Source organism: Tsukamurella sp. M9C (assembly GCF_020169415.1).
Lineage (GTDB): Bacteria > Actinomycetota > Actinomycetes > Mycobacteriales > Mycobacteriaceae > Tsukamurella.
The window spans coordinates 1-55,968 of sequence record NZ_JAIULG010000029.1 but is presented as its reverse complement, the minus strand read 5'-3'; the positions used below and the strand labels follow the sequence as shown (position 1 = coordinate 55,968).

Below are 55,968 nucleotides of genomic sequence, written 5' to 3'. Positions count from 1 at the left end.
AGGGACCAGAGCTCGGCGTCGGTGCGGCCGATCAGCTGCCAACCGCCGGGCGAGGTGCGCGGGTACACCGCGCTGTACTCCCCCGCCAGCCCGACGGCGCCGGCCGGCACCCGCACGCGCGGCGAGGCCCGCCGCGCGATCTCCGGCCCCGGCTCCGTCGAGCGGAGGTAGGCGAAACCGGGCGCGAAGCCGAGGAAGCCGACGTGCCAGGCGCGCGCGGTGTGCATCCGCACGACGCCCGCCTCGTCGGTGCCGAGCTGCTCGGCGACGTCGCGCAGGTCCTCGCCGTCGTAGACGACGCCGATCTCGACCAGCGGCCCGTCCAGGGTGATGGCGTCCGGCGGCGGCATTTCCGCGAGCAGGCGTTCGGCCTCCGCGGCCGACCCGGCACCGTCGAAGAGGACGGTGACGGTCTCGCCCCCGGCGACGAGCTCGCGCTGCCCGGGGAGCGGCTCGGCGGCGAGGCGGGCGCGCAGCGGTTCGACGGTGCCGGGCGTCACCCGGACGCGCACGGCGCGGGCGCCGAGGCGGCGGACGTCAGCGGGGAGCATCGACACCGTCCGGGGCGTCGGCGAGCAGCTCCAACTCCTCCTCGGGGTCGGGGTCGCGGCCGAGCGCCATGCCCGCGACTGTGGCGACGGCGGTCACGGCGACGTAGACCGCGATGATCACCCAGGAATCGGTCCAGCGGAACAGCACGGTGAAGATGAGCGGCGCCATGCCGCCGCCGACGACGCCGGCGAACGTGTAGGCGAGGGAACTGCCCACGTAGCGCAGCCGCGCAGGGAACTGCTCGGTGATGAACGCCGCCTGCGGGCCGTACATCAGCGCGTGCAGCGACATCCCGACGACGACGCCGAGAGTCAGCAGGACGCGGCTGCCGGACTGGATCATGAGGAACAGCACCGGGACCCACGCCGCGGTGAGGACCGCGCCGACGCCGTAGACGAGGCGGCGGTTGAACCGGTCGGTGAGCGCACCGGCGAGCGGCATGGCGAAGACCTGCACCGCCGATCCGGTGAGCACCGCCGTCAGCACGTGGCTGGTCGGGAAGTCCAGTTCCTTCGTGGCGTAGCTGGCGAGGAAGACGGTGAGCAGCGAGTACAGGACGTCGGGGCAGATCCGCGAGAGCGCCGCGGCGAGCAGCGCCCGCGGGTGCCCGCGCAGCACCTCGGAGATCGGGGCCTTCGGCTGCTCCGCGCGCTCGGCGATGGCCTGGAAGACGGGAGTCTCCTCCAGCTTGAGCCGGATCATGAGGCCGAACACGACGAGCACGGCCGAGAGCAGGAAGCCGATGCGCCAGCCCCAGTCCCGGAAGGCGTCCTCGGTGAGCAGGGCCGCGACCAGGGCGAGCACGCCGTTCGCCATGAGATTGCCGACGGGCACGCCGATCTGGGCCGCGGACGCCCAGAAGCCGCGCTTGCGCGGGTCGCCGAACTCGCTGGAGAGCAGCACCGCGCCGCCCCACTCGCCGCCGACGCCGACGCCCTGCGCGAACCGCAGCAGCACGAGGATCGTCGGGGCGATCACGCCGATGGTGCCGTAGCTCGGCAGCACGCCGATGAGCACCGTGGCGATGCCGATCAGGAGGAGCGTCGCGACCAGGACGTTCTTGCGCCCGATGCGATCGCCGAGCCGGCCGAAGACGACCCCGCCGATGGGCCGGGCGAAATAGCCGACGGCGAAGGTGGAGAACGAGAGGAGGAGCCCGATGAACGGATCCTCCGCGGGGAAGAAGACGTGCGGGAAGACGAGCGCGGACGCGACGGAGTACAGCGCGAAGTCGTAGTACTCGAGGGACGTGCCGGTCAGGCTGGCGATGTACGCCTTGACGGCGCCCTTCTGCACGGCGCCCTGCTCGGGCTGATCAGTGGACATGGATGGTCTCTTCTCGGTGAGCGGTCGGCGCTGATGTGATCCACACCATAGATGATTGTTGAACAATCTGTCACTACCGCGCGCCCGATTTGTTCAACAAAGTTCGGCACCGCTCCGTACGATCGAGCCGTGAGCACAGGCAGACAGCGCGGCCACGCCGCCACGGAGGCCACCGACGACCTGCGGCGCGCCATCGTCGAGGGCACCCTGCGCCCGGGCGACCCGCTGCGCGAGGAGCGCTTGGCGGCGGAGCTCGGCGTCTCGCGGAACACCCTGCGCGAGGCGATGCGCACGCTCGCTCACGAGGGGCTGATCGTGCACGAGGCCAATCGGGGCGCCCGGGTCACCGCCCCGACCCGCGCGTCCGTCCGCGACATCTACCTGGTGCGGCGCACCGTCGAACCGCCCGCGCTCCGTGCCGCGGGACCGGATCACCCCGGCGCGGTCCGGATGCGCGACGCGGTGGCGACCGCGCAGGCGGCGGCGCGTCTCGGCGACTGGCAGGCGGTCGGCACGGCCGACCTGGCCTTCCACCGCGCCATCGTCGGGCTCAGCGACAGCCCCCGGCTCGACGCGGTCCTGGACTCGATCCTCGCCGAACTGCGCCTCGCCTTCGGGGCGATCGCGGACCCGGAGTTCCTGCACGCCCCGTTCCTCGACGACAACGTGACCATCCTCGAGACCTTCCTCGACGGCCGGGGCGACGAGGCGGCGGACCTGCTCGCGGAGTATCTCGTCCGCTCGGAGGAGACCCTGTTCGGCGCGCAACCGGTCTCGAAACTCACATCGTGAGTGGCGGCCGCCGCGAGCACACCACCGTAGAATAAGTTCTATGTTCGAAGGACTTCTGGCCCTCGGGATCCGCACCGGGACGATTCTCCGCGTCTCCCTCCCCGACGGCGCGGTCGAGACGCTGTACACCGACGAGGCCGGGGCCTCGCCCGACGGCGTTCTCGTGGAGGGCGGCCGGATCTACTGGACGACGATGGGCCGCCCCGACCGCGCCCCGGGGACCTCGAGCGAAGAGGGCCTCGACTTCTCCGCCCGCACCGGCGGCGTCCATTCCGTCCTCCTCGACGGCACCGACCTGCGCGACCTCGTGCCGGCGGGCGCGATGACCACCGGGAAGCAGCTCGCGTCCGACGGTGCCGGCACGCTCTTCTGGGCCGACCGCGAGGGTTGCCGGGTGAGTTCGGTGCGGACGGACGGCACCGGGCTGCGCGACCTCGTCGTCAACGTTCCCGAGCCCGACCGGCTCGCCGAATGCGTGGGCGTCGCCGTCGATCCCGCGCGCGGCCACCTCTATTGGACGCAGAAGGGGCCCGCGAAGGGCGGCCGCGGACGCATCCTGCGCGCCGGCCTCGAACTCCCCTCCGGCGCGTCGCCGGACGACCGCCCCGACGTCGAGACGCTGTGGGACGGCCTGCCCGAGCCCATCGACCTCGAGATCGTCGGCGACACCCTGTACTGGACCGACCGCGGCGCCGCCCCCGACGGCAACTCGCTCAACCGGGCCCCGCTCCCGGCGGTCGGCACGCGCGGGGCCGCACCGACGATCCTGGCGCGCGGCTTCGACGAGGCCATCGGCCTGGCCGTGGACGCCGCCTCCGGGCTCGCCTACGTCTCCGACCTGGGCGGCCGCATCTGGCGCGCGCCGCTCGACGGCCGCGCCCCCGAGATCCTCATCGACCTCGGCACGCTCGTGTCCGGCATCGTCGGCCTGCCGGCCGCTACCGCTCGGTGACCAGCTTGGCGCCGAAGCCGATGAGCGCGACACCCGCGACGCCGTCCAGCATCCGCCGGGTGCGGGGCGTCCGCATCCAGCGGGTCACCGTGCCGGCGGCCGCGATCAACACGCCGCAGTAGACCGCCGTCAGCGCGATGTAGACGCCGCCCAGGGCGAGCGTCGTCCAGGTCACCGAGTAGCCGGCGGGCACGAAGCCCGGGAGCAGGCTCACGAACAGCACACCGATCTTCGGGTTGAGCAGGTCGGTGAGGAAGCCCGCGGTGAAGCCGCCCGTGCGCCACGACGTCTCCATCGGGGCGGCCGGCTGCTCCCCCAGCGCCGTGCCGCGTATCACCGCACGCAGGGACTGCACGCCCATGTAGATCAGGTACGCGGCGCCGACCACCTTGAGCGCGGTGTAGCCGTATTCGCTGGCCTTGAGCATCGCCGAGAGCCCGAGCACCGCGGCGAGCACCCAGATGACGAGGCCGCTGAGCACCCCGAGGCTGGTGCGCAGCCCGGTACCGCGGCCGCCCTGCGCCACGCCGCGCACCACGACAAGGGTGTCGGGTCCGGGCACGATGACGAGCACGGCGGAGGCGGCGGCGAACGAGAGCAGGGCGACGAGCATTCGGTGATCCAATCAGAAACCCCGGGCTACGCGGAAGTCGACTCCGCGCTCCTCAGGCCGTCGCCGCGGCCGTCTCGCTCGGCGACTCCCCGAAGCGCTCCCGGTAGTCGACGGCGAACCGACCCAGGTGCGTCAGCCCCACGCTCAGCGCGACGTCGGTGACCGTGCGCCCCGGATGCATCGCGTCCAGCAGCCGGGCGCGGGCGGCGAGCAGTCGCCGCTCCTTGACGACGGCGATCGGCGTCGAGTCGAGTTCGGATCGGCAGGCCTCGCGCAGCGCGCGGACACTCACCCGCAGGCGCTCCGCGAGCCAGCCCGGGCCGAGCGGGTCGGCGAGGTGGTCGTCGACGAGCGCGACCATCCGCGAGCCGAGACTGGCGGCACCGTCCGCCGCCGCGGCGAGGGCCGCGCTGTAGTTGTGCGGCTGCACGTCGAGGAGCTGGTTCACGACTCCGCGGGCGAGGTACTCGGAGCAGTCGGCACCGCCCACTGAGGAGGAGCCGCGCAGGGCCTCGTCGCCGAGGAAGCGCACCATCCGGACCCAGGACGCGACGTCGGGACGGCGCAGGTCCATGCCCACGTCGAACCGCAGCGGCGTCGTGACCTCGCTGCCGAGCCGGCGCATGAGCTCCCGGTCGACGGTGCTGCGCCGCAGCCGCACGCAGAGCTGCGGGTTGCCGCGCTGCCAGGTCATCGACGTCGGCGACGTGGGCGACAGGACGGTGGCGAGATGGGGAGAGGACTGGACCCGCGTGGCGCCGTGCTCCACGACGGCCCGGCCAGCGAGCGGGATCTGCACCAGGTAGAAGGTGGCGAGCGGCCCGGGACGGATCTGGACCGGCTCGCCGTAGTCGAGGTGCACGAGGCCCATCGAGCCGATGGTGTCGATGCGCAGGCGCATGTCGATGGCGTGCGCGCGACCCACCGGGTCGAGCCGGTGGTCGCAGAAGAAGTCGGCCACCCGCGCCCGGGCTACGTCGACGTCCCTCGTCCTCAGGACCGTCGGAGCGGTCACGGACACCTCCCTGTGGCGTGGATCACGTCCCCATCATGTGCTGCATTCCTGCCTGTCGTCAAGCAGGCGCAATACCGCGAACTGGATAGTGGGCGCGCCGAAGCGGATAGCAGGGCTATGACCTGCGTCACTACCGTCCGGATCGATCGGCGCCCGCACGGCGCCACGGACTCGACGCGAGGTGGAGGCATGACGGGAAATCTGGACGGGCGTACAGCGATCGTGACCGGTGGGGCGACCCTGGTCGGGCACGGCGTGGTGGAGGCGTTGCACGCGGAGGGCGCGACGGTGATTGTCGCCGACATCGACGCCGACGGTGCGCGGGCGATCGCGGATCGGCTCGGCGAGCGCGTGATCGCGCGCACAACGGACATCACCGACGACGCACAGGTCGCGGACCTGGTCGCCGCGACCGCCCGCGAGCACGGCGGGCTCGACATCGTCGTCAACCTCGCCTGCACCTACCTCGACGACGGGGCCGACACCGCCCGCGCGGACTGGCTGACGGCCTTCGACGTCAACGTCGCGAGCGCGGTCCGCGTCGCGGCGGCCGCGCGGCGCGCACTGGCCGCGAGCGGGCACGGGTCGATCGTGAACTTCACGTCGATCTCCAGCTCGGTGGCGCAGACCGGCCGCTGGGTCTACCCCGCCTGCAAGGCGGCGCTGGTCCAGATCACCCGGTCGATGGCGATGGACTATGCGGCCGAGGGGATCCGGGTGAACTCGGTCAGCCCCGGCTGGGTGTGGTCGAAGATCATGGACACCGTCTCCGAGCACGACCGCGCGCACACCGACGGCGTCGCCGCGCCCTTCCACCTGACGGGCCGCGTCGCCGACCCGATCGAGGTCGGCCGCGTGGTCGCCTTCCTGTGCTCCGACGCCGCGTCCGTCGTGACCGGCGCCGATTGGGCCGCCGACGGCGGCTACTCCGCGATGGGGCCGGAACAGGCCGCCCCCTCGATCCCCCTGTTGGCCCCCGCGGGCACCGAGTAGGAGAACACACAGCCATGCGTATCGCCGTGATCGGAGCCGGCTTCGCCGGAGTCTCCGCAGCCAAGGTCCTCACCCAGTTCGGCCACGACGTCACCGTCTACGAGAAGGCCCCCGACATCGGCGGGGTCTGGAGCGCGTCGCGCCGCTACCCGGGCCTGCGCACCCAGAACAACAAGGGCACGTACTGCCTGTCGGATCAGACGATGCCGCGGCACTACCCGCAGTGGCTCGAGAGCGCGCAGGTGCAGGAGTACCTCGACGGCTACGTCGACCGGTTCGGCCTCCGGGACCGATTCCGGGTGTCCACCACCGTCATCTCCGCCACCCTGTCCGAGCCCGACGGTGCGCCGTCGGAGTCCGACGTGACCGCGAACCCCGCGCTGCGGCCGGTCACCTGGTCGGTGACCGCTGAGGGCCCGGAGGGCGTGAGCACCGAGGAATACGACTACCTGGTGAGCGCGAACGGGATCTTCTCGGCGCCGTCCATCCCGGGGTGGCCGGGCCGCGAGGCCTTCGAGGCGGCGGGCGGGCGACTCTGCGCGCCCGGCGACGTGCACTCGCTCGACGAGGTGGCCGGCCGCGACGTGCTGGTCGTGGGCTACGGCAAGTCGGCCTGCGACGTGGCATCGGCGATCGCACCCGTCACCGGCAGCGCCACGGTGATCGCACGGAAGCTGCTGTGGAAGATGCCGCGGCACCTCGGCGGCGCGATCAACTACAAGTTCCTCATGCTCACCCGGCTCGGCGAGGCCCTGTTCGAGTACCAGCGACTGCAGGGCGTGGAGGCCTTCCTGCACGGCGCGGGCAAGCCCGTGCGCAACAGCATGCTCGCGAGCCTGCAGGCCGTGGCGACGCGCCAGCTCAAGCTCAAGGAGTACGGGCTCGTGCCGGACGGCGACTTCGAGCGCATCGCGCGCAGTACGGTCAGTCTCGTGAGCGAGGGCTTCTTCGAGGCGGTGCAGGATGGCAGCCTCGCGGTGCGCCGCGACACGGAGATCGCCGAGCTGCTCGTCGAGGACGGCCGCCCGGCGGCGCGCCTGTCCGACGGGTCGACGGTGCCGGCCGACGTCATCATCGCGGCGACGGGATGGCGGCAGGACGTGCCCTTCCTGGACGCCGACGTGCAGGCCCGGCTCACCGACGCGAACGGCGACTTCGAGCTCTACCGCTTCATCCTCCCGCACGAGGTCCCCGGCCTCGCCTTCGTCGGCTACAACTCCTCCTTCTTCTCGCCGCTGTCGGCCGAGATGGCCTCGCTCTACGTCGCGCACGTCCTCGACGGCGCGGCCGAGCTGCCGCCGGTACCGGAGCGCCGCGAGCAGGTCTCGGCGCGGCTGCGCTGGATGCGCGATCGCACCGAGGGGCACCACGCCCGCGGCACGAACTTGATCCCGTTCTCGATGCACAACATCGACGAGATCATCGAGGAGATGGGCCTGAAACTCTCGCGGCGCCAGCGGGTGCGCGAGTGGCTGCTCCCGCCGAAGCCCGCGGACTACCGGTGGGTGACCAGGCGCCTCCTCGCGCGCCGGCCCCGCCCGGCCGCCTCGGCGGTCCCGTCCGGAGCCGGACCGAGGCGCGCCGCATGACGGCCGACGTCGTCGTCATCGGGTCCGGCATCAACGGGCTCGTCGCCGCGGCCGAGCTCGCGGGTTCCGGCCGGTCGGTGTGCCTCATCGAGGCCGCCGACCGGCTCGGCGGCTTCCTCGCGAGCGACGAGCTCACGCTGCCGGGCTTCGTGCACGACACCTACTCGTCGTGGCACCCCCTCTTCGTCACCGGCGGCGCGTACGCGACGCTCGGCGAGGACCTGCACCGGCACGGTCTCGCGTACGCGAACGCCGACGACGCCGTCACCGGGTCGGTTTCCGGCGACCGCCCCGCGGTGGTCGCGCACCGGGACCCGGCGCGCACCGTCGAACAGTTCTCGGAGCGGGACCGCGCCGCCTACCTGGCGATGCTCGACCGGATCGGCGGCGACCTCGACGTCATCGGCGCCCTGCTGGGCAACGAGACCCGAGCCCCGGGGGTGCTGGGCCACGCGGCGACGATGCTGCGGCGCGGCCTGGGCCGTACCGAGGGCTGGGTCCGCGACGCCGCGACGAGCGGGCGACGCTGGGGCCGGCGGACGTTCGAGGGCACCGAGGTGGACCAGCTCTGGGCGCCGTGGCTATTGCACGCGGGCCTGAGCCCCGACAGCGCCTCGGGCGGGCTGATGATCCCGGTCTTCGCGGCGACGATGCACGGCGCGGGCCTGCCGGTCGCCGTGGGCGGGCAGCGGGCCTTCCTCGACGCCTTCGCGTCGCTGCTCGCCGAGCGGGGCGTCGAGGTCCTGACGGGAGCTCCGGTCGACCGGATCCTCGTCGAGTCGGGCCGCGCCGCGGGCGTCATGGTCGGCGGGCGCCGGATCGACGCGCGGCAGGCCGTCCTCGCCTCGGTGACGCCGACGGCGCTGTACTGCGACCTGCTCCCGGAATCGGCCGTGCCCGAGGCGGTCCGCGCCGAGGCGCGCGGCTACCAGTACGGCCGGGCGGCGATGCAGGTGCACGTCGCGCTGGATGAGCCGCTCGAGTGGTCCGACCCCGCGCTCGACGGCGCGCCGTTGGTGCACCTCACCGCCGGCTCGGACTCCGTCGGCGTCGCGTGCGCGCAGGCCGAGGCGGGCCTGCTGCCCGCCCGTCCAACGGTGGTCGTCGGGCAGCAGGCCCTCATCGATCCGAGCCGGGTCCCCGCGGGCCGGGGCATGCTGTGGCTGCAGTTGCAGGAGGTCCCGTTCGCGCCGGTCGGCGACGCGGCGGGCGAGCTCGACACGTCCGCGGGCTGGACCGACGAGCTGGTCGCCGGCTACGTCGACCGGGTGCTCGGACTCGTCGAGGAGGCGGCGCCGGGCACCCGGGACGCGGTCCTCGCCGTCAGCGCGATCAGCCCCGTCGACCTGGCGGCCGCGAACCCCAATGCCGTGCAGGGCGATCCGTACTGCGGTGCCGCGGAGCTGGACCAGAACATCTTCTGGCGACCCGGGCCGCTCACCGCCCGTCACCGCACCGCGGTCGACGGGCTGTGGCACATCGGGGCCGCCACTCACCCGGGGCCGGGCCTCGGTGGCGGCTCCGGTCACCTCGTCGCGCAGGAACTGCTCAAGCGCGACGACGGTGCCCTCACCCGCGTCCGGCGCCTGCTCGGCCGCTGAGCGGCCGTTCCTACGAGCGGATCGCGGTGGCGGGGCCGAGGCCGGTTCCCGTCACCGCGGACACCGTCATGCTCGGCGTGATCGCCGGGTCCCCCACCCGGTCGGGGAAGTCGAAGATCCCGAGGATGAGCATCATCGGGTAGTCCGGCGCTTGGGGACTGACGCGCGTGACGGTGCCGTCGATGGAGAAGGTCACGCGCCCGGGCTCCCAGTCCGCGCGGTACGTGTGCGGCCGGCTCACGTCGACGGCGTGGCGTTCGGCGGAGAAGTCCTCCGTCAGCGCGGGATCGCGGAAGCGATGGATGCCCTGGCCGACTGCGGCGATCCCGTCCTCGATCGCGTCGCCGAAGACCTCCACGAGGCAGATCTCGCCGCAGCGTTCGACGCGGTCCTCCAGCCCCACCATCCACGCGGCGAACATCGACCGGGGCGTGAGCACGGCCGAGCAGGTGACGGCGATGCCGCCGAAGTGCGGCGCGAACCCGAGGCGGGTGGCCTGCTCCTCCTGCACGGTCTGGCCGGGGAGGAAGGGCTGCGGCGCGTCCGTCGATCCGACGGGGCCCGACCGGTTCGCGGAGTGGATGCCCGAGACGCGCAGCGGGGTGGGGTGCGTGTCCGGACACCACGGGCCCTGTTCCGGCGGGATCGAGAGCGTGAGCCCGTCCGGGCCCGCCGCGACCGTCGCGCGGGCGGCCGCCCGCGAACTCCACGCCGGCAGGTACGAGTCCGTCCAGATCGTCGGGTCGAGCCGGTCGAAGGTCTCGCGGAACTCCATCGCCCGATCCTCGCACGGAGCGCCCCGCACGACCGGCGAAGCGGCGCCGAACCCTACGCCGCGGTGCGGCGCAGGGCGGCGAGGCCGTCGCGGAGCTTCCCGCCGTCCTCGTCGGCCACCGCGGCGTCCACCAGGCGCCGCATCCGCTCGGCGGCGTCGGGCAGCCCGCGCACCAGTTCCAGCCCCTCCATCAGCAGGCCGAAGCTGTCGACGCCGTGGGCGTGGGTCTGCCCGTAGCCCTTGAGGACCCGCGCGGCGACGATCACCTCGGTCGCGAGCGCGGGATCGGTGCGGCCCACCGAGGTCACGGTGTCGAGCCAGGTGTCGATGAAGACCTGCTCGCGGCCGAACCGCAGGGACCGCGGCCGCAGCGGCCGCATCCGGGCGAGGGTGGAGAGTGTGGCGTAGCCCCAGACCGAGGTGGTGTTGATGATGAAGCCGCGGTGGCACACCGTATCGACGGCCTTGGCGAAGGCCCGGTTGTGCTCGAGCGCGCGGCCCAGGGCGGTGGGCATCGTGTCGGTGATCTCGTCGACCTGCGGGTGCAGGTACTCGTGGACCCGCATGACCTGCTCGTCGCCGGGCCGCACCTCGGCGCGCACGCGGTCCATGCGCCGGCCGCGCACCTTCTGCAGCGCGACGTGCACCGTGTCCTGGTAGCTCATCCACAGCGCGATGTGCCGCGCCGCCTCCACGGTGAGCCGGGCCTGCCCCTCGTGGTCCGGATCGAGGGCGCTGATCCGCGCGACGCGGTCGAGGTAGCGGTCCGCGTAGGCGAGGTCCTGGTAGACGGCGGTGCGCTCGAGCCCGTGCAGCAGCATCGACGCGGCGGCCGGCGGGAAGGACCGCGCGACCCGGCGGGCCCGGTCGGCGAGCGCGGGACCGACGAGCGATTCCGGTGCGCGCGCCGCGATCTCGTTGCGCTCGGTCTCGCGGTCGGCCTTGAGCTCCTCGGGCGTCTTCGGCCGCCGCACCTGCAGGGTCAGCGGCACGGGAGCACTGCCGGACGGCGCCGGGGCGGGGGCCTGCGCCCGGGCGGCGTCCTCCGCGAGGCTCTGCCGCGCCCGCTCGTACCCGGCGGCGAACGCCGCGAGCGAGGTCTCGACACCCTTGCCGCCCTTGCGGATCGCCTCCTCGAAGTCCTCGCGCGGGAAGGGCAGGGCGCCGCTGCCCGCGAGGGCGCCGAACAGCGCCGCGCTGATCACGCTGCCGTTGTCGCGGGCGAGCGTCGCGAAATCACCGGAGACGAGGGTCTTCGCCGCGGAGGCGGCACCGTCGAGCAGAGCCGCCGAGTCGACCCGGCCGTCGTCGAGCGTGGACTTCTCGAGGATCGAGTAGACCCGATTGAGTGAGGCGATGAGGGTGGTGCGGTCCGGGGTGACGAAGCCGCGCTGCACCGCACGGCCGGCCTCCATGAGCTCGGACGCGATGAGCACATCGACCTCGCCGGGCGTGGGCATGAGCGAGAGGATCGGCGTCTCGCGGGCGCGCCCGGTCCCGCTGCGGTGCGTGACGTCCGGCGGGAAGAGCTCGGCGTAGTAGACAGTGGCTCCGGTGCGCTGGGCGACGCCGGCGACGGAGGTGTTCTGCGCGGTCCAGCCCTCGTCCTCGCCGAGCGAGACGATCCAGTCGGCGAGGACGCCACCGCCCTCGCCGCCCATGGCGAGTACCGCGACGGTGATGGGCCGTTGCCCCTGGGTCCAGGTCATGAGAAGGCCTCCGTGGATTCGAAGCGGGCCGCGCGGCCCTCGAGGCCGCGACCGAGGCGCTCGGACACGGCGCCGCGCACGCGGTCGCGGATCCGGTCGACGCGGGTGGGATTGGTGACGACGTCCGTGCGGTAGAACGACGGGCAGAGGGCCGCCGCGTGCGCGTTGTTGCCGCACACACCGCAGCCGACGCAAGTGTCGGTGACCGCGGCGACGGGGTCGGTCCGCATGGGGTCGGGGTTGGGCGCGATGGTCAGCGACGGGCAGCCGGAGATCCGCATGCAGGCGTGATCGCCCGTGCAGGTCTCCGGGTCGACGCCGAACCGCTGGGTGACGACGCGCTTGCCGGCCTTGACCGCCGCGGCCCGTTCCGGCTTCTCGCGACGCTGCTTGTTCAGCTGACACTCGCTCTGCGCGACGATGACCTTGGGGCCCTTCTTCTTGCTGGTCAGGGCGTCGACGAAGACGTCGCGCATCTTCGCGACGTCGAAGGTGTCGGGCATCGTCTTCGCCCACTTCACGCCGACGCCGCGCACCGCCCGTTCGATCGGGTTGTTGGTGCTGCGGTCGGGCAGGATCGCGCGGGAGGAGAGCAGGTCCTGGCCGCCGGTGGCGGCCGCGTAAGCGTTGTCCACCACCACCAGGAGCTGGTCGGACTCGTTGAAGACGGCGTTGCCGACGCCGGAGGTGAGGCCGTTGTGCCAGAAGCCGCCGTCGCCCATCACGGCGACGCCGCGCCGGCCGGCGTCCTTGCTGCTCAGCGCGGCGCCACCGGCGGAGCCGAGGCCGTAGCCCATCGTCGTGGCACCCAGGTTGAAGGGTTCGTTGATGGCGAACAGGTGGCAGCCGATGTCCGCGCTCACGTGATGCTCCACGCCGGTCTCGCGCTCGGCGAGCTTGAGCGCGGAGAAGATCGGCCGCTCCGGGCAGCCGGTGCACAGGCCGGGCGGGCGGGGCTGGACGGCGCGGCCGTCGACCCGCTCGGTGAACGGGCTGCGCGGGTCGCCCGCCGGGAGGAGCACCGCGGGATCGCCGGTGACCAGCTCGGGGGCGTACCGGCCGAGGAACTCGGCGGCGCCCTTCGTGACGGCGATCGGGGTGTACTCCCCCGCCTTCGGCAGCACGTCCTTGCCGTGCAGCGCGGTGTCGAGGCCGTTGCGGCGCAGGATCGCGTTGAGGTTCTGCTCGATGTAGTCGGGCTGCCCCTCCTCGAGGAGCAGGACCGCGTCCTTGTCGGCGCAGAACTCGACGATCTCCTCGTCGATCACCGGGTACGTCACGTTCATGACGTAGAGCGGGACCGCGGTGTCGCCGAAGGCGTCCGAGCAGCCGAGGAGTTCCAGCGCGCGGTTGAGGGTGTTGTAGAGGCCGCCCTGCACGATGAGGCCGACCTTGCCGTCCGCCGGGCCGAAGGTCTCGTTGAGGCCGTGCTCGCGGATGTACTGGACGGCCGCGGGCCAGCGGTGGGCGATCTTCTCCTGCTCGTGCTGGAAACTCGCGGGCGGCAGCACGATCCGACTGACGTCGCGCTTCGGGTTCTCCATCGCCTGCTCGACGGTCATCTGCGGCCGCCGGTTCTCCCTCGTCGTGAAGGTGCCGTGCAGGTGGCACGAGCGCAGCCGCAGCTCCAGCATGACCGGGGTGTTCGACGCCTCGGACAGCGCGAAGCCGTGCTCCACCGCGTCCACGATGGCGGTGTGGTCGGGCCGCGGATCCAGCAGCCACATCTGCGATTTCATCGCGAAGGCGTGGGAGCGCTCCTGCATGATCGAGCTGCCCTCGCCGTAGTCCTCGCCGACGATGATGAGCGCGCCGCCGGTGACGCCGCCGCTGGCGAGGTTGGCCAGCGCGTCGGAGGCGACGTTGGTGCCCACCGTCGACTTGAAGGTGATCGCGCCGCGCAGCGGGTAGTGCACCGAGGCGGCGAGCATCGCCGCGGCGGTCGCCTCCGAGGCACTGTTCTCGAAGTACACGCCGTACTCGTCGAGGATCTCGCGGGCATCGCCGAGGACGTCCATCAGGTGGCTGATCGGCGCCCCCTGGTAGCCGCCGACGTACGCGACGCCGGACTGCAGCAGCGCCTTCGTCACCGCCAGGATCCCCTCGCCCTCGAACCGGGTCCCCGGTTCCTGGCGCAGCTTGAGGACTTCTTTCGCAAAGGAGCGTTCCGCCATGCCCCGACCTGCCTTCCACGTATCACGGGCCGTGTGATGCATCCCACGCTAGCCTCGCTCCGGGACGGGTTGAAGAGCCCGCGCGGTGCCCGCGCCGATCGGGACAGCGGGCGGTCGCGATCTGGATAGCCGGGCCGTTCGGCGCGTCCTACCGTCGGGCGCAGCCGCCGCTTTCCGACGGTGCGGCCCGCGCGGCCGCTCAGCCGACACCGGCCCGTGCCGGGGAGAAGAGGACCCATGCTCACCGAACTCGCCACCGCCCTCGCGGGCGGGAGGATCCGGGTGCTCGACCTGACCACGCCGCTCTCGGCGGACACCCCGACGCTGCGCCTGCCCGAGCCCTTCGTGAACCTCATCGACTTCAGCCTGGAGCGGGTCGCCGCGTTCGAGCCGACGGCGCCGGCCTGGCAGCACAACAACATCCACACCGGCGAGCACATCGGCACGCACGTGGACGCCCCGTGCCACTGGATCACGGGCCGTGACGGCGCCGACGTCAGCCAGCTGCCGCCCGGGCGCCTCGTCGGTCCGGCGTGCGTGATGGACTTCGCCGACCGCGCCGCGGCCGATCCGGACTGGCTGCTCGACGTCGCCGACGTGCAGGGCTGGATCGCCGAGCACGGGGCGATCCCGGAGGGCGTGTGGCTCCTGCTGCGCACGGGCTGGGATCAGTACGGCGGCGACCGCGAGCGCTTCCTCAACCTCGACGAGAACGGCTCGCACACCCCCGGCGTCTCCGCGGCCTGCGCGCGGTGGTTGGCCGAGGAGGTCCCGATCTCCGGCTTCGGCGTGGAGACGGTGGGCATCGACGCGGGCAATGCGGCGATGCTGGAGCCGCCCTTCCCCGCGCACAACTTCCTGCTCGGCGCGGACAAGTACGGCCTGACGAGCCTGCGGAACCTCGCGCAGTTGCCGCCCCAGGGCGCGGTGATCGTGGTCTCGCCGCTGCCGATCGTCGGCGGCACCGGCTCCCCCGCCCGCGTCCTCGCCCTCGTCGAGGACTGACCTCCGAACACACCGGAACGGCGGCGCCCCACCGGGGACGCCGCCGTTTCCGTACGCACGCGGGTCAGGTCCGGGCGGTGACGCTCTCCTCCGGCTCCGGGGCCCCGTCGGATTCGCCCCGCAGGAGCGGGAGCGCGGCCACCGCGAGCGCGGCGATGCCGCCGACGACGGCGAAGAAGACGAAGTTGGCGCGGTAGCCGAAGCCTGCCCCTGCGATGAACCCGCCCACGATCGGCCCCACGATGGCGCCGACGCGCGCGAAGGACAGCGCCATCCCGGTCGCCGCGGCGCGGATCCGGGCCGGGTAGTAGTGCGCCACCCAGCCGGTGAGCACCAGCGAGGTCGAGATGGAGCCGATCCCCGCGATGCCCACCAGGAGGTAGTTGACCACCATCGGGCCGCGGAACATCAGGGCGAGGATGCCGAGCGCGCCGACCGCGTAACAGACCACGAGGACCGGCTTCTGGCCCCGCCGATCGGCGAGCAGTCCGACGACGATCCCGCCGATCGCGGAGGCGAGCGAGAAGACGAGCAGGAACATCAGCGACGAGCCGAGGTCGTAGCCGGCCTTGCGCATGATCTGCGGCAGCCACGTGTTGAGCCCGTACACCAGCAGCAGGCCGCAGAACAGGGCCAGCCAGAAGCAGGCGGTTGCCACTCGGTACCGCGGGGAGAAGACGACCCGGAGCGCATCGAGGAAGCCCTCCCGCTCCCCCCGCTCGGCGCGCGCTGCGGCCGGAACCGCCGGCGGCGGCGGTTCGATGCCCAGCCTGCGGGCCTCCGCGGCGGCGCGGTCGGTCTGCCCGCTCGCCGCGAGCTGCTCGATCGACTGCGGCAGCGCGACCGCGAGGATCGGCACCAGGATCACGGCGCCGAAACCGAGGCCCATCACCCAGCGCCAGCCGAGGGCGTCGAGGGACAGCACGGCGACCAGCGCCGCGAGCATGATCCCCAACGAGTAGCCGGAGTACATGATCCCGTAGTTCCTCGACTTCTTGGCCGGCGGCGAGAACTCGATGGTGTAGGCGGCGGCGATCGGGATGACGCCGCCGAGGCCGAGCCCGCCGACGAACCGGAACAGCCCGAGGACCTCGCGGCTGGGCGCCAGCGCGACGCCGAGCTGCGGCAGCGCGCACAGCGCCACGGCGACGAGCAGCATGTTCTTCCGCCCGACCCGGTCGGCCAGCACGCCGATCGTGGTGGCGCCGATGAGCATGCCCACCAGCGACCACGCCGCGAGGCCGCCGATCTCGACCGCGCTGAGCGACCAGGGCTCGTAGGCGAGCAGGCCCGGCACCACGGCGCCGAAGACGCCGACGTCGTAGCCCTCGGCGAGGATCGCGATCCAGCAGCACAGCAGGACTCGGCGGGTCACCGCGGCGGGGATCACGGGGTCCACCGCACGTGCGCGGCGAGCTCGGGCTCCTCGTCGCGCAGCAGCGCGAGGCGCGGGCGCACGGCGTCGGTGCGAGCGCTGGGCGGCTTGCGGTTGCCCGCGCGGAACTGATCCGGCCACTCGGCCCCGGGCCCGGCGTACTTCTGGTCGGCCGCGGCGTGCAGCGTCCACTGCGGGTCATACAGGTGAGCGCGGCCGAGGGCGCAGAGATCGGCGCGGCCCGCGAGCAGGATCGAGTTGACGTCGTCGTAGGACGAGATCGCGCCGACGGCGACCACCTTCACGCCGGCGGGACCGGCGACCTCATTGCGGATGCGGTCCGCGTACGGGGTCTGGTAGCTCCGCCCGAAGGCGGGCCGTTCGTGCTTGGCGACCTGGCCGGTGGAGACGTCGACGAGGTCGACGCCGTGCTCGCAGAAGGCGCGGGCGATCTCCAACGCCTCGTCGATGTCGTTGCCGTCCGGGATCCAGTCCGTGGCCGACAGGCGCACGGAGACCGGCCGGTCGGCGGGCCAGGCGGCGCGGACGGCGTCGAACACCTCCAGCGGGAAGCGCAGCCGATTCTCGACGGAACCGCCGTACTCGTCGGTGCGGGTGTTCGAGATCGGCGAGAGGAACGAGGAGATCAGGTAGCCGTGGCCGGCGTGGAACTCGAGCAGGTCGAAGCCCGCCTCGGCGCCGCGGCGGGCGGCGTCGGCGAACTCCCCGACGACGCGGTCCATGTCGGCACGCGTCATCTCCCGGGGCACCGCGCTGTCCGGGCCGTAGGGCAGCGCCGACGGTGCCATGACCTCCCAGTTGTCGGCGTCGAGCGGATCGTCGATCCCCTCCCACATGAGTTTCGTCGAGCCCTTGCGGCCCGAATGGCCGAGCTGCAGGCCGATCTTCGCGCCGGAGTACGCGTGGACGGCGTCGACGACGCGGCGCCATCCCTCGCGCTGCTCGTCGGTGTAGAGGCCGGTGCAGCCGGGCGTGATCCGGCCGTCGGCGGAAACGCAGACCATCTCGGTCATCACCAGGCCGGCGCCGCCGAGCGCCTTCGAGCCGAGGTGCATCACGTGGAAGTCGTTCGGCAGGCCGTCGACGGCGGAGTACATGTCCATGGGCGAGACCACGATCCGGTTCTTCAGCCGCAGGTCGCCGATGGTGACCGGGTGGAACATCGCCGGGGTCTCGGGCCCGGCGCCGGTTCCGGCGCCGAACGAGCGCATGACCCGGTCGGCGAAGTCCGCGTCGCGGAGCCGGAGGTTGTCGAAGGTGATCCGGCGGCTGCGGGTGAGCAGGTTGAAGGTGAACTGCACCTGCTCCTGCTCGCGGTAGCTGCCGATGGTCTCGAACCATTCCAGGGAGGCCTGCGCCGCGCGCTGCGTCGACTCGACGACGGGCCGCCGCTCCACTTCGTAGACCTTGAGCGCGGTGCCCAGGTCGCCGTTCTCGTGCAGGCACGCCGCCAACGACAGTGCGTCCTCCATCGCGAGCTTGGTGCCGGAGCCGATGGAGAAGTGCGCGGTGTGCGCGGCGTCCCCGAGCAGCACCAGGTTCCGGTGCACCCAGCTGGTGTTGCGGACCGTGGTGAAGGTGATCCACTGCGAGTTGTTCGCGAGGATCCGGCCGTCGCCGAGATAGGGCGCGAAGATCTCGGCAATCCGGGCGATCGCGGCGTCGTCGTTCTCGCCGGGTGCGAAGGCGCGGTCCGCGGTGGCGTCGAATCCCGCTCGGAGCCAGACGTCCTCGGCCATCTCGACGATGAAGGTGCTGCCCTGGTCGGAGTAGGGGTAGCCGTGGATCTGCATGGTGCCCCACTCGGTGTCCTCAACGATGAACGTGAAGGCCTCGAAGACCTTGTCGGTGCCGAGCCACATGTACTTGCAGCGGCGCCGGTCCAGGTCGGGCTCGAAGCCCTCGGCGAACCGGGTCCGCGCCGCGGAGTTGAGACCGTCGGCCGCGAGGACGAGGTCGTGCGTCGCCATCAGCTCCTCGACGTCGGGCGCCGGTGTCGCGAACCGCACGTCCACGTCGAGGTCGAGGCAGCGGCGCTGCAGGAGGGCGAGCAGGTCGTGCCGGTTCATGGCGGCGAAGCCCTGGCCGCCCACGGTGTTCCACTCGCCCCGGTAGTGCACGTCGATGTCGGTCCACCGGGCGAAGTGGGACTCCATCTGCCCGTAGATGACCGGGTCGGCGTTCTCGATGCCGCCGAGGGTCTCGTCGGAGAAGACGACGCCGAAGCCGAAGGTGTCCTCGGCCCGGTTCCGCTCGAACACCGTGATCCGGTGATCCGGGTCGAGCTGTTTCATCAGGGCGGAGAAGTAGAGGCCGCCGGGGCCGCCGCCGATCACTGCGATCTTCATGTCTCAAGTCCTTCGTGCTGAGGTTGGCGGATCAGCCGCGGACCGCGGCGTCGGCCTCGCGGGCCAGTTGATCTCGGAGCCGGAAGTGCTGGAGCTTTCCGGAGGGGTTGCGCGGCAGCGCGTCCACGAAGCGGACGTCGCGCGGGTACTTGTACGGCGCCAGGCGGGACTTCACGCCGTCCTGGATGCGCCGCACCATCGCGGGGCCGGTGTCCTCCCCCGCGCGGAGCACGACGAAGGCGCAGACGACGGCGCCGCGCTCGGTGTCGGGCCTGCCGACGACCGCGGCCTCAACGACGGCGTCGTCGGCGCAGATCGCCGCCTCGACCTCGGGGCCGCCGATGTTGTAGCCGGACGAGACGATCATCGAATCGGAGCGCGCCTGGAAGCGGAACACGCCGTCGGCGTCGCGGACGACGGTGTCGCCGGTGACGTTCCAGCCGTCCACCACGTAACCGAGCTGCCGGGCGTCGTCGAGGTAGCGGCAGCCCGTGGGCCCGACGACGGCCAGCCGCCCCGGGACGTCCGGGCCGACCTCCTCGTCGTCGGGGCCCAGCACCGTCGCGCGGAAGCCGGGCACGGGGACGCCGAGGGCTCCGGCGGCGGTGCGGCCGGGCGCGGTGGAGAGGAAGACGTGCAGCAGCTCGGTGCAGCCGATGCCGTTGACCAGCTCGATGCCGCACTCCTCCCGCACCAGGTCGAAGGTCTCCTCCGACAGGTGCTCGCCGGCGGAGACGCCGACACGGACCCCGCGGAGCAGTTCCGCGCCGCCGCCGCGGATGATCGCGCGGTACGCCGTGGGCGCGGTGAACAGGACGGTCACGCCCCGCTCGGCGACGACCTCCGCGAGCCGCGCCGGGGTGGCCCGCTCGGTGAGCACCGTGCTCGCGCCGAAGCGCAGCGGGAACACGACCAGCCCGCCGAGGCCGAAGGTGAAGGCGAGCGGCGGCGATCCCGCGAAGACATCCTCCGGCCCCGGGCGGAGCACGTGCCGGGCGAAGGTGTCCGCGTTGGCCAGGACGTCGCGGTGGAAGTGCATGGTGATCTTGGGCCGGCCGGTGCTCCCCGAGGTCGGGCAGAGCAGCGCGACATCGTCCGCGGCAGTCGCGACGGGGGTGAAGACGCCGTCCCGACGTGCGGCGCGCTCCTCGAGCCGGTCCGGGTCGTCGCCGCCGATCAGCACCAGGGCGGCGCCGGAGCCGGTGCGCTCCAGCGCCTCCCACAGGTCGGGTGCGGCCGCCGCGCCACTGAGGCAGACCGCGGGCGCGGTCCGCTCCAGGAGGTCGACGAGTTCGCCGGAGCGGAGCATGGGCATCGTCGTCACGAGAACCGCGCCCGCCTTGAGAGCGCCGAGCCAGGCGGCCACGAGCCACGGCGTGTTGCCCTCGCGCAGCAGCACCCGGTTCCCGGGCCGCACGCCGAGCTCGTCGACGAGGACCTGCGCGACCCGGTCCGAGGCGGCGCGCAGCTCCCTGTAGGTCCACAGGAAGCCCTCGGGCGTCCGGATCGCGGGCCGCTCTCCGAACCGCTCCGCTCCCTCGTCGATGAGTGCCACCGCGGCGTTGAGGCGGTCGGGGTACTGGAGCTCGGGCAGGGTGAACTCGAGCGTCGGCCACTGCTCCGCCGGCGGCAGATGGTCGCGGGCGAAGGTGTCCTCGTGGGCGCTGGGAGACAGGATCATCGTCGGCCTTCCGTCACTGCGCGAGCAGGCCCTCCTGGCACACGGTGGCCAGGTGGGTGCCCTTGCGGTCGTGGAAGCGGCCCGTGTTGAGGCCGCGGGAGGAGCCGACGTTCAGCGACTCCTGCGAGTAGAGGACCCAGTCGTCCAGCCGCGCCGGGCGGTGGAACCACATCGCGTGATCCAGGCTCGCGGTCCGCAGTCCCTCGTCGGACCACGACGCACCCAGCGCCCGCAGCGAGGGCTCGAGGATCGTGTAGTCACAGCAGTACGCGAGCGCGATGTCGTGCACGGTCTGCTCCTCCGGGAGCTCCGAGAAGGCCTTGATCCACACCGCCTGGCGCGGGACGCGGTCCCGGTCGCCGGGGAGGTAGATCGGGTCCGGGACGTGCCGCATCTCGAAACTGCGGCCGTGCGACCAGTAGTCGGCGTCGGCGCCGTCGCGGCCGACGAGAGCCTGAGCGGAGCTCGGCAGGCTCTCCGGGTCGGGGACGCCCGCGAGTCCGGTCGCCGCCACCTCGCCCACGAGCGGAGCGCCGGGGATCTCCGTGCCTTCGGCTCCCGCGGCGAAGGAGGCGTAGCAGGTGTAGATCACCTTCCCGTTCTGCAGGCCGCGGACGTGACGCGTGGCGTAGCCCCTTCCGTCGCGCAGGATCTCGACCTCGTAGCGCACGTCGCCGCCGATCTCGGCGGGGCGGAGGAAGTAGCTGTGGGCCGAGTGCACGGTCTTGCCCTCGACGGTGGCGCACGCCGCGGCCACGGCCTGCGCCACCAGGTCGCCGCCGTAGGCCTTGGGCCAGGGCACGTACTGGGTGGTGGCGGTGAAGACCCGGTGGCCGTCCGGGGCGTCGCCGGTCTCGGTGAGGCGCACCGCGTCGAGGAAGCGGGCGGAATCGGCCACGTTGCTGTGGAATTCGTCGACGGTGGTCATGCGCGGCGGTACCCCTCGAGCGCGGCGTCCTCGACGTCGTCGAGGTTGACGACGATGTTCTCCGGCGTGCGGCAGGTCAGCCAGACGAGGTCGTCGGTGACGGACATGTTCGCCTCGACGTGGGGCATGTAGGGCGGCACGAAGACCCAGTCGCCCTCGGTCATGTCGGTGTACTGGGCGTAGTCCTCGCCGTAGTAGATCCGGCCGTGGCCGGAGAGCACGTAGCCGCCGGTCTCGGCCTCGCCGTGGTGGTGCGGGAGCGAGCGGTAGCCGGGCTTGTTGCGGACCTGGCCGTACCAGATCTTCGTGGCGGGGGTGTGCTGGATGCTGACGCCGGAGACCCGGATGCAGTCGCCGGACTGCGCGGTGTCGGTGCTCTCCGCGCCGTGCCGGGTGACGACGGGGACGTCGCCGGTGGGTAGGAGTGCGGGGTCGACGATCTGGTCGGTCATGGGGCTTCGCCTTTCGTGGTGATGGGTGCGGTCAGGCTGTGATGCGGATGGTGTTGCGCAGGAGGCCGATCCCCGAGATCTCCGTCTCGAGGACCTGGCCGTCGGTGAGGAAGCGCTGCGGTTCGCGGCCCGCGCCCACCCCGGCCGGGGTGCCGGTGAGGATCAGGTCGCCGGGGCGCAGGCGGGTGAAGCGCGCGGCGTGGTGCAGCAGTTCGGCGGCGGAGAACAGCAGGTCGTCGAGCGGCGCCCGCTGCACGGTCTCCCCGTCGACGCGGCAGGTCACGGTGTGCTCGGCGGGATCGAAGGCGTCGGCGGTGACCACGGCCGGCCCGACGGGCGTGGTCGCGTCCCAGGCCTTCCCGGAGAGCCATTGGGTGGTGGCCCACTGCCGGTCCCGCAGCGAGACGTCGTTGCTGACGGTGTACCCGGCGATCGCCGCCGCGCACTCGTCGACGGAGGCCCGGCGCAGGTCGGCGCCGACCACGACGGCGAGCTCGGCCTCCCAGTCCAGCTTCTCGGTGTCGCCGGCATCGAGCACGACGTCGGCGTCCGGGCCGACGAGGGTGTCGGCCCACTTCGCGAAGAAGGTGGGCTCCTCGGGCACGCCGCGACCCATCTCCTCGATGTGCGCGCGGTAGTTGAGCCCGCAGCACAGCACCTTGCCGGGGCTCAGGACCGGCTGCAGCGGGCGGGCCGACGGCGGGAGCGGCTCACCGTCGGCCGCGGCGCGCCGGGCGACGGCGCGCCAGTCGTCCCGGCGCAGCAAGTCGTCGACGCTGGCGGCGCCGGTGCACCGGGGGCCGGATCCGGCGTCGGCCGTGGCGACCGTCCGGTCGCCGAGCTGATGGGTTGCGAGCCTCATGGGAGAGCCTCCGAAGTCGTATGTAGCGATTCTGACGTCCGTCAGATAGGCTGAATGTAGCACGGATCACATCCGGGGACCAGACCCCGATCCAGCACCGATCCGCCTCTGCACGAAAGGAACCCCATGTCCGCCAAGGTCACCGTCAATCCCCCGCAGCTCGCCGTCCCCCGTGGCTTCGCCCACGGCACGCGCGTCGGGAACACGCTCCACCTCGGCGGGCAGACCGCCATGGACGCCGAGGGCGCGATCGTGCCGGGCGGCATCGTCGAACAGTTCCGGCGCGCCTTCTCCAACGTGCTCGCGACGGTGGCCGAGGCCGGCGGGACGCCGGACGACCTGGTGTCGGTCACCATCTACCTGACCGATGTGCAGGACTACCAGCGCAACGGCAAGGAGATCGGCCGCGTCTGGCGCGAGCTCGCCGGCGACCACTACCCCGCCATGGCGGGCATCGGCATCAGCGAGCTGTGGCAGCCCGAGGCGCTCATCGAGATCGCGGGCATCGCCGAGATCGGATCGGGCGCACGGGGGTAACGTCGCGGGGAGCCGGCCGCGCGCCGCACGGCACCGAGGAGGGACGATGACCGACGCCGCTCGACCGCAGCCGCTGGTCCGCGATCTGATCGTCTCGCTCTTCGGGCTCTACGGCCGCGGGGCGGAGCCGCTCCCCATCTCCCAGATCATCGCCCTGATCGGGACCGCCGGACCGGACGAGCAGTCCGTGCGCTCCAGCGTCTCCCGGATGAAGTCCCGGGGCCTCCTCGACGCCGCCGAGGCGGGGCACTACCACCTAGCGGGGCGGCGGGCCGCGGCCTTCGAAGCCGGCGACAGCCGGATCTTCGGCGACCACCCCTACGACCCCACGGCCGCGTGGTCGCTGGTGGTCTTCTCGGTGCCCGAATCGCAGCGCGCCCGCCGCGTCCTGCTGAAGAAGACGCTGGGCGAGATGGGCTTCGGCGTCGTCGGGGCCAGCGTCTACATCGCACCGTCGGGCATCGGCGAGGAGGCCCGCGCGCGGCTGGCCCGGCTCGAGCTCGACGGCTACGTCGAGTGGTTCGACTTGCACCCGCCGAGCATCGACCGCCTCCGGGCGGAGGCCGCGCAGTGGTGGGACCTGGACGCCGTCGCCGAGGAGTACCGCGGCTTCCTCGCGGAGTTCGTGCCCGTGCGGGAACGCTGGGACGCCGCGCCGGGCACGGACGCCGAGGCCTTCGCCGATCACCTCCGTCTGGTCACGGCGTGGCGCGACCTGCCCTATCGGGATCCGGGCCTTCCCGCCGAGGCGCTGCCCGCCGACTGGCCCGGCGCGCCCGCCCGCGAGCTGTTCCTGCACCTGCGCCGAACCCTGGCCGAGCCGGCCGCCCGGTACGCCGGCCACGCGGACCTCGAGCGGCGCGACTGACCCCTGAGCACGGCACCCGCCGCCGACCCGCTCGACGTGCGGGTGCCGCGCGCCGCATTGTTAGGATTGCTACCTGCCCACCGCCGATCACGAAGGCACGACCCTGTCCGAGTCATACCCCCGCACCGCGGTCGCCGTGCTGTGCGCCGCGGGGATCGTGGTCGCGCTCATGCAGACGATCATCGTGCCGCTGATCCCCCAGTTGCCGGGGATGCTCGGCACGTCGCCGACAAATGCGTCGTGGACCCTGACGATCACACTGCTCGTCGGCGCGGTGGGCACGCCCATCGCAGGGCGCCTCGGCGACATGTTCGGCAAGCGCCGCGTGCTGCTGGGCACCATGGCCGCGGTCGCGCTGGGCTCGACGGTGTGCGCCCTCTCGACGGCCTTCCTGACGTTCCTGATCGGCCGTGGCCTGCAGGGGCTCGGCATCGGCGCGATCGCCGTCGGCATCAGCATCCTGCGCGACATCGTCCCGGCGGTGCGGCTCGGCTCCGCGGTGGGCACCATGAGCGCCTCCCTGGGCGTCGGCGGCGCCCTGGGGCTGCCCTTCGCCGCCTCGATCGCGCGGCACGTCAGCTGGCACGCCCTGTTCTGGGCGTGCACGCTCGCGGCAGTGGCCTGTGGCGCCGCGATCCTGCGGTCGGTCCCGGAGGGCCCCGCCGACCCCGGCGGCAGCTTCGACGCTATCGGCACCGTCGGCCTCACCGCGGTCCTGACGTTCGTCCTGCTCCCCCTCTCCAAGGCGTCCGAGTGGGGCTGGACCGACCCGCTGACGCTCGGCCTGTTCGCCGCCTTCCTGGTCACGGGCGCCGCCTGGTGGCGGTACGAGCTGCGCATCCCCAACGCCCTCATCGACGTGCGCACGCTGCTGTACCGGCCGATCCTGCTCACCAACGCCGCGTCGATCGCCACCGGATTCGCGTTCTACGCGATGCAGATGATGCCGATCCAGGTGCTCATGGCGCCGGAGCAGACGCCCGCCGGGCTGGGCCTCGGGATGGTCGAGGCGAGCCTCGTCCTCATGCCGAGCGGCCTGGTCATGTTCGCCTTCTCCCGGGTCAGCTCGTGGATCACGGACCGGCGCGGCGCCCGGATCTCGCTCGCTGTGGGCGCCGTGGTCATCGCCGGGGGCTACCTGGTGCTTCTGCTGGCGATCGCCGGGCCGTGGCCCGTGGGCTGGGTCTGGATCCTGGCGTCGAGCGCGCTGGTCGGGGCGGGCCTCGGCATCGCCTATTCGGCGATGCCCGCCCTGATCATGGCGGTGGTCCCGGTCGAGCAGACGGGCGAGGCGAACGGCGTCAACGCGCTGATGCGCTCGGTCGGCACCTCGATGGCCACCGCCGTCGTCGCCATGGTCCTGACCGGCGGCACGGTCGTCACCGCGACCCCGGCCGGCCCCGTCGAAACGCCCTCGGCCGGCGCGTACACGGAGACGATCCTGCTCTGCCTCGCCGTCTGCGCGGTGGCCGTCGCCTGCTCGCTCGCGATCCCCCGACGCCCGACGGCGGACACTGCGCGCGACTGTTAGGTTGGCGTGGTGCCGATCACGCCGTCCGCCCTGCCGCGCGCGCTGACCAGCCGCGTCGGCGGCCTGCTCCGCGGCCTCGCGACACCCGACCCCGTCACCGCCATCGGCCCACCGAACTGGTCGGGCCTCGACGCGCGCGCTTACTCCGGCCCCGCGCTGCCCGCCGGCACGCCGATCGACCGGGTGCCGCTCGCCGCGGGGCTCGGCCTCGACGAGGCGTCGCAGGCGTACCGGTTCCTCTACTCGACCACCAACCAGCGCGGGGACGCCGTGAGCACCGCGTCCCTGTTCCTGCCCGACGGGGACGCGCCCGCGGCCGGATGGCCCGTGGTGGCCTGGGCGCACGGCACCGTCGGACTGTGCGACGACGCGACCCCGTCGGCCCAACCCCAGTCCGAGCGACAGCAGTTCTACCTGGGGCACTGGCTGCGGCACGGCTATGCGGTGGTCGCCACCGACTACGCGGGCATGGGCACGCCCGGCCTGATGAGCTATCTCAACGGGAAGGTCGAGGCGCACAACCTGATCGACTCGGTGCAGGCCGCGCGGCAGCTGGGGCTGCCGCTGGCCCGACGGTGGGCCCTCGTCGGCCAGTCGCAAGGCGCGGGGGCGGCCATGAACGGCGCCCGCTACGCCGCCGAGTTCGGCGCGGGCTACGACCTCGACCTGCGCGGGACGGTGGCGACCGGTACTCCCGCGAACATCGAGCGGGTGGCGCAGTTCCTGCGGCCCTCCTTCCCGCCGATCACGCTGCCGCCGCTGACCAACGTCTACGCGGCGTACATCCTGGCCGGGATCCGCGACGCCCGGCCCGACCTCGGGATCGACGCCCTGCTCAGCGACGAGGGCCGACGGATCGTGGGCCTCGCCGAACGGCTGAGCCTGTACGACACCCGGGAGGCGGTGCGCGGCGCGCGGATCAGCACCTGGGTGACCGCGCCGCTGCGCAGCATCCCCGGGATCTACGACGCCCTGCACGCGCACATGGGCACGCCGACGCAGGGGTACGACCGGCCGATCTTCCTCGGCCACGGCCTCACCGACATCGACGTACCGGTCGCGTCCGGACTGTCGCTGGCCGCGGCACTGACCCTGCACCGGCAGCCGGTCACGCTGAAGCTCTATCCCACCGACCATTTCGGCACCGTGTACGCGGCCGCCGACGACGCCGCCGCGTTCCTCGCGCGGGTCATGGAGAACCAGGAGTAATCGTATGAAGGACTTCCACGGCAAGGTCGCCGTCGTCACCGGCGTCGCCTCCGGCATGGGCCGCGAGCTCGCGCTCGAACTGGCGCGACAGGGCGCGAAGCTCTCGCTGTGCGACTACGACGCCGTCGGCCTCGAGAAGACCGCGGACGACGCGCGCGCCCTGGGCGCGGACGTCCACACCAAGGTCGTCAACGTCGGCGAGCGCGAGCAGATCCTCGCCTACGCGGACGAGGTCGCCGAGCACTACGGCGTGGTCAACCTCGTCTTCAACAACGCGGGCATCGCGCACCACGCGAGCGTCGAGAAGACCTCCTTCAAGGACTACGACCGCCTGATGGACGTCGACTTCTGGGGCGTGGTCAACAGCTCCAAGGCCTTCCTGCCGCACCTGATCGCCTCCGGCGACGGCCACATCGCCAACACCAGTTCGATCTTCGGCCTGTTCGGCGTGGGCGGCCAGAGCGCCTACAACGCCGCCAAGTTCGCGGTGCGCGGCTTCACCGAGGCCCTCCGGATCGAGATGCTCGCGAGCGGACACAACGTCGGCGTCAGCTGCGTGCACCCCGGCGGTATCAAGACCGACATCTGCAACAACGCGACCGTCGCCGAAGGCCAGGATCAGGCCTCGTTCGCGGACTTCTTCAACCAGCACCTCGCGCGCACCGAGGCCGACGCCGCGGCGCGCACCATCCTCAAGGGCGTGCAGAAGAACCACGGCCGCATCCTCATCGGCCCCGACGCGGTGGCACTGGACCTGTTGGTCCGGGTCACCGGCTCGGGCTATCAGCGGCTCATGTCCTTCGTCGACGGGCAGTCGAAGCGCTTCCTCTGAGCCGTCAGGCCCGCGGGGCCAGAACCTCCTCGGCGGCGCGCCGGCCGGAGCGGATCGCGCCGTCCATGTAGCCGTTCCACCGGCTCGCGGTCTCCGCGCCCGCCCAGTGGATCCGCCCGACGGGTGCGGCGAGCGCGTGGCCGTACTGCGTCCACACCCCGCAGCCGAGCCGCCCGCCGTAACAGCCGCGGCTGAACTCCTCCGCGCACCAGTCCATCTCGACGTAGTCGAAGGGGGCCGCGGCCTCGGGCCCGAAGTACTTCACCAGCGCGCCGAGCACCAGCTCGCGGCGCTCGGCAGGACTGAGCCGCTCCGCCGTGCGGGCGTGGGCGCCCTCGAGGAAGCCGACGAGCACGCCGCAGCTCGCGTCCTGCGGCGAGTTGTCGAGGACCACGTTGAAGGCGTCGTCGAGGCTGATGACGAAGCCGCTGAGCCCGTCCTCGCGCCAGAAGGGGCGGTCGTAGCCGACCTGCACCTTGATCACCGAGCCGGCGGGGATCTGCTGCGTGAGGCCGTCGCGCGCCGAGGGCAGGGCCGGCAGGTAGCGGATGCGGCCGGCCAGGGTCGGCGGGATCGCCACGATCACCTCGTCCGCCGTGACCGAGCCGCCCGGCGAACCGTCGGCGTTCTCGTAGACGACGGTGACGCCCGCGTCGTCCTGCGTGATCGTGCGGACCACGGCGCCCAACCGGACCGACTCCCCCAAGTCGGCCGCCATCCGCTCCGAGATCAGGTGGGTGCCGCCGACCACGCGGGAGTCCTGCGCGCCCGTGCGGGTGGTGAGCAGCATCGCCAGGCTCGTCCCCGAGCGGATGTAGGCGAGGAAGTGCAGGAACGAGAGCTCGGCGGTCTCCGCGGAGAAGACGGCCGGCACGATGATTCGGAAGAAGCTGCGGGCCATCGCGTTCCCGGTGTTCGCGCTCACCCAGGTGTCGACGTTGTGCCGGTCCAGATCGGCGGCCCCGTCGGCCTCCCACGGCGCGGCGGGATCGACGCCGGCCGCGAGCGTCTCGATGACCACCCACAGCCGCCCGACCTCGGCGAGGGACTCCTCGTCCAGGCCGAAAGACTCGTCGGCGTACCGGACGGCGCGCCCGTCGACGACGGTGATCGCGTCGCCGTCGTCGTAGGAGGGGAAGGTCTCCAGCCCGAGATCGGCCACGAGGTCGAGCGCCGCCGTCTGGTCGGGGCCGATCCACTGCCCGCCCAGCTCGACGGGCGTCCCGTTGCTGAGGAAGCCACCGTGGTTGCGGCCGGCGACGCGATCCCGCGCCTCGAGCACCCGCACCGACCTCCCCTCGGCCGTCAGGCGCCGCGCTGCCGAGAGGCCCGCCAGACCGGCGCCCACCACGATCACGTCCACATCCGTCATGTCCCACTCCCTCATGTCAGTCAGTTGTATGACTTGGTTCACGTACTGTAAGCCGAGCCACACCCCTGTGTCGAGGCCTCGACCGGAATCCGGTGTGCTTTGCTGAGTACCCACCCCTTGGAACCGGAGGCCGGATGCCCTACGTCGAGTCCGCGGTGCGCGGCCCGCAGATCGTCGCGGCAGCGCGAGCGGTCCTGATCCGCGACGGGGTCGCCAAGACGAGCCTGCGCGCGGTTGCCGCCGAGGCCGGGATCCCGCTGGGCACGCTGCAGCACGTCTTCCCGAGCAAGCAGCAGTTGCTCCAGGCCGTCATCGAGCGCGTCGTCGACGACATCTCCGACGTGCTCCGGCGCACGGCCGAGACCGACGCGGGGCTGGCGCACGCGATCCGCAACGGCATGCGCAACTTCTGGTCGGCACTCGTGACGGACGAGCGCGAGCTCCAGGTGCTGCAGTACGAGCTGGTGACCCACGCGCTCCGCACCCCGGGTCTCGAGGACCTCGCGCGGATCCAGTACGCGCGCTACACCGAGGCCGTGCGGCAGTGGTGCGCCGAGGCGGCCGACCGCGCCCACGAGACCAGCGCCGTGCCCCTGGACCGGCTCGCCCGCGTGATCCTCGCAGCCGTCGACGGCCTGATCCTGCAGCACGTGGCGCATCCCGACCCGGCGCGCTCCGCCGCCGACCTGGACACCGTCGCCGACATGGTCGTCGCGCTGGCCGCACCCGTCCCGCAATAGCGGAACGGGCACCGCCGACCGGAGTCGGCGATGCCCGTTCCAGCGGGATCGATCAGGAGTCCAGCGACTCCAGGTCCGCGTTGAAGGTGGCGCTGGGACGCATCACCTTCGACATCTTCTCCGGGTCCGGGTAGTAGTAGCCGCCGATGTCGGCGGGCTCGCCCTGGACCGCGCGCAGCTCCTCCACGATGGTGGACTCGTGCTCGGAGAGCGCCTTCGCCAGCGGCGCGAACTTCGCGGCCAGCTCCGGGTTCTCGGTCTGCGCGGCCAGCTCCTGCGCCCAGTACAGGGCCAGGTAGAACTGGCTGCCGCGGTTGTCCAGCTCGCCGGTGCTGCGCGACGGCGCCTTGTTGTTCTCCAGCAGCTTGCCGGTGGCGGCGTCCAATGTGGTCGCGAGGACCTTCGCGGCGGCGTTCTCGTTCTTGATGCCCATGTCCTCGAAGCTCACCGCGAGCGCGAGGAACTCGCCCAGCGAATCCCAGCGGAGGTGGTTCTCCTCCGTGAGCTGCTTGACGTGCTTGGGCGCCGAGCCGCCGGCGCCGGTCTCGTACATGCCGCCGCCCGCCATGAGCGGGACGATCGAGAGCATCTTCGCCGACGTGCCGAGCTCGAGGATCGGGAACAGGTCGGTGAGGTAGTCGCGCAGGATGTTGCCCGTCGCGGCGATGGTGTCGAGGCCGCGCATCGCGCGCTCGAGGGTGTACCGCATGGCGCGCACCTGCGACATGACCTGGATGTCGAGGCCCTCGGTGTCGTAGTTCTTCAGTTCGGCCTTGACCGCCTTGATGAGCTCGTTCTCGTGCGGGCGGTACGGGTCCAGCCAGAACAGCACCGGCGTACCGGAGTTGCGGGCACGGTTGACGGCCAGCTTGATCCAGTCGCGGATCGGGGCGTCCTTCACGGTGCACATGCGCCAGATGTCGCCCTCCTCGACCTCCTGGGAGAGCACGACCTCGCCGGTGGCGTTGTCGACGATGTTCGCGGTGCCGGCGGCCGGGACCTCGAAGGTCTTGTCGTGGCTGCCGTACTCCTCCGCCTTCTGCGCCATCAGGCCGACGTTGGGGACCGTGCCCATGGTGCGCGGATCGAAGGCGCCGTTGGTCTTACAGAAGTTGATGATCTCCTGGTAGATGCGCGCGAAGGTGGACTCCGGCATCACGGCCTTGGTGTCCTTGGTGCGGCCGTCGGCGCCGTACATCTTGCCGCCGGCGCGGATCATGGCGGGCATCGAGGCGTCGACGATGACGTCGGAGGGCGAGTGGAAGTTGGAGATGCCGCGCGCCGAGTCGACCATCGCCAGCTCCGGGCGATGCTCGTGGCAGGCGTGCAGGTCCTTGACGATCTCCTCGTGCTTGCTGGCCGGCAGCGTGGCGATCTTGTCGTAGAGGTCGCCGAGGCCGTTGTTGACGTTGACGCCCAGCTCGTCGAAGAGGTCCTGGTGCTTGGCGAAGGCGTCCTTGTAGAAGACCTTGACGGCGTGGCCGAAGACGATGGGGTGCGAGACCTTCATCATGGTGGCCTTGACGTGCAGCGAGAACATGACGCCGGTCTCGTAGGCGTCCTGCATCTGCTCCTCGTAGAACTCGAGCAGCGCCTTCTTGCTCATGAACATCGAGTCCATGACGTCGCCGGCGCCGAGCTTCACGCTGTCCTTGAGCACGTGGGTCTGGCCGTCGGCCGTGACGAGCTCCATCCGCAGGTCGCGCTCGCGGTCGAGCGTCGTGGACTTCTCGCCGTGATAGAAGTCGCCGTGCTTCATGTGCGCGACGTGGCTGCGCGAGGCCATCGACCACTCGCCCATGCTGTGCGGGTTCTTGCGGGCGTACTCCTTGACCGCGCGCGGGGCGCGGCGGTCCGAGTTGCCCTGGCGCAGGACCGGGTTCACGGCGCTGCCGAGGATCGTGGAGTAGCGCGTCGCGATGTCGCGCTCCTCGTCGGTCTTGGGCTCCGACGGCAGGTCGGGGATGTCGTAGCCCTTGCCCTGCAGCTCCGCGATCGCGGCCAGCAGCTGGGGCACCGAGGCGCTGATGTTCGGGAGCTTGATGATGTTCGCGGTCGGCTCGAGGGTGAGCGCGCCGAGCGTGGCCAGGTTGTCCGGCACCTTCTGCTCGTCGGTGAGGCGCTCGGGGAAGGTCGCCAGAATGCGCGCCGCGACCGAGATGTCGCTCGTCTGCACGTCGATGCCGGCGGGCCCGGCGAAGGCGCGGATGATCGGCAGGAACGACGCGGTGGCCAGAAGTGGGGCCTCGTCGGTCAGCGTGTAGATGATGGTCTGCTGCTGCGCACTCATGTGTGTTTGCTTCTCCCGAATGTCTTGGTCGGTCGACTCTGTACGAACTGCTCTGTCAGTCTCCATGTAACGGTTCCCCCATTATCCTCCCTCACCCCGACAGCCCGCGACGGCAGTCCGGCAAACGCGCGCGGCCCTCCCCGATTACGCTGTCGCCATGGCCGGAGGACTCGCTGCCCTGCTCGACGACATCGCCGCTCTCGCGCGGCTCGCCGCCGCGTCGGTCGACGACGTGGCCGCCGCCGCGGGGCGTGCGAGCGTCAAGGCCGCGGGCGTCGTCGTCGACGACACCGCGGTCACGCCGCGGTACGTGCAGGGCATCAAGCCCGAGCGCGAGCTGAGCATCGTCGCGCGCATCGCGAAGGGCTCGCTGCGCAACAAGCTGATCTTCATCCTCCCCGCGATCCTGCTGCTGAGCTGGCTCGCCCCGTGGGCCCTGACCCCGATCCTCATGCTCGGCGGCACCTACCTCTGCTACGAGGGCGCCGAGAAGATCTGGGAGAAGCTCAGCGGCCACGGGGACGTCGAGGAGCCCTCGTCGTCCACGGGCGAGGTCGACGAGGACACCGTCGTCGCCGGCGCCATCCGCACCGACTTCATCCTGTCCGCCGAGATCATGGTGATCGCGATGAACGAGGTCGCGAGCGAGTCGATCTGGTCGCGGGCGCTGATCCTCGTGGTGGTGGCGATCCTCATCACCGCGCTGGTCTACGGGGTGGTCGCGGCGATCGTGAAGATGGACGACGTGGGCCTCGCGCTCGCGCAGCGCCCGTCCGAGTTCAGCCGCAAGGTCGGCACCGCGATGGTCAAGGCGATGCCGGTGGTGCTCAGCGTGCTCGCGAACGTCGGCATCGTCGCCATGTGCTGGGTCGGCGGCCACATCCTGCTGGTCGGCCTCGACGACCTGGGCTGGCACTGGCCCTACTCCGTGGTGCACCACTTCGAGACCTGGGCGCACGACCTGATCCCGTCGATCGGCTCGGTCGTGGGCTGGCTCGCCAACACCCTCGGCTCCGCCCTGTTCGGGCTGGCGGTGGGCGCCGTGGTGGTCGCGATCGTGCACGTGATCGGCAAGCTCCGCGGCGCCCCCGCGTCCCACTGAGCTACCGCACCGGCACCACGACGCGGGTCCGCAGTTCGGCCTCCGGCACCGCGCACGGATCGTTGAGGTACACGTTGAAGTGGTGCGTCGCCGGATCGTCGACGGTGCGCGCGAGCGCCAGGCCGTGCTCGGCGACGTACGCGCCGATCAGCTCGTGCGCCCGCGGGATCGCCTGCGCGTAGGGCCCGTCGACGACGGCCTCGACGGCGCGGCCCGCCGGCGCCTCGAAGACGGCGAGCGGCGCCGCGGCGGTAGTGCCGGCGGGCACCTCGAAGAACACGGACTCGTCGACGTCGGACTCGCGGAACTCGTCGTCGTGCTCGATGCAGCCACCCGGGCCCGCGGGGGCGATGTCCTGGGCCTGCACTTCGGGGAGGAAGCGCTCCCAGAGCTCGCCCTCCCCGGCGTAGTCGGGGACGGTGCCGCGCAGGTGCACGAGCGTGCGGGCGGGCAGGGCGGTGAGGGCGACGGTGTCGGTCATGGTGGGCTCCCGGATCAGCGTGTCGATGAGGCGGAGCCGCGCCACGGAGTCCTCGGCGGCCGCGGCGAGGTCGAGACGCTGCGCGCGCAGGGCCTCGTCGAACGCCTCGGTCCCGCGGACGGCCAGCAGGGCCCCGATGGCGGACACGCCGAATCCCACGTCGCGCAGCCGGCGGATCGCCGCGGCCTCCGCGAGCTGCGCCGGCGCGTACCGGCGGTAGCCGGTCACGGCGTCGACGTCCGCGGGCACCAGGACGCCGTGGGCGTCGTAGTGGCGCAGCATCCGCACGCTGATCCGGCTGAGCGAGGAGAACCTGCCGATGGGCACGAGGTCCGGGGTGTCGGTCACGGTCTCCACTCTGTCGGCTGACACGGTGTGAGGGTCAAGCCCCGGGCAGCGCGGATTCCGCCGCCGGTACCCCGGCGCGCGCCGCGCCTTCCGCGAGTAGGAACTGCGCGCCGGTGTAGGTCGCCATGACGGCGCCCTCGAGCCACGCGGGCGGGTCGGCGAGGACGAACTTGCGCAGCCCGAGGATCGAGTCGCTGAGCAGGAACAGGCCCGCGCCCGCGAGGGTGGCGCGCCGGGCGTCCCCGGGGATCTGCGGGCCGAGCACCGTTGCGGCCGCCGCCGTGCCGCTGAGCAGCGCGGAGTAGCCCGCGAGCACCGGGGCCAGGAAGGGCTCGGTCCGGTACGCGGCGAGCAGGGTCCGCGGCGCGCCGACGGCCCAGGCGGCGCCGACGGCGGCGGGACGCGCGAGCGAGGCGTCGGGATCGCGCTGCGCCAGCAGCCCGCGGATGTAGGCGGCGTGGCCCGTCGCGAAGGCGCTCGCGCCCAAGGCGAAGTGCTTCGGCTCGTCGCCGAGCAGCGCCACGTCGCCCACCCACCCCGCGGCCTGCCCGGCCAGGGCGCTCCGGCGCAGGGGCGAGCGCCGCGCCCGCGGATCGGTCGCGAACGACGCGGCGAGCGTCGGCAGGAGCAGCGGCTTGGTGAACCGCCGGGCGTGGTGGTGCGCGGGCCTCGGCGAGGCCGACAGGGCGGTGTCGACCACCGCGAGCGCGGCGTAGGCGAGCTTGAGAGCGGTGCTGGGGCGGGTCACCGCGCCAATCTATCCGTAGGCTCGTCCCGTGAGCAGCGACACCGTGCCGGCCGCCCCCGCACCCGCACCCGAGGAGGGCCGCATCCGCGTCCCGCGCGACCTGGACGCGATCACGGACGTGGGTATCGAGGACCACTCCGGCGCGGATCCGCGCGCCGTGGAGCGGATCTGGCTCGCCGCCCGGTCCTGGTACGCGGCGGGCATGCAGCCCGCGATCCAGGTGTGCGTCCGGCACCGCGGCAACGTGGTTCTGAACCGGGCCATCGGCCACGCCCGCGGTAACGGCCCCGACCTGCCCTCCAACCGCGACGAGGCGACGGAGCCGGTGCCGGTCACCGTCGACACCCCGTTCTGCACCTACTCCACGGCCAAGGGCGTGGCGGTCACCGTGCTGCACCGCCTGATCGAGCGCGGCGACCTCGACATCGAGGCCCGCGTGTGCGACTACATGCCGGAGTTCACCAGCGACGGCAAGGACCGGATCACGGTGCGGCACGTGCTGACCCACAGCGCGGGCATCCCGATCAACACCGGGCCCAAGCCGGACCTCAGGCGGTCCGAGGACAGCGCGTACACCCGGGCGATGCTCGCCGGGATCAAGCCCGTCTACTCCCCCGGTCGGCTGCACTTCTACCACGCGCTGACCTGGGGGCCGCTGGTCCGCGAGCTGGTGCTGGCCGCCACGGGGCGCACGATCCGGGAGATCGCCGCCACGGAGATCCTCGGCCCGCTGGGCTTCCGGTGGACCAACTTCGGGGTCGCGCCCGAGGACCTTCCCGCCGTCGGGCTGAGTTACGCGACCGGCAGGCCCGCGCCGCCCGCGATCGAGGCCGCCTTCCGGAAGGTGGTGGGCGGCACCATGCAGCAGATCGTGCCGATGTCGAACTCGCCGCAGTTCCTCACCGGGATCGTGCCGTCGTCGAACCTGGTCTCGAACGCGCAGGAGCTCTCCCGGTTCGCCGAGATCCTCCGGCGGGGCGGGGAACTCGACGGGGTCCGCGTGCTGCGGCCCGAGACGCTCGCGGCGGCGACCCGGCAGGCGCGCCGACTGCGCCCCGACTTCGCGACCGGCGGCGCGCCCCTGCGGTGGGGCACCGGGTACATGCTGGGCTCGGAGCGGTTCGGCCCGTTCGGCCGGCACGCCCCGGCCGCCTTCGGGCACACCGGGCTCACCGAGATCGCGATGTGGGCCGACCCGCAGCGGGACCTGGCGGCCGCGGTGGTATCGAGTGGCAAGCCGGGCGGCCACCCGGAGGCGAAGCGCTACCCCGCCCTCCTGGACGCCATCGGCGCGGCCTTTCCGCGCACGCGCGACTGACGCCCCGGGCATCGCCACAGACCCGTCGATAGGGGTTTCCTACCGCACCGATAGGCCGTTTCACCTCGACTTTCAGGTATTTCTAGAATAATTCCAGAAAAGCTGGAATCCGTGGCTCCGCGGACGTACAGTGAAGAACGCGCGGCCCGACAGCCCGGCCGCCTCGCTTCAACAGCCGTACACACATCCGTACCGAGAGGAACGCCGTGTCCGAGGATCAGACCACCTCCCCCCAGGAACAGACGAGCGGAAGCGGCGGTTGCCCCGTCGCCCACGGTTCGCTGCGCCCGCCGGTCGCCGGCGGCGGCAATCGCGACTGGTGGCCCGACGAGGTCAACCTGAAGGTGCTCGCCAACAACCCCGCCGAGGGCGACCCCCTGGGTGCCGACTTCGATTACGCGGCCGCGGTCGCCACGCTCGACGTCGAGGCCGTCCGGGCCGACCTGGTCGCGCTCATGCGCGAGTCGCAGGACTGGTGGCCCGCCGACTTCGGCCACTACGGCCCGCTGTTCATCCGCATGTCCTGGCACTCCGCCGGCACGTACCGCACCACCGACGGTCGCGGCGGCGGCGGCGCCGGCCTGCAGCGCTTCGCGCCGCTCAACAGCTGGCCCGACAACGTCAGCCTGGACAAGGCGCGCCGCCTGCTGTGGCCGGTGAAGCAGAAGTACGGCCGCTCGCTCTCCTGGGCCGACCTGATCCTGTTCGCGGGCAACGTCGCCCTCGAGGACATGGGCTTCACCACCGAGGGCTTCGCCTTCGGCCGCGCCGACGTCGCGGAGCCGGAGGACGTCTACTGGGGCCCGGAGCACACGTGGCTCGGCTCGGACGGCCGGTTCTCCGGCAAGCGCGATCTGGACCAGCCGCTCGGCGCCACCCACATGGGCCTGATCTACGTCAACCCCGAGGGCCCCGAGGGCGTGCCGGACTACATCGCCGCCGCCGACGACATCCGCGAGACCTTCGGCCGGATGGCGATGAACGACGAGGAGACCGCGGCGCTCATCGTCGGCGGCCACACCTTCGGCAAGACCCACGGCGCTGGCCCGGTCGAGAACGGCCCCGAGCCCGAGGCCTCTCCGATCGAGCAGCAGGGCCTCGGTTGGAAGGGCCACAACGGCACCGGCGTCGGCAAGGACGCCGTGACCAGCGGCCTCGAGGTGATCTGGACGCACACCCCCACCAAGTGGGACAACAGCTTCCTCGAGATCCTCTACAGCAACGAGTGGGAGCTCTTCCAGAGCCCCGCCGGCGCGAACCAGTGGCGCCCGAAGGACGGCGGCTGGGCGAACTCGGTGCCGGAGGCCTTCGGCACCGGCAAGACCCACCCGTCGATGCTGACGACCGACCTGTCGCTGCGGTACGACCCGATCTACGGCGAGATCACCAAGCGCTGGCTCGACAACCCGCAGCAGCTGGCCGACGCCTTCGCCAAGGCCTGGTTCAAGCTTCTGCACCGCGACATGGGCCCGACCGCCCGCTACGTGGGCCCGCTGGTCCCCAAGACCGAGCACCTGTGGCAGGACCCGATCCCCGCGGCCGAGGGCGCCCCGATCAGCGCGGCCGACGCCGACGCGATCACCGAGCGGATCCTGGCCACCGGCCTGACCACCGCGCAGCTGGTCAAGACCGCGTGGGCGGCGTTCTCGTCGTTCCGTCGCACCGACAAGCGCGGCGGCGCCAACGGCGGCCGCCTGCGCCTGCAGCCGCAGGCCGGCTGGGAGGTCAACGAGCCCGACGAGCTGGCACAGGTGATCCGGACGCTCGAGGGCGTCGTCGACGCCTTCAACGCGGAGTCCGGCACGAAGGTCTCGTTCGCCGATGTCGTGGTCCTCGCGGGCAACGCGGGCGTGGCCCAAGCCGCGAAGGCCGCGGGCGTCGAGGTGACGATCCCGTTCACGCCGGGCCGCGCCGACGCGACCCAGGCCGACACGGACGTCGAGTCCTTCGCCGTCCTCGAGCCGCGCTTCGACGCCTTCCGCAACTACGTCGCGAAGGGCGCGCCCATGCCGGCGGAGTACCTCCTCGTCGAGAAGGCCAACCTGCTCGGCCTCACGGCGCCGGAGATGACGGTGCTCCTCGGTGGCCTCCGCGTGCTGGGCAACAACTTCGGCGGGTCCGAGGCGGGCGTGTTCACCGATCGCCCGGGCACACTGAGCAACGACTGGTTCGTGAACCTGCTCGACATGTCCACGAAGTGGGCCCCGGCGTCCGACGACGACGCGACCTACGTGGGCACCGATCGGGCGACCGGCGAGAAGAAGTGGACGGCCACCCGCGCCGACCTCGTCTTCGGCTCGAACTCGATCCTCCGCGGCATCGCCGAGGTCTACGGCGCCGCCGACGCCGGCGAGAAGTTCGTGGGCGACTTCGTCGCCGCGTGGACCAAGCTCGCCAACGCAGACCGGTTCGATGTGAAGGCCTGATCCTCTTCCTCCGGCCGGCAGCCGCGCCCCGTACACCGTTCCGGTGTGCGGGGCGCGGTCGTTTCCGGGGGCGAATTACAGTTAGTGATCATTAACCCTATGTGCGATACGCGCCGGTCGCGGGCGTACGCTCACTTCCATGCCGTACTTCGACCGGGTCTCCGCGACCGCGTTCCGTCCGACCGAGCACGTCTCCGGCGGGTGGAACACCGCCGAACAGCACATCGCCCCGCCCATGGCACTCCTCGCGCACGCGGTGGAACAGGACCGCGACGCGCGACGCGACGACGACCTGCGCCTCGCGCGCCTGTCGTACGACATCCTCGGCACGCTGCCGATGGACGTGGTCGAGGTGGACGTCCGCGTCGTCCGCCCGGGCCGCACCATCGAACTCGTCGAGGCGACGCTGAGCCATGCCGGCCGTGCCGGTCTCGTCCTGCGCGCCTGGCTGCTCGACCGCCGCGACACGCGCGGCGTCGCGGGCTCCGAGCTCGAGCCGATCCCGCCGGCGGCGGGGATGCCGGAGTGGGACCCGAGCACTGTCTGGCCCGGGGGCTACATCGCCTCCGCGCGCGCCCGCCGCCAGGAGGTGCGGCCCGGCCGCGCAGCGTACTGGGTGGAGTCCGACGTGGACCTGCTCGACGAGCCGTCGGGGCCGGTCGCACGGGCCGCGCGACTGTTTGACATCGCCAACGGCATGACACCCCGGTTCACCCCGGAGGAGGTCGCGTATCCGAACCTCGACCTCACCGCGCACCTGTTCCGCGATCCCGTCGGACCCGCTCTCGGCTTCGACACTCGGGTGTCCACCGGACCCGATGGCGCTGGTCTGACCCATTCGGTCATTCACGACATCGCGGGCCCGGTCGGCACGGTGGATCAGATACAAACGGTGCGTCTGCGCTGAAATCCAGTCAAGAATGTGGTTACATTCCGAGCGTTCAGTTCACCCTGCCGAAGGGAGCTCTTATGAATACTCGGATCACACGGACGATCGGTGCAGTAGCCGCCGCCGTCGCGCTGACCGTGACCGTCTCCGCCTGCGACAACGCCAAGGACACGGCGAACGACGCGAAGGACGCCGCCACCTCGGCGGCCGGCAGCGCGGCCTCGGCGGTCACCGGCGCGAACGGATCCGGCGCGAACGGGGCGGGTTCCGAGTCGCAGGCCGCCGTGCCCTCGACCAGCATCGCGACCCCCGGCGGCACCGAGGTCACCCTCACCGACGGCCCGATCATCGGCGAGTACGCGAAGTACGGCTACGAGAAGGGGCACCTCGGTGCGCCTCTGGGCCCCGTCTCCGCACTGCCGGACGGCAAGGGCAAGTACCTCACGCTCAAGGGCGGCACGATCTACTGGTCGGAGGCGTCGGGCGCGCACGTCGTGCACGGCGTGATCGGCGACAAGTGGGGCGACGCGGGCCACGAGACCGGCAAGCTGGGCTACCCCACCAGCGACGAGACCGCCGAGAACGGCGCGATCAAGCAGACCTTCCAGAACGGGACGATCACCTTCCGCGACGGGGTCGCGACGGTCTCCTAGTCTCCGACGACGGTCACGGCGCCGTCCCGATGTACACCGTTCGTGCGGCCAGCACGAAGGCATCGGGGCGGCGTCGCACGTTCTGCGGGTCCTCCGGGTCGGTGAGCCGGCGCAGGACGTCCGCGTCGTCCGGGTCGAGCCGGTCCGCCATCCGCAGGTAGCGGCCCAGCATCTGGGCCACGCCGCGGCGGGCCCCGTCGTCGAGCGGGGCGGGGCGGTCCACCAGGAAGGTGCGGGCCCGCACGTCCCGCAGCCCCGCCGCCCGCAGCAGCGCGGGCCAGTCCTCCGGCGCGTCGACGGTGCCATCGAGCGCGGCCCGCATCTCCCCGAAGCCCACGGCCTGCAGAGCGTCGAGCCGCTCGGCGAGGCCCGGGCGCCCGAGCCCGATGTCGCGCGGGAGGAACCGCGAGGGAAGGCCGCCCTCGGCCACCGCGAGCACGCCGCCCGGATTGAGCCGGCTCGCGAGCGCCGCGACCGCGGCGCCCTGATCCCCCACGTGGTGCATCGTCTGCGCGGTCCAGATGAGATCGGCGGCGGGCAGCTCCGCGAACCCCGCGGGCAGGTCGGTGGGGAGCGTCTCGATCGGGTTCCCGGCCGCCGTCGCGCGGTCCCGGGCGCGGTCCAGCAGTGCGGGGGCGCCGTCGACCGCGATCACACGCGCCTGTGGGAACCGCGCTGCCAGCGCCGTGGAGAACACTCCCGGGCCGGAGCCGACGTCCAGCACCGTCCCCGGCGCGGGTACGCCGCCGGCGATGACGTCGAGCGCCTGCGTCACGTACGGCAGGAGGGTCTCCCCCTCCGCCTCGATCTCGGCCGCGAGGGCCTCCCAGTCCGGATGGGTGTGCGAGTGCGCGTGTGCGTGGTCGGCCATGGAACCCAGCGTGCCGACCACGCGGTCGGCCGGCAAGTTCTCGTGCCGTTCTAGCAAATCGTCAGCTGATCCGGACGCGCACGCCCGGCGGCAGGACGGCCCGCGCGTCCGGCAGGCGCGCGACGTCCACGCCGTGCAGCACGACGGTGACCGGCGGCGCGGCCCGCAGCTCGACGCCGTCCGCGGGGAAGCCCGCCGCGACGAGCGCGGCGCGGATCCGGGCGGGCACCGCCCACCCGCCGGGCACCGCGATCCGGTCCGGATCCACCGGCCGGGCGGGCACCGCGGGCAGCGGCGCATCCGGCGCGGCGAGGGCGGCGCCCAGCAGCGCCGCGACCGCGTCGACATGGGCGGCGGCCCGTGCCGCGTCGTAGAGCTCGGGATGGAAGACGCCGTCGACGACGAGCTCGTCCCCGGGCTCGGAGTACACCGAGATCAGGCAGTCCGGGACCGGCCCCCACGCCGTCACGTCGAGCGACCAGCCGTCGGTCCGCACGTCCGGGAGCACGTTGACGATGGGCCCGTGCAGGCGCCCGGTTCGCCAGGCGGCGGGGACCACAGTGAGCAGCTGCTCGGGCCGCTCGCCGCCCGCGATCCGCTCGGACGCCGCCGCCAGCCAGCGCCGCACGTCGGCGGCGAGGGTCGCGGGCGTCGCGTCCGGCGGCACGGCCAGGCGGGTGGGCACCACGGCCATCCACTGCACGGGCGTGGCCCGCTCGAGGGCGGTGCGGCGCAGGCCCGCGGTCACACCGACGTGGGCTTCGGCGGTGCCGAGGTACCGGGCGGTGTACGCCGCGACGACGGCGACGGCCTCCGCCGGCCACGTCCGACGGTCCGCGATCCCGGGCGCCGAGATCCGCGCCCGGCGCTGCCGCGGGCGCCCCGACGGTGGCGCGACGCGGTCCGCGAAGGCGATCTCGCGGCCGGGGTCGCCGACGCCGTCCGTCGCGGCGGACCAGAACGCGGCGTCGGGCGGGCGCAGTGGGGCCGCCTCCGCGGCGAGGGCCGCGAGGTCGCCGAGGCGCTCGTGCGGGAGGGGCGCACCGTCGGCCTCGGCGCGCAGGCGGGCGACGATCCGGCGGAAGACCCGGGTGACGGCGTAGCCGTCGAGGACGGCGTGATGCGCGAGGAGCCGCACGACGTGGGAGCCGCCGACCCGCACGATGGTCGCGCGCACCAGCGGCCCACCGTCGAGCTGCAGCGTGCCGCCTGCGCGCCACGCCGCGTAGGCCTCCTCCGTGCCGAAGCGCTCCACCCCGACGGGGGCGGGACGGGCGGCCACGAACCGCGCGCCGCCGTCGACGACGGCCCCGATCTCGGCGGCCTCGGTCTCGGCGAGCGCACCCGCCGCCGCCCGCTCGAGGGCGGCGGTGTCGATCCGGAGATCGGTGCGCCACGCCGCGTCGATGACGAGCGACCGTGCGCCCGGCTGCTCGGCGGCGAGCTGCAGCATCGCGACCTGGGAAGGGAGTGGCTGCACGCCGCTCACCCTACGTCCGGGCGAATGGCAGAATGCACTGGTTGTCACAGCATCGCGACAATGTCCTATATTCGAGCGACGAAGCAACATCCGAAAGTCCCGAGGAGCACATGAGCCTGAACGGTGCACCGGCCGGCAGCGGCCGCCGCATGCGCCGCCACTCGTGGGCGCTCGCATTCTTCGACTTCCTGATCATCTACGCCTTCCTGGCGGCGACGAACTCCTCGTCCCCCTCGCACGTCACCCACGCGGTCGAGGGCCTCCTCGGCGCTTCCCTCGCCGTCAGCGTCTTCTACCTCTTCGGGCTGTACCGCACCCGGATCACCCTGAGCGCGCTCGACGCCGCACCGCAGCTGGCGATCGCCGGGTGGATGCTGGCGCCGATCGGCGTCATCACCGTCTGGCAGGACGACCACTACCAGCTGATCGGCGCCGCGCTGTGCTGGGCGGTGCTGTTCGGCGTGCGCGTGCTGTACTACGGCGCGGTCCGGCGGCACCGCGCACAGCACCCCGAGAACGGCGGACGGACCCTGGTCATCGGCGGCGGCAAGGTCGCGGGCGAGCTGGTCCATTCGATGTTCATGTTCCCCGAGTACGGGCTGCGGCCCGTGATGGTGATGGACGACGACCCGCTCGACGCCACCGCGTTCCCGGTCGAGGTGATCCCGCGCCGCAACGACCTGGCCCGCCTGATCCGCGAGCACGACATCGACACGGTGATCGTCGCGTTCTCCCGCGACCGCGACTCCACGCTGGTCGAACCGCTGCGCGACTGCGACACCCTGGACTGCGAGATCTACGTCGTCCCGCGCCTGTACGAGTTCGTGCACCAGGACCGCGACATGGACCGTATCCACACCACCCCGCTGGTCCTGGTGCGCCGACTCGCGCTGCGCTCGAGCCACTGGCGGGTCAAGCGTGTGACCTCGTTCGTCACCTCGCTCGTGGGCCTGGTACTGCTCGCCCCCCTCCTGCTCCTGGTATCCGTGGCGATCAAGCTCCAGGAGCCGACCGCGCCGATCCTGTTCCGGCAGACCAGGGTCGGCCAGGACGGCCGACTGTTCTCGCTGTACAAGTTCCGCACCATGCGGCCGGTCCCCGACGAGGAGTCGGACCGCGACTGGACCGACGACCGGCTCCGGATCACCCGGCTCGGCCGGTTCCTGCGACGCCACTCGATCGACGAGCTCCCGCAGCTGTGGAACGTGGTGCGGGGCGACATGTCGGTGGTGGGCCCGCGGCCGGAGCGCCCGCACTTCGCCAACCGCTTCGGCGCGGAGATCCCCGCCTATCAGTCCCGACACCGGGTGATGGTGGGCCTGACCGGGTGGGCCGCGATCCACGGGCTGCGCGGCGACACCGACATCCGGGACCGCGCGTCGTACGACAACTACTACATCGAGAACTGGAGCCTGTGGCTCGACGCGAAGATTCTCCTGATCTCCGTCGGCACCGTGCTCTTCGGTCGCGGCGGACGCTAGGAGCCGGGCTCCGCGAGCTCGGCGACCACCACCGCGGCGGCGGTGCGGTCGGTGTGGGTGAGCGAGACCTCGGCGCGGACCCAGCCCTGCTCGCGGGCGCGCGCGGCGAGGCCGCCGTGCAGCCGCAGCTCCGGCCCGTGCGGCGTGCCGACGACCTCGATCTCGCGCGGCGGGGTCGCCGTGTCGGGGCCGAGGCGCAGCGCCTTGATCGCGGCCTCCTTCGCCGCCCACCGCGCGGCGAGACGGCGCGCGTCGCCGGCGCACGTGGCGAGCTCGCCCGGGGTGAAGACCCGCTCGGTGAAGCGCGCACCGAAGAGCGCCACCGATTCCTCGATGCCCGCCACCTCGGCGAGGTCGATCCCCACCCGGTTCACCGGACCGCCTCCGCGACGATCGCCCGCATCCGCTCCTGGAAGACCGGCACGGAGAACCGCTCGGCGTGCGCGCGCAGCACCGCCGGGTCGAACTCCGCGGGCCGCAGGCCGCGCATCGCCGCGGCGAGGGCGTCCGTGAACGGCTCGTCGGGGCCGTCGGGCACGAGCACCCCGGAGACCCCGGGCACCACGGTGTCCAGCGCGCCGCCCGCGGCGCGGGCCAGGACCGGGGTGCCCGCCGCCATGGCCTCCACCGGCACGATGCCGAAGTCCTCCTCGCCGGGCATGACGGTGGCGATCGCGTCGCGCTGCAGGCGCACCATGTCCGCGTCCGAGACGCGGCCGAGGAAGACGGTCTCGTCGCCGGCGATGCGGCGCAGCGCGGCGTCGTGCCGCCCGTCGCCGGCCACGACGAGCCGCACCCCCGCGCGCTGGGCCGCGCGGATGGCGAGGTCGACCCGGCGGTACGGCACGAGGCGCCCCGCGACCAGGAAGAAGTCGCCGGGGGCGGCACCGTCGGGCGTGAACCGCGCGACGTCGACGGGCGGCGCGACCACCCGGGCCGGGACGCCCCACCAGCGCTCGATGCGCTCGGCCACGGCGGTGGAGTTGGCGACCACGACGTCGAGGTAGGGCACCGCGGCGGTCTCGACCGCGCGGGTCTGCGCGGCGAGCGCCGCGAGCGCGAGCCGGCCGGCGCCACCGAAGGCCTCCCCGGACCGCAGCTCGGGCAGCCACGCCCAGCGGGCGGGCGAGTGCACGTAGGCGACGACCGCGGCGTCCGGCCAGGACTGCGCGGCCGAGACCGCCATCGCGTGGTGACTGATGACGACAGCGTCCGCGCCGGGGTCCGGGCGGTGGCGGCGCCAGGCGGCCGGCGCGAGGGGGATGAGCGGTGCGTGGGAGCGCCGCCCGAGGGCCCGGTGCACCCCGTCGAGCCCCGTGACGGCGATCCGGCCCCGCAGTTCGTCGGGGACGGTGCGCGGATCGGCGAAGGCGACGTGGAGGCGGCTGCCGGGCCAGGCGTCGACCAGCGCCCGCGCGACGTTCTCGGAGCCGCCCTGTTCGGTCCACCGCTCGTGGACGACGGCGATGCGCGTCATCGGCGCCTCAGCCGACGAGCTCGCGGACCGTCGCCGCGATCGAATCCAGAGTGCTGAATGTGTTCTTGCTCATGCACGAGTCTGGGAACTCGATAGTGAATCTGTCTTCGATAGCCAGCATGACGTTCACGGCCGCGTGGGACGTGAGACCGAGTGCAAACAGATCATCACCACCCGCAATTTCCGCGATCGGCCTGGTCAACCGGCCATGACGCCCCACGATCGAGCGGATCGCCTCGTCCACCGCACCTCCCACCAGCGTCGCGCACCGGCGCGACACCGGCGGCGAATCCTTTTGCAGTCGCGACTCCCGCGCCGCCGTCGTACACCCTAGCCTGGTAACATGTTGCAGTGACAACGGTTCCAGCCACGGAGAAGAGACCGATGACGCAGGCCGCAGCAGCACGTGCGATCGACTTTACTGACCTGCACGCACGTCAGCAGGAGTTCCGCGCGTCGCTCTTCGACGCGGGGCTCCTCATCCCGTCGGGCGTCGACGGCGTGTACGGGCAGGGCGCGGCGTTCGCGGAGCTCACGGCCGCGATCGACGCGCTGATCGGCGCCACGGTGCGCGACGTGCACGGCGGCGCCGCCACGGTGCTGTCCTTCCCGCCCGTGATGCCGCGCGAGTACCTCGACCGGACCGACTACATCGTGTCGTTCCCGCAGCTCGCGGCCGCGGTCTCCACGTACACCGGCGGCGACGCCGAGCACCGCCTCCTGCTCGCTGGCCGCAACGCGGGCCACGACTGGGGCGGCCACTTCCACGCCAGCGACGTCGCGCTCGTGCCGTCGGCGTGCCACTCGGTGTACCCGGTCCTGAGCGGGCAGCTCCCCCGCGACGGCGCCTGGGTCGACGTCTCCGGCCACTGCTTCCGGCGCGAGCCCTCCGCGGATCCGGCCCGGATGCAGTCCTTCCGCATGCGCGAGATCGTCCGCGTCGGCTCGGACCGGGCGGCCGTCGCGCACCGCGACACGTGGGTGGCGCGCGCCGCCGACCTGCTCAGCGACCTCGGCCTCGCCGTCCGGCAGACCCCCGCGACGGATCCCTTCTTCGGCCGCGCGGGCCGCATGCTCGCCGCCAACCAGACGGCGGAGAACCTCAAGACCGAACTGCTGGTGCCCATCTACGGCGAGGACGTTCCGGGGGTCGCCGTCGCGTCCAGCAACTACCACCGCGATCATTTCGGGGTGCACTTCGACATCACCACCGTGGACGGCGCGCCCGCGCACAGTGCCTGCCTCGGCTTCGGCATCGAACGGATCGCCCTGGCGCTGCTCGCGCGGCACGGCCTCGACCGCGCGACGTGGCCCGGTTCCGTCTCCGCCCAGCTGTGACCGCGGTCCCCGTCCACCTGACCGGGACCACCTGGCCGGGCACCGAGCCCGGCGGTCTCCCCCGCTACTTCGCGGACCTGTTCGCGGCCCTGCGCCGGCGGACCGACGTCGCCGCCACCGCCGCGGCCTTCGGCGACCCGGAGTCGGGGGGCGCGACCTGGGGGCCCGACGCCGGCTCGACGGCCGCCCGGATCCGGGCGTCCCGTCGACCCGGGCCCGCGGACACCGCGGTCCTCGACCGGCACTTCGCGCTGTTCGGCCCGGCGCCCCGCGGGGCGGCGCTCGTCACCCACTTCCACGGCCCGTGGGCCCAGGAGAGCGCCGCCGCGGGCGAGGGCCGCGCCGCCGTGGCGGTCAAGGCGCTCATCGAACGCGCCCGCTACCGCGGCAGCGACCGGTTCGTGGTGCTCTCGCAGGCCTTCGCCGACGTGCTCGTCGCCCGGTACGGCGCCGACCGCGGGGCGATCGACGTGATCCCGCCCGGCGTCGACCTCGCGCGCTTCGCCGCGGCCCCCGCCCCAGACGGTCCGCCCCGCGTGCTCTGCGTCCGGCGGCTGGAGCGCCGGATGGGCATCGACGTGCTGCTGCGGGCCTGGCCCGCGGTGCTGGCACGACACCCCGACGCCAGGCTCGACGTCGTGGGCGACGGCTCGCAGCGCGACCTTCTGCGGCAACGCGCGGCGGAACTGGGGATCACCGATACTGTGACCTTCGTGGGAACGATCGACGACGCCGACCTCGCGCGCCGGTACGCCGCCGCGACGCTGACGGCGGTCCCGTCCCTGGCTTGGGAGGGTTTCGGGCTCGTCGCCCTCGAGTCCCTCGCCTCCGGCCGCGCCCCGGTGGTCACGGACGTCGGCGGCCTCCCCGACGCGGTCCGCGATCTCGCCCCCGATCTCGTCGTGCCCGCGGGCGACGCCGGGGCCCTCGCGGACCGTCTGGCCGCGGGGCTCGACGGTGCGCGCCCCTCGGCGGCGGCCTGCCGCGCGCACGCCGAGCGCTTCACCTGGGACGCCGCCGCCGCGCGGCACGCGGCCCTCTACCGGGCGGTCGCCGCATGAGCGCGCGCCGGCCCGTCTTCCTCGGGCACACCGCCGCACCTTCGGGCGCGGAGCTCGCCTTCGCCCGCCTCGCCGGAGAGCTCCGCCACCGCGGCGTCCCCGCCTCCGTGATGCTGCTCGCGCCCGGCCCCCTGACCGACGTGCTCGAGGCGGCGGACGTGCCGGTCACCGTCGTCCCCGGCCGCCCGTCGACGGTGCGCCGCGACGCCGGGCCGGTGGGCGTGCTGCGCGCCGCCGTCGGCCTCTACCGCGCCGGCCGGCGGCTCGCCCCGATGCTGCTCGCCGCCGACGCCGACGTCGTGGTCGCCGAGTCGACGAAGTCGCTCTTCGTCGGAGCGGTCGCCTCCCGTCGCACGGGCATCCCCCTGGTGTGGCAGGTGCACGACCGGGTGAGCGCGGAGTACTTCGGCCGCAAGCGCTTCCCGCTGCGTCTGCTCGGCCGGATGGCCGCGTCCGGCTACCTCGCCAACTCGCGCGGGACGCTGCGCACCATCTCGACCGGCGGCAGCCCGACCGCGGTGTGCCACCCGGGCGTCGACCTGAGCACGGTCCCCGCCGCGGCGCCGCAGCGCGCCCCGAAGAGCGTGAAGATCGCCATGATCGGCCGGATCACGCCGTGGAAGGGCCAGGACCTCTTGCTGCGGGCGCTCGCCCAGATGGAGGCCCAGCCCGAGGTGCGGTTCGTCGGCGGCACCCACTTCGACGGCGACGATCGGTACCTCGCCGAGCTCGAGGAACTCGCCGAGCGCCTCGGCATCGCGCACCGGGTGACCTTCACCGGGCACGTCGAGGATCCGCTCGCCGAGGCGGCGGACGCCGACGTGGTGGTGCACTACTCCCGGCTCACCGAGCCCTTCGGGCAGGTCGTCGCCGAGGCGATGGCCGCGGGCCGGGTCGTGGTCGCCGCCCGCGCCGGCGGGCCGACGGAGCTCATCGTCGACGGGCAGACCGGCGTCCTGGTGACGCCGCGCCGCCCCGACCAGCTGGCCGTCGCGCTCGATGCGCTCATCGCCGACTGGGAGCTGCGCGAGCAGCTCGGGGCGGCGGCGCGCGACCGCGGCCGCGATCTCGACCTCAAGACCTCCGCGGCGATCGCGGACTCCCTGCTGGCGCGGGTGGCCCGGGTCCGATGAGGCGGCTCCCCGGCGTCGCGGGGGTGCTCCGGGACGTGGTCCTCGTCTCGGCCGGCCGGTACGGCCAGTACGCGATCACCCTCGTCACGATCCCGCTGTGCGCGCGGCTGCTGGGCCCCGCCGGGATGGGCCTGCTCGCGATCGCGATGTCGACGTACTTCCTGGGCGCGCTCTGCACCGACCTGGGCATCACGGCGTTCGTGGCCGCCCGCGCGGAGAAGCCGGGGCTGGCCCGGCTGCGGGGCGACTACGCCGGGCTCCGCGCCGCGGCGCTCGCGGCGTTCACCGCGCTGTTCCTGGTTGCGGCGGCGCTGCCGGTGCCCCGCGCCGTGGAGATGGGCGCGCTGGGTCTCGTCGTCGGGTCGGTGAGCGCGTGCGGCGACGACTGGGTGCTCCTCGGCACGGGCCGGTTCGGCGCCGTCGTGGCGCAGCAGACCGCGGGCCGGGTCGTCTACCTGGCGCTCCTGGTGGCGCTGCTGCCGCAGGTCCGGACGCCGGAGGTGGCGATGGGCTGCCTGCTGGCGGGGAACGTCCTGGCGGTCGGGTGGTCCTGGGCGCGGACGATCCGCGACCACGGCCGCCCGGCCCGGCCCGGCGCGCCGCGCGCACTCCTGCGCACGGGGGCGCCGGTGTTCGCGGCGCGGCTGCTGTCGTCGTCGTACGGCCCGGGCGCCGCGACGGTCTTCGCGCCGGCGCTCCCGCCGCACGCGCTGGGCCTGTTCAGCGCGAGCGACCGCCCGGTGCAGGCGGCCGGCTCGCTGCTGGACGCCGTCGGGGTGAGCCTGCTCCCCCGGCTCGCGCGCCGGGACACCGACGCCTTCTGGGCGACCGCACGACGCGGCATCCTCCTGGTCGCGGCCGGCGGAGTCGCGCTCGCCGCGGCCGCGACGCTGCTCGCACCGTGGCTGCTCCCCCTCCTCTTCGGCGACGAATTCGACGGCGCCGTCCCGTTGCTGCAGGTGCAGGCGTGGGCCCTCCCCGGCCTGGCGGTCGCGTCGTTCGTGGCGACGGCCGTCCTGCCGGTGCTGGGCGACGCGCGGGGCGTGCTGCAGGCCGGCGCGGTCGGGGCGGTCGTCATCGCGGCGACGCTGGCGGTCGCGCTGCGGACCCACGACCCGCTGACCGTCGTGGCCGGGATCGTTGCCGCCCAGACCGCGGCCGCGGGCTTCTCCGTCCTGCGGGCCCGGCGCCTGGAAGCCGCGGCGGTCCCCGCACCGGCCGGTGGGGCCGCCGCATGAGGATCCTGTTCGCCGGCGACGACTGGTACGGCAGCAACGCCCGTTCCCTCGCCGAGGGCTTCCGCCGGGCGGGGCACGACGTGACCGTCGTCGACACCACCGCCGTCACGCTCCCCCGCCGCGGCGGCCCGGCGTGGTGGTACGCCAAGCGCACCGGGCGGCGGGCGCCGGCCACCGTCGAGGCCGTGCACCGGCGGCTCGAGGCGCAGCCCGTCGCCGACCTGCTGTTCTGCTACACGTCCGTGCACTTGGACCAGGAACGCCTGCTGAACCTGCCTGCGGGCCGGCACGTGCACTACAGCGCCGACGACGTCGCCAACCCCGTCAACACCACCCCCGAGTACCTCGCCGCGGAGCCCGGCTGGGACGCGATCGTCACCACCAAGGCGCACAACGTGCCGGAGCTGCTCGCGCGCGGGGCGCAGCGCGCGATCCTCGTGCGGAGCGCCTACGACCCCGACTGGCACCGCCCCGTCGCGCCGCGCTCGTCACGGCGGTACGCCGCCGGCTTCGTCGGCAACGCCCGCCCCGACCGCGCCGCGCTCGTCACGGGCCTCGCCGCCCGGCTCGGCCCGGAGTTCTATCTCGCCGGCCCGGGCTGGCGCCGGAGGCCCGCCGTCGTGCGCAGCCGGGCGACGGTGCGCGGCCCGCAGTACGGCACCGCCCTGTCCGCGGCGATCGGCGCGATCGACGCGAACCTGGTGCTGCTCAACTCCGACAACCGCGACACGCACACCTGCCGCACCTTCGAGGTCCCCGCGGCGGGCGGTCTGTTCGTGGGCCCGCGGACCGCCGAGCACGCGGAGCTGCTCGCCGACGGCCGCGAGGCCCTGCTGTACGACGACCCCGCCGAGATCGACGGCATCGTCGCGCGGGTGCGGGCGGAACCCGCGGCCGCGGCGCGGATCGCCGCCGCCGGGCACGCCGCGATCACCGGCGGCGCGAACACGTACACGGACCGGGCGAGGGAGATCGTCGATGCCCTCGACTGACGCCCCGCTGGAGCTGCGGACCTATTTCGGCCCGGCCGACGCGCCGCTGTACGGCGCGTTGCACCTGCCCGCGTCGCGCCGGGTGCGGGGCGCGGTCCTGCTGGTCCCGCCGCTCGCCAAGGAGCAGTACGACGCCCAGCGCGGGCTGCGCCGGCTCGCCGCCCTGCTCGCCGCCGACGGCCTCGCCGTGCTCCGCTTCGACTACCTCGGCACGGGCGACTCCGCCGGCCCCGCGGGCCTGCCCGACGCCGCCGCGGGCTGGATCGTCTCGGTCCGGCACGCGGACGCGTACCTGCGCGATCTGGGGGTGCGCGCCCCCGCGGTCGTGGCGCTGCGGGCGGGCGCGGCCGTCGCGGGCGCCGCGGGCCTGACCCCGCCCGCCGCGGTCCTGTGGGACCCGATCGGCGGCAGGCCCTTCACCCGCGCGCAGGGCGCGCTCGCGCGGATGGCGATCGGCGCCGGGCCGGACACGTGGATCGGCCTCGACGTGCACCCCACGGCCGTCGCGGAGCTCGCGACGCTGCCGGCCGACGCCCTGGCCGCCCCGCGCGTCCTGATCGCGGAGCGCCCCGGCGCCGCACCCGTCGGCCCCGTCGGCGCCGACCGGATCGCCGTCGACGGCATGCCGGAGTTCGTCGAACCGAGCGCGCACCTGGTCCGCATCCCCGACGCCGCGGTCGCCGACATCGCCGCCTGGCTGGGCGCCGCCCTGCCCGACGGGGAGCGCGTCACCGTCGCGCCCGAGATCCGCGCCCGGGCGCGGTGGGGCGACGTCGAGGAGCGGATCGAGGACATCGGTGGCGCCGCGGCGATCAGGACCGTCCCCGCCGTGGGCGCACCGCGCCGGTCCGTACTGCTCTGCGCGACCGCCAACGACACCCGGCACGGCCCGAACCGCGCGTGGGTCGCGCTGGCCCGGGAGGTCGCCGCCGCGGGCGGCGCCGCGCTGCGCTTCGACCGCCGCGGCGCCGGCGAATCGGGCCCCGTCGACGCGGGCGAGGCCGTCGCGCTGTTCCCGCCGGCCGGGGTGGACGACGCGGTCGCCGCGGCCCGCGCGCTCGACGGCCCCCTGCTCACCGCCGGGGTGTGCTCGGGCTCCTGGTACGCCGCGCACGCCGCCCGCGCGGCCGCGGCGGATACGACGGTCCTGGTGAACACGGTCCTCTACTCGTGGCGGCTCAAACCGGGGATCACGGCCGCGCCCGCGCAGGACCTGGGCGTGCCGCGCACGGACCCCGCCTTCGCGCGCAGCCCCCGCGGGCGCCTGAAGGAACTACTGCGGACCCGGCTGCCCTACCCGGCCTGGCGGCTCCTCGGCCGACGCGGCGTCACGCAGGTCCCCGAGGTCCTGCTGCGGCCGGTCGTCGCGGCGGGGACCGACGCGGTCCTCGTCCTCGCCCCGCCCGATGCCGCGTGGTTCGACTCCCAGCGCGGCCCCGAGGGCCTCCGTCGGCTGCTTCGCCTCGCCGGCCGACAGCGCGCGGGCACCGTCCGCGCCGTGCGGCCGGGCGCCGGCGACCACCCCGGGTATCACCCCGATGTGCGCGCGGATGTTGCAACCGCGATACTGCAGTGGTGCGAACAGCGGTGACCGGGGGGCGGCGGATGCGTCGGCTGATCGCGTGCGCCCTGGTGCTCGTGCTCGTCGCCGTCGTCGGCATCGCCCTCGACCGCGCCTACCTGCAGCCGAAGATCGACCGGGAACTCAGGCCCGCGGACGCGATCGTCGTGCTCGGCGGGAATCCCTACGACCGGTTCGAGTACGGCCTCGACCTGGCGGAGCGGGGCCTGTCGACGCAGGTCGTGCTGTCCAACTCCGTCGGCGCCGACGACACCCGGATGCGGGAGCTCTGCGCGCGGACGATCACCGGCGTACAGGTCACCTGCTTCCTTCCCGAGCCCTGGACCACCCGCGGCGAGGCCCAGGAGGTGCAGCGGCTCGCGGCCGCCCGCGGCTGGGACGACATCATCGTGGTCACCACCACCGCGCACCTCGAACGCGCCCGCTTCATCCTCGAGCGCTGCTACGGCCGGGCCATGCAGATGACCGACTTCCCCGAGCAGCGCGGCACCGCCGAGACGGTCTTCGGCTGGGGCTACCAGAGCGCCGGCTGGCTCAAGGCGCTGTACCAGACGGGCTGCTAGCCGGACGCGCCGTTCGTGCGGGTCACGGCGTAGGCGAGGGCGCCCGCGACCAGCACGAGGATGCCCGCGGACACCGAGCCGGCGGGCAGCGACAGCGCCACGAGCAGGCACCCGGCCAGCCCGATGGCGGGCACGATCCGGGCGCGGACCGCGGCGTCGAGCGTCCAGGCGGACGCGTTCGCCACGGCGTAGTAGACGAGTACCGCGAACGACGAGAAGCCGATGGCGGCGCCGAGATCGGCCGTGGCCGCGACCACCGTGACGACGGCGCCGACGGCCAGCTCCGCGTGCACCGGGACCCCGCGCCGGCCGTCGACCGCGGCGAGCGGGCGCGGCAGATGACCGTCGCGGGCCATCGCGAGAGCGGTGCGGGAGACGCCGAGCAGCAGCGCCAGCAGCGAACCCAGCGCCGCGACGCAGGCGGTCACCGTGACCACCGCGACCGGGAATCCGGCCGCCCGCGCCGCATCGGCGACCGGCGCGGCCGAGGCCGCGAGCCCGGCCGTGCCGAGGACTACGACCAGCGCGACGCCGACGAGCACGTACACCCCGAGGGCGACGGCGAGCGCGACGAAGATCGCGCGCGGGAGGGTCCGGGCCGGATCGCGCACCTCCTCGCCCAGGGTGGCGATGCGCGCGTACCCGGCGAACGCGAAGAACAGCAGGCCCGCGGCCTGCAGCACCCCGAACGGGCCGGCGGCCGCACCGTCGAACACCCGGGACGGCTCCGCCGCGCCGGAGGTGAACGCGGCGACCGCGACCGCGACGAGCACCGCCAGGACGACGGCGACGATCACGCGCGCGACCCGCGCCGAGCGCTCCACGCCCGCGACGTTGAGGGCGGTCAGCGCGACGACGGCACCCGCGGCGACGGCGTGCGACTGGGCGGGCCAGGCGTAGTGGCCGACGGTGAGCGCCATCGCGGCGCAGGACGCGGACTTGCCGACCAGGAAGCTCCAGCCGGCGAGGTGGCCCCAGAACGGGCCGAGCCGCTCGCGCCCGTACACGTAGGTGCCGCCGGACTGCGGGTACCGCGCGGCGAGCCGGGCGGAGCTGCTCGCGTTGCAGTACGCGATCAGCGCGGCGATCGCCAGGCCGAGGAACAGCCCGGAGCCCGCCGCCGCGGCGGCCGGCGCGAAGACGACGAAGACGCCCGCGCCGATCATCGCGGAGAGGCCGACGGTGACGGCGTCCCCGAGGCCGAGCGTCCGCTGCAGTGCGGGTCCGCTCACCGATCCTCGGCGCGGGCCGCGAGCCGGTCGACGGACGCGGCCAGACGGTCCGCGGTGGTCGCCCGGGCCCGCGGGAGGCGCTGCTCGTCGTGGAGCTGCGTCCAGTCGTAGGTGTGCGTGACCCGGGTGGCTCCGTCGGCGAGCGGCGCCAGCTCCCACCGCCAGAGGTGACCCGGGGCGGGCTCGCCGACGGGCGACGGCTTCCAGGCGATGAGCCGGCCCTCGTCGAACTCGGTGATGTGGTTCTCGCGGACCTGGCTGTTGGTCAACGTCATCGTGAAGACGTCCCCGACGGCGCGCACCCGCTGGCCCGGCGCCGCCTCGGTGAGGTTGTCGTTGCCGTCCCACTCGGGCTGGCGCGCCGGGTCGGCGATCAAGTCGAACAGGAGGTCCGCCGGGGCCGCGATGTCGCGGGAGGCGGAGACGATGCGGGTGTCATCCGATGTGCTCACGCACTCATCGAACCAGGTGCACCCGCATCGTGCCCAGGGATGGAATCTACTTGCGGTTCATGTCGACGCTGTTCTCGTAGGTGACCGAGCCCTCGGGCGAGTTCACCCACTGGCCGGGGCAGCTCCCCCGCAGCGAGCTGGTGACGAGCGGGACGACCCGCGGATCCCAGGCGAGGTACGCGTGGTCGAACGACGCGGCCGCCGGGAGGTAGCCCTTGACCGTGGCGCGGCACTGGCGGCCGTCGAGGTTGCCGGACAGCGGATCGGTCGTGCTGCGGATCGAGTAGAACTCGGTGGGGCCGGGGGTGTCGACGCCGGCGTTCAACTGGTTCAGGATCGCCGATCCGTTGCAGGCGCCGTTCGCGGGCGCCGGCAGCACACAGCCGGTCGGCGAGCCGTACTCGACGCCGCCGAGCACCACCGAGCGGGCGACGTCCTTGGATCCGCCCAGCGCCTTGATGTAGTAGCGGCTGCTGATCGCGCCGGAGCTGTGCGAGACGATCGAGACGGTGCGGTTCGGCGAGGCCTTCTTCGCCTGGTCCACCGTGGCCTTGAGCTCTCCGGCCTCCTTGCGGTGGTCGAAACCGGGCAGCCACAGGTTCTTGACGTCGAAACCGGCATTGCGCAGGTTGGTGTTCAGGGGCTCGTAGATCTGGCCGGGGGCGATCAGGCCCGCGTACACGATCACCAGGTCACGCTCGGCGGCGTGGGCGATCGAGGGGACGGCGGCGACGACACCGAGGCCTGCTACGGCGGCGACGAAGGACTTCTTCAGGATCTGCATGAACGCAACATAGCAGGCAATGTTGCGATCGCAACACACGGGAAGGTGAGGGGGCTCATAGCACCCACCCGGTGGGGGAAACCGACTCCTCGGGGGCAGCGATTATTCTCGAACGTATGAAAGCTGTCGTGTGCACCGAAGGCCGCCTGACCGTCGAAGAACTCCCCGCCCCGAGTC

50 protein-coding genes are annotated in these 55,968 nt (G+C 73.0%); 25 read left to right on the top strand and 25 right to left on the bottom strand.

The window, feature by feature from the left end; translation table 11 throughout:
- Both LB823_RS14830 and LB823_RS14825 read right to left on the bottom strand, forming a co-directional pair.
- A partial coding sequence (locus LB823_RS14830; RefSeq protein WP_224648002.1) for an allophanate hydrolase subunit 1 occupies positions 1–551 on the bottom strand: 551 nt, incomplete at its 3' end.
- Positions 538–1,878, bottom strand: coding sequence for an MFS transporter (locus LB823_RS14825; protein ID WP_224648001.1), 1,341 nt, complete (start codon positions 1,876–1,878; stop codon positions 538–540). The genes LB823_RS14830 and LB823_RS14825, both read right to left, overlap by 14 nt.
- Before the next feature lie 129 nt (positions 1,879–2,007).
- Between LB823_RS14825 and LB823_RS14820 the strand changes: the two genes are divergently transcribed.
- Complete coding sequence (locus LB823_RS14820) at positions 2,008–2,670, top strand: GntR family transcriptional regulator (RefSeq protein ID WP_224648000.1); 663 nt, start codon at positions 2,008–2,010, stop codon at positions 2,668–2,670.
- Between the two features lie 40 nt (positions 2,671–2,710).
- Complete coding sequence (locus tag LB823_RS14815; RefSeq protein WP_224647999.1) at positions 2,711–3,622, top strand: hypothetical protein; 912 nt, start codon at positions 2,711–2,713, stop codon at positions 3,620–3,622.
- Here the strand turns inward: LB823_RS14815 and LB823_RS14810 are convergent.
- Both LB823_RS14810 and LB823_RS14805 read right to left on the bottom strand, forming a co-directional pair.
- Positions 3,609–4,235: a LysE family translocator gene (locus tag LB823_RS14810; protein WP_224647998.1), complete on the bottom strand. Its 627-nt coding sequence runs from the start codon at positions 4,233–4,235 to the stop codon at positions 3,609–3,611. The two genes, LB823_RS14815 and LB823_RS14810, sit on opposite strands and share 14 nt — an antisense overlap.
- A 52-nt stretch (positions 4,236–4,287) precedes the next feature.
- Positions 4,288–5,250 (bottom strand): AraC family transcriptional regulator, encoded by a 963-nt coding sequence (locus LB823_RS14805; protein WP_224647997.1) that lies wholly within the window; start codon positions 5,248–5,250, stop codon positions 4,288–4,290.
- Between the two features lie 189 nt (positions 5,251–5,439).
- Here LB823_RS14805 and LB823_RS14800 point away from each other — a divergent pair, with 189 nt between their 5' ends.
- From LB823_RS14800 to LB823_RS14790, 3 genes are read left to right on the top strand one after another with little or no spacing between them, the layout of a single operon-like run.
- Complete coding sequence (locus tag LB823_RS14800; RefSeq protein WP_224647996.1) at positions 5,440–6,243, top strand: SDR family oxidoreductase; 804 nt, start codon at positions 5,440–5,442, stop codon at positions 6,241–6,243.
- A 14-nt stretch (positions 6,244–6,257) separates the two neighbouring features.
- Positions 6,258–7,832, top strand: coding sequence for an NAD(P)/FAD-dependent oxidoreductase (locus LB823_RS14795; protein ID WP_224647995.1), 1,575 nt, complete (start codon positions 6,258–6,260; stop codon positions 7,830–7,832).
- Entirely contained in the window at positions 7,829–9,433 is a 1,605-nt protein-coding gene (locus LB823_RS14790) for an NAD(P)/FAD-dependent oxidoreductase (protein WP_224647994.1), read from the top strand. Before LB823_RS14795 ends, LB823_RS14790 begins: the two co-directional genes overlap by 4 nt.
- A gap of 10 nt (positions 9,434–9,443) precedes the next feature.
- Here the strand turns inward: LB823_RS14790 and LB823_RS14785 are convergent, their stop codons facing one another.
- The 3 genes from LB823_RS14785 to LB823_RS14775 are packed head-to-tail and all read right to left on the bottom strand — an operon-like array spanning position 9,444 to position 14,091.
- The gene (locus tag LB823_RS14785; protein WP_224647993.1) at positions 9,444–10,208 is read right to left on the bottom strand and encodes a glycoside hydrolase family 16 protein; all 765 of its coding nucleotides are present in this window, start codon (positions 10,206–10,208) and stop codon (positions 9,444–9,446) included.
- 53 nt (positions 10,209–10,261) lie between these two features.
- On the bottom strand, positions 10,262–11,917 hold the full coding sequence (locus tag LB823_RS14780) for an indolepyruvate oxidoreductase subunit beta family protein (protein ID WP_224647992.1): 1,656 nt from the start codon (positions 11,915–11,917) through the stop codon (positions 10,262–10,264).
- Positions 11,914–14,091: an indolepyruvate ferredoxin oxidoreductase subunit alpha gene (locus tag LB823_RS14775; protein ID WP_224647991.1), complete on the bottom strand. Its 2,178-nt coding sequence runs from the start codon at positions 14,089–14,091 to the stop codon at positions 11,914–11,916. Before LB823_RS14775 ends, LB823_RS14780 begins: the two co-directional genes overlap by 4 nt.
- 237 nt (positions 14,092–14,328) lie before the next feature.
- Between LB823_RS14775 and LB823_RS14770 the strand changes: the two genes are divergently transcribed.
- Entirely contained in the window at positions 14,329–15,096 is a 768-nt protein-coding gene (locus LB823_RS14770; protein WP_224647990.1) for a cyclase family protein, read from the top strand.
- 64 nt (positions 15,097–15,160) lie between these two features.
- Here LB823_RS14770 and LB823_RS14765 read toward each other — a convergent pair whose 3' ends face one another.
- From LB823_RS14765 to LB823_RS14740, 6 genes are read right to left on the bottom strand one after another with little or no spacing between them, the layout of a single operon-like run.
- Positions 15,161–16,486 (bottom strand): MFS transporter, encoded by a 1,326-nt coding sequence (locus LB823_RS14765; RefSeq protein ID WP_224647989.1) that lies wholly within the window; start codon positions 16,484–16,486, stop codon positions 15,161–15,163.
- Positions 16,483–18,840 (bottom strand): bifunctional salicylyl-CoA 5-hydroxylase/oxidoreductase, encoded by a 2,358-nt coding sequence (locus tag LB823_RS14760; protein ID WP_224647988.1) that lies wholly within the window; start codon positions 18,838–18,840, stop codon positions 16,483–16,485. The genes LB823_RS14765 and LB823_RS14760 overlap by 4 nt, the downstream gene beginning before the upstream one ends.
- 31 nt (positions 18,841–18,871) lie before the next feature.
- Positions 18,872–20,521 carry an AMP-binding protein gene (locus tag LB823_RS14755; RefSeq protein ID WP_224647987.1) on the bottom strand — a complete coding sequence of 550 codons (1,650 nt, stop codon included), beginning with the start codon at positions 20,519–20,521 and terminating at the stop codon, positions 18,872–18,874.
- Positions 20,522–20,534: 13 nt separating this feature from the next.
- The gene (locus LB823_RS14750; protein WP_224647986.1) at positions 20,535–21,449 is read right to left on the bottom strand and encodes an acyl-CoA thioesterase II; all 915 of its coding nucleotides are present in this window, start codon (positions 21,447–21,449) and stop codon (positions 20,535–20,537) included.
- Complete coding sequence (locus LB823_RS14745) at positions 21,446–21,901, bottom strand: cupin domain-containing protein (RefSeq protein ID WP_224647985.1); 456 nt, start codon at positions 21,899–21,901, stop codon at positions 21,446–21,448. Before LB823_RS14745 ends, LB823_RS14750 begins: the two co-directional genes overlap by 4 nt.
- Before the next feature lie 31 nt (positions 21,902–21,932).
- Entirely contained in the window at positions 21,933–22,763 is an 831-nt protein-coding gene (locus tag LB823_RS14740) for a fumarylacetoacetate hydrolase family protein (protein ID WP_224647984.1), read from the bottom strand.
- A 126-nt stretch (positions 22,764–22,889) separates the two neighbouring features.
- On the opposite strand from LB823_RS14740, the gene LB823_RS14735 reads away from it, so the two are divergent.
- The 5 genes from LB823_RS14735 to LB823_RS14715 all read left to right on the top strand — a co-directional run bounded on the left by LB823_RS14735 (position 22,890) and on the right by LB823_RS14715 (position 27,740).
- Entirely contained in the window at positions 22,890–23,300 is a 411-nt protein-coding gene (locus LB823_RS14735; RefSeq protein ID WP_224647983.1) for a RidA family protein, read from the top strand.
- Positions 23,301–23,346: 46 nt separating this feature from the next.
- Positions 23,347–24,168, top strand: a complete 822-nt coding sequence (locus tag LB823_RS14730) for a PaaX family transcriptional regulator C-terminal domain-containing protein (RefSeq protein WP_224647982.1) — start codon at positions 23,347–23,349, stop codon at positions 24,166–24,168.
- 136 nt (positions 24,169–24,304) lie between these two features.
- Positions 24,305–25,699 (top strand): MFS transporter, encoded by a 1,395-nt coding sequence (locus LB823_RS14725; protein ID WP_308011457.1) that lies wholly within the window; start codon positions 24,305–24,307, stop codon positions 25,697–25,699.
- 9 nt (positions 25,700–25,708) lie between these two features.
- Positions 25,709–26,908 carry a lipase family protein gene (locus tag LB823_RS14720; RefSeq protein WP_224647981.1) on the top strand — a complete coding sequence of 400 codons (1,200 nt, stop codon included), beginning with the start codon at positions 25,709–25,711 and terminating at the stop codon, positions 26,906–26,908.
- Positions 26,909–26,912: 4 nt separating this feature from the next.
- The gene (locus LB823_RS14715; RefSeq protein ID WP_224647980.1) at positions 26,913–27,740 is read left to right on the top strand and encodes an SDR family oxidoreductase; all 828 of its coding nucleotides are present in this window, start codon (positions 26,913–26,915) and stop codon (positions 27,738–27,740) included.
- Between the two features lie 4 nt (positions 27,741–27,744).
- Here LB823_RS14715 and LB823_RS14710 read toward each other — a convergent pair whose 3' ends face one another.
- Positions 27,745–29,112, bottom strand: coding sequence for a flavin monoamine oxidase family protein (locus LB823_RS14710; RefSeq protein WP_224647979.1), 1,368 nt, complete (start codon positions 29,110–29,112; stop codon positions 27,745–27,747).
- 134 nt (positions 29,113–29,246) lie between these two features.
- On the opposite strand from LB823_RS14710, the gene LB823_RS14705 reads away from it, so the two are divergent.
- Entirely contained in the window at positions 29,247–29,852 is a 606-nt protein-coding gene (locus LB823_RS14705) for a TetR/AcrR family transcriptional regulator (protein WP_224647978.1), read from the top strand.
- A gap of 52 nt (positions 29,853–29,904) precedes the next feature.
- Here the strand turns inward: LB823_RS14705 and LB823_RS14700 are convergent, their stop codons facing one another.
- The gene (locus LB823_RS14700; protein WP_224647977.1) at positions 29,905–32,142 is read right to left on the bottom strand and encodes an NADP-dependent isocitrate dehydrogenase; all 2,238 of its coding nucleotides are present in this window, start codon (positions 32,140–32,142) and stop codon (positions 29,905–29,907) included.
- 157 nt (positions 32,143–32,299) lie between these two features.
- Here LB823_RS14700 and LB823_RS14695 point away from each other — a divergent pair, with 157 nt between their 5' ends.
- The gene (locus tag LB823_RS14695; protein WP_224647976.1) at positions 32,300–33,244 is read left to right on the top strand and encodes a DUF808 domain-containing protein; all 945 of its coding nucleotides are present in this window, start codon (positions 32,300–32,302) and stop codon (positions 33,242–33,244) included.
- Between the two features lies 1 nt (position 33,245).
- On the opposite strand, the gene LB823_RS24105 is transcribed toward LB823_RS14695, so the two are convergent.
- Entirely contained in the window at positions 33,246–34,073 is an 828-nt protein-coding gene (locus LB823_RS24105) for a GyrI-like domain-containing protein (RefSeq protein ID WP_224647975.1), read from the bottom strand.
- A gap of 34 nt (positions 34,074–34,107) precedes the next feature.
- Entirely contained in the window at positions 34,108–34,821 is a 714-nt protein-coding gene (locus LB823_RS14685; protein ID WP_224647974.1) for a lysoplasmalogenase, read from the bottom strand.
- Positions 34,822–34,849: 28 nt separating this feature from the next.
- On the opposite strand from LB823_RS14685, the gene LB823_RS14680 reads away from it, so the two are divergent.
- The 4 genes from LB823_RS14680 to LB823_RS14665 all read left to right on the top strand — a co-directional run bounded on the left by LB823_RS14680 (position 34,850) and on the right by LB823_RS14665 (position 40,107).
- The gene (locus LB823_RS14680; RefSeq protein ID WP_224647973.1) at positions 34,850–36,139 is read left to right on the top strand and encodes a beta-lactamase family protein; all 1,290 of its coding nucleotides are present in this window, start codon (positions 34,850–34,852) and stop codon (positions 36,137–36,139) included.
- Positions 36,140–36,345: 206 nt separating this feature from the next.
- Positions 36,346–38,565, top strand: coding sequence for a catalase/peroxidase HPI (katG, locus tag LB823_RS14675; protein ID WP_224647972.1), 2,220 nt, complete (start codon positions 36,346–36,348; stop codon positions 38,563–38,565).
- 139 nt (positions 38,566–38,704) lie between these two features.
- On the top strand, positions 38,705–39,472 hold the full coding sequence (locus LB823_RS14670; RefSeq protein WP_224647971.1) for an acyl-CoA thioesterase domain-containing protein: 768 nt from the start codon (positions 38,705–38,707) through the stop codon (positions 39,470–39,472).
- A gap of 62 nt (positions 39,473–39,534) precedes the next feature.
- The gene (locus LB823_RS14665; RefSeq protein ID WP_224647970.1) at positions 39,535–40,107 is read left to right on the top strand and encodes an LGFP repeat-containing protein; all 573 of its coding nucleotides are present in this window, start codon (positions 39,535–39,537) and stop codon (positions 40,105–40,107) included.
- Positions 40,108–40,120: 13 nt separating this feature from the next.
- Here the strand turns inward: LB823_RS14665 and LB823_RS14660 are convergent, their stop codons facing one another.
- Positions 40,121–40,978 (bottom strand): trans-aconitate 2-methyltransferase, encoded by an 858-nt coding sequence (locus LB823_RS14660; RefSeq protein ID WP_224647969.1) that lies wholly within the window; start codon positions 40,976–40,978, stop codon positions 40,121–40,123.
- Between the two features lie 61 nt (positions 40,979–41,039).
- Positions 41,040–42,458, bottom strand: a complete 1,419-nt coding sequence (locus LB823_RS14655; RefSeq protein ID WP_224647968.1) for a hypothetical protein — start codon at positions 42,456–42,458, stop codon at positions 41,040–41,042.
- A gap of 110 nt (positions 42,459–42,568) precedes the next feature.
- Here LB823_RS14655 and LB823_RS14650 point away from each other — a divergent pair, with 110 nt between their 5' ends.
- Positions 42,569–43,939 carry a sugar transferase gene (locus LB823_RS14650; RefSeq protein ID WP_224647967.1) on the top strand — a complete coding sequence of 457 codons (1,371 nt, stop codon included), beginning with the start codon at positions 42,569–42,571 and terminating at the stop codon, positions 43,937–43,939.
- Here the strand turns inward: LB823_RS14650 and LB823_RS14645 are convergent.
- The 3 genes from LB823_RS14645 to LB823_RS14635 are packed head-to-tail and all read right to left on the bottom strand — an operon-like array spanning position 43,936 to position 45,660.
- Positions 43,936–44,313, bottom strand: coding sequence for a 4'-phosphopantetheinyl transferase superfamily protein (locus tag LB823_RS14645; RefSeq protein ID WP_224647966.1), 378 nt, complete (start codon positions 44,311–44,313; stop codon positions 43,936–43,938). The genes LB823_RS14650 and LB823_RS14645 overlap by 4 nt on opposite strands.
- On the bottom strand, positions 44,310–45,416 hold the full coding sequence (locus LB823_RS14640) for a glycosyltransferase (protein ID WP_224647965.1): 1,107 nt from the start codon (positions 45,414–45,416) through the stop codon (positions 44,310–44,312). Before LB823_RS14640 ends, LB823_RS14645 begins: the two co-directional genes overlap by 4 nt.
- 7 nt (positions 45,417–45,423) lie before the next feature.
- A complete protein-coding gene (locus LB823_RS14635; RefSeq protein WP_224647964.1) occupies positions 45,424–45,660 on the bottom strand; it encodes an acyl carrier protein in 237 nt (78 codons plus the stop codon).
- A gap of 140 nt (positions 45,661–45,800) precedes the next feature.
- Here LB823_RS14635 and LB823_RS14630 point away from each other — a divergent pair, with 140 nt between their 5' ends.
- Genes LB823_RS14630 through LB823_RS14600 form a run of 7 tightly spaced genes read left to right on the top strand, consistent with a single transcriptional unit; the run spans position 45,801 to position 53,323 of the window.
- On the top strand, positions 45,801–46,754 hold the full coding sequence (locus LB823_RS14630; RefSeq protein WP_224647963.1) for an amino acid--[acyl-carrier-protein] ligase: 954 nt from the start codon (positions 45,801–45,803) through the stop codon (positions 46,752–46,754).
- Complete coding sequence (locus tag LB823_RS14625; RefSeq protein WP_224647962.1) at positions 46,751–47,815, top strand: glycosyltransferase family 4 protein; 1,065 nt, start codon at positions 46,751–46,753, stop codon at positions 47,813–47,815. The genes LB823_RS14630 and LB823_RS14625 overlap by 4 nt, the downstream gene beginning before the upstream one ends.
- The gene (locus tag LB823_RS14620; protein WP_224647961.1) at positions 47,812–48,948 is read left to right on the top strand and encodes a glycosyltransferase; all 1,137 of its coding nucleotides are present in this window, start codon (positions 47,812–47,814) and stop codon (positions 48,946–48,948) included. The genes LB823_RS14625 and LB823_RS14620 overlap by 4 nt, the downstream gene beginning before the upstream one ends.
- Entirely contained in the window at positions 48,945–50,186 is a 1,242-nt protein-coding gene (locus LB823_RS14615) for a lipopolysaccharide biosynthesis protein (RefSeq protein WP_224647960.1), read from the top strand. Before LB823_RS14620 ends, LB823_RS14615 begins: the two co-directional genes overlap by 4 nt.
- On the top strand, positions 50,183–51,178 hold the full coding sequence (locus tag LB823_RS14610) for a glycosyltransferase (protein WP_224647959.1): 996 nt from the start codon (positions 50,183–50,185) through the stop codon (positions 51,176–51,178). Before LB823_RS14615 ends, LB823_RS14610 begins: the two co-directional genes overlap by 4 nt.
- The gene (locus LB823_RS14605) at positions 51,165–52,769 is read left to right on the top strand and encodes an alpha/beta hydrolase (RefSeq protein ID WP_224647958.1); all 1,605 of its coding nucleotides are present in this window, start codon (positions 51,165–51,167) and stop codon (positions 52,767–52,769) included. The genes LB823_RS14610 and LB823_RS14605 overlap by 14 nt, the downstream gene beginning before the upstream one ends.
- Before the next feature lie 14 nt (positions 52,770–52,783).
- Positions 52,784–53,323 carry a YdcF family protein gene (locus LB823_RS14600; protein ID WP_224647957.1) on the top strand — a complete coding sequence of 180 codons (540 nt, stop codon included), beginning with the start codon at positions 52,784–52,786 and terminating at the stop codon, positions 53,321–53,323.
- Here LB823_RS14600 and LB823_RS14595 read toward each other — a convergent pair.
- Genes LB823_RS14595 through LB823_RS14585 form a run of 3 tightly spaced genes read right to left on the bottom strand, consistent with a single transcriptional unit; the run spans position 53,320 to position 55,791 of the window.
- Entirely contained in the window at positions 53,320–54,555 is a 1,236-nt protein-coding gene (locus LB823_RS14595; RefSeq protein WP_308011456.1) for an APC family permease, read from the bottom strand. The two genes, LB823_RS14600 and LB823_RS14595, sit on opposite strands and share 4 nt — an antisense overlap.
- Complete coding sequence (locus LB823_RS14590) at positions 54,552–55,007, bottom strand: SRPBCC family protein (RefSeq protein ID WP_224647956.1); 456 nt, start codon at positions 55,005–55,007, stop codon at positions 54,552–54,554. Before LB823_RS14590 ends, LB823_RS14595 begins: the two co-directional genes overlap by 4 nt.
- 46 nt (positions 55,008–55,053) lie before the next feature.
- Positions 55,054–55,791, bottom strand: a complete 738-nt coding sequence (locus LB823_RS14585; RefSeq protein WP_224647955.1) for a triacylglycerol lipase — start codon at positions 55,789–55,791, stop codon at positions 55,054–55,056.
- Positions 55,792–55,968: the final 177 nt, after the last annotated feature.

What these genes read in the sequence shown, in the direction of transcription:
- LB823_RS14770 (WP_224647990.1), top strand. Translation starts at nt 14,329, where the DNA reads ATGCTCACCGAACTCGCCACCGCCCTCGCGGGCGGGAGGATCCGGGTG.
- LB823_RS14775 (WP_224647991.1), bottom strand. Translation starts at nt 14,091, where the DNA reads ATGGCGGAACGCTCCTTTGCGAAAGAAGTCCTCAAGCTGCGCCAGGAA.
- LB823_RS14630 (WP_224647963.1), top strand. Translation starts at nt 45,801, where the DNA reads ATGACGCAGGCCGCAGCAGCACGTGCGATCGACTTTACTGACCTGCAC.
- LB823_RS14715 (WP_224647980.1), top strand. Translation starts at nt 26,913, where the DNA reads ATGAAGGACTTCCACGGCAAGGTCGCCGTCGTCACCGGCGTCGCCTCC.
- LB823_RS14670 (WP_224647971.1), top strand. Translation starts at nt 38,705, where the DNA reads ATGCCGTACTTCGACCGGGTCTCCGCGACCGCGTTCCGTCCGACCGAG.
- LB823_RS14620 (WP_224647961.1), top strand. Translation starts at nt 47,812, where the DNA reads ATGAGCGCGCGCCGGCCCGTCTTCCTCGGGCACACCGCCGCACCTTCG.
- LB823_RS14665 (WP_224647970.1), top strand. Translation starts at nt 39,535, where the DNA reads ATGAATACTCGGATCACACGGACGATCGGTGCAGTAGCCGCCGCCGTC.
- LB823_RS14825 (WP_224648001.1), bottom strand. Translation starts at nt 1,878, where the DNA reads ATGTCCACTGATCAGCCCGAGCAGGGCGCCGTGCAGAAGGGCGCCGTC.
- LB823_RS14780 (WP_224647992.1), bottom strand. Translation starts at nt 11,917, where the DNA reads ATGACCTGGACCCAGGGGCAACGGCCCATCACCGTCGCGGTACTCGCC.
- LB823_RS14730 (WP_224647982.1), top strand. Translation starts at nt 23,347, where the DNA reads ATGACCGACGCCGCTCGACCGCAGCCGCTGGTCCGCGATCTGATCGTC.
- LB823_RS14760 (WP_224647988.1), bottom strand. Translation starts at nt 18,840, where the DNA reads ATGAAGATCGCAGTGATCGGCGGCGGCCCCGGCGGCCTCTACTTCTCC.
- LB823_RS14640 (WP_224647965.1), bottom strand. Translation starts at nt 45,416, where the DNA reads ATGACGCGCATCGCCGTCGTCCACGAGCGGTGGACCGAACAGGGCGGC.
- LB823_RS14705 (WP_224647978.1), top strand. Translation starts at nt 29,247, where the DNA reads ATGCCCTACGTCGAGTCCGCGGTGCGCGGCCCGCAGATCGTCGCGGCA.
- LB823_RS14745 (WP_224647985.1), bottom strand. Translation starts at nt 21,901, where the DNA reads ATGACCGACCAGATCGTCGACCCCGCACTCCTACCCACCGGCGACGTC.
- LB823_RS14610 (WP_224647959.1), top strand. Translation starts at nt 50,183, where the DNA reads ATGAGGATCCTGTTCGCCGGCGACGACTGGTACGGCAGCAACGCCCGT.
- LB823_RS14740 (WP_224647984.1), bottom strand. Translation starts at nt 22,763, where the DNA reads ATGAGGCTCGCAACCCATCAGCTCGGCGACCGGACGGTCGCCACGGCC.
- LB823_RS14755 (WP_224647987.1), bottom strand. Translation starts at nt 20,521, where the DNA reads ATGATCCTGTCTCCCAGCGCCCACGAGGACACCTTCGCCCGCGACCAT.
- LB823_RS14660 (WP_224647969.1), bottom strand. Translation starts at nt 40,978, where the DNA reads ATGGCCGACCACGCACACGCGCACTCGCACACCCATCCGGACTGGGAG.
- LB823_RS14695 (WP_224647976.1), top strand. Translation starts at nt 32,300, where the DNA reads ATGGCCGGAGGACTCGCTGCCCTGCTCGACGACATCGCCGCTCTCGCG.
- LB823_RS14795 (WP_224647995.1), top strand. Translation starts at nt 6,258, where the DNA reads ATGCGTATCGCCGTGATCGGAGCCGGCTTCGCCGGAGTCTCCGCAGCC.
- LB823_RS14600 (WP_224647957.1), top strand. Translation starts at nt 52,784, where the DNA reads ATGCGTCGGCTGATCGCGTGCGCCCTGGTGCTCGTGCTCGTCGCCGTC.
- LB823_RS14750 (WP_224647986.1), bottom strand. Translation starts at nt 21,449, where the DNA reads ATGACCACCGTCGACGAATTCCACAGCAACGTGGCCGATTCCGCCCGC.
- LB823_RS14585 (WP_224647955.1), bottom strand. Translation starts at nt 55,791, where the DNA reads ATGCAGATCCTGAAGAAGTCCTTCGTCGCCGCCGTAGCAGGCCTCGGT.
- LB823_RS14650 (WP_224647967.1), top strand. Translation starts at nt 42,569, where the DNA reads ATGAGCCTGAACGGTGCACCGGCCGGCAGCGGCCGCCGCATGCGCCGC.
- LB823_RS14815 (WP_224647999.1), top strand. Translation starts at nt 2,711, where the DNA reads ATGTTCGAAGGACTTCTGGCCCTCGGGATCCGCACCGGGACGATTCTC.
- LB823_RS14605 (WP_224647958.1), top strand. Translation starts at nt 51,165, where the DNA reads ATGCCCTCGACTGACGCCCCGCTGGAGCTGCGGACCTATTTCGGCCCG.
- LB823_RS14615 (WP_224647960.1), top strand. Translation starts at nt 48,945, where the DNA reads ATGAGGCGGCTCCCCGGCGTCGCGGGGGTGCTCCGGGACGTGGTCCTC.
- LB823_RS14735 (WP_224647983.1), top strand. Translation starts at nt 22,890, where the DNA reads ATGTCCGCCAAGGTCACCGTCAATCCCCCGCAGCTCGCCGTCCCCCGT.
- LB823_RS14790 (WP_224647994.1), top strand. Translation starts at nt 7,829, where the DNA reads ATGACGGCCGACGTCGTCGTCATCGGGTCCGGCATCAACGGGCTCGTC.
- LB823_RS14800 (WP_224647996.1), top strand. Translation starts at nt 5,440, where the DNA reads ATGACGGGAAATCTGGACGGGCGTACAGCGATCGTGACCGGTGGGGCG.
- LB823_RS14810 (WP_224647998.1), bottom strand. Translation starts at nt 4,235, where the DNA reads ATGCTCGTCGCCCTGCTCTCGTTCGCCGCCGCCTCCGCCGTGCTCGTC.
- LB823_RS14785 (WP_224647993.1), bottom strand. Translation starts at nt 10,208, where the DNA reads ATGGAGTTCCGCGAGACCTTCGACCGGCTCGACCCGACGATCTGGACG.
- LB823_RS14710 (WP_224647979.1), bottom strand. Translation starts at nt 29,112, where the DNA reads ATGACGGATGTGGACGTGATCGTGGTGGGCGCCGGTCTGGCGGGCCTC.
- LB823_RS14700 (WP_224647977.1), bottom strand. Translation starts at nt 32,142, where the DNA reads ATGAGTGCGCAGCAGCAGACCATCATCTACACGCTGACCGACGAGGCC.